The organism is uncultured Halovibrio sp., from assembly GCF_913056445.1.
In the GTDB taxonomy this organism is placed as follows: Bacteria; Pseudomonadota; Gammaproteobacteria; order Pseudomonadales; family Oleiphilaceae; genus Halospina; species Halospina utahensis_B.
Genome location: NZ_CAJXMA010000009.1, coordinates 1 through 55300, shown reverse-complemented (window position 1 = coordinate 55300; position 55300 = coordinate 1). Strand labels below are relative to the sequence as shown.

Annotated in this window: 51 protein-coding genes and 3 tRNA genes; 19 read left to right on the top strand and 35 right to left on the bottom strand. The window is 61.4% G+C overall.

Going from position 1 to position 55300, the window contains the following annotated elements:
- Positions 1-699, top strand: a 699-nt coding sequence (locus QZ501_RS03775; protein WP_295717280.1) for an alpha-hydroxy-acid oxidizing protein, incomplete at its 5' end; no start/stop codon positions are given.
- A gap of 14 nt (positions 700-713) precedes the next feature.
- On the opposite strand, the gene QZ501_RS03770 is transcribed toward QZ501_RS03775, so the two are convergent.
- On the bottom strand, positions 714-1259 hold the full coding sequence (locus tag QZ501_RS03770; RefSeq protein ID WP_295717278.1) for a sigma-70 family RNA polymerase sigma factor: 546 nt from the start codon (positions 1257-1259) through the stop codon (positions 714-716).
- 104 nt (positions 1260-1363) lie between these two features.
- Between QZ501_RS03770 and QZ501_RS03765 the strand changes: the two genes are divergently transcribed.
- Together QZ501_RS03765 and QZ501_RS03760 are read left to right on the top strand one after the other, a co-directional pair.
- Positions 1364-2374 (top strand): permease, encoded by a 1011-nt coding sequence (locus QZ501_RS03765; protein WP_295717276.1) that lies wholly within the window; start codon positions 1364-1366, stop codon positions 2372-2374.
- 42 nt (positions 2375-2416) lie between these two features.
- Positions 2417-2650, top strand: a complete 234-nt coding sequence (locus tag QZ501_RS03760; RefSeq protein WP_295717274.1) for a thioredoxin family protein — start codon at positions 2417-2419, stop codon at positions 2648-2650.
- A gap of 32 nt (positions 2651-2682) precedes the next feature.
- On the opposite strand, the gene QZ501_RS03755 is transcribed toward QZ501_RS03760, so the two are convergent.
- Positions 2683-3342 (bottom strand): NAD(P)H-dependent oxidoreductase, encoded by a 660-nt coding sequence (locus tag QZ501_RS03755; RefSeq protein WP_295717272.1) that lies wholly within the window; start codon positions 3340-3342, stop codon positions 2683-2685.
- A gap of 160 nt (positions 3343-3502) precedes the next feature.
- Between QZ501_RS03755 and QZ501_RS03750 the strand changes: the two genes are divergently transcribed.
- Positions 3503-4855, top strand: a complete 1353-nt coding sequence (locus tag QZ501_RS03750) for a TrpB-like pyridoxal phosphate-dependent enzyme (protein ID WP_151439551.1) — start codon at positions 3503-3505, stop codon at positions 4853-4855.
- 172 nt (positions 4856-5027) lie between these two features.
- On the opposite strand, the gene QZ501_RS03745 is transcribed toward QZ501_RS03750, so the two are convergent.
- The 5 genes from QZ501_RS03745 to QZ501_RS03725 all read right to left on the bottom strand — a co-directional run bounded on the left by QZ501_RS03745 (position 5028) and on the right by QZ501_RS03725 (position 9461).
- Complete coding sequence (locus tag QZ501_RS03745; protein WP_151439550.1) at positions 5028-5501, bottom strand: Dps family protein; 474 nt, start codon at positions 5499-5501, stop codon at positions 5028-5030.
- Positions 5502-5606: 105 nt separating this feature from the next.
- Positions 5607-7181: an aromatic amino acid ammonia-lyase gene (locus tag QZ501_RS03740; protein ID WP_295717268.1), complete on the bottom strand. Its 1575-nt coding sequence runs from the start codon at positions 7179-7181 to the stop codon at positions 5607-5609.
- On the bottom strand, positions 7171-8346 hold the full coding sequence (locus QZ501_RS03735) for a hypothetical protein (RefSeq protein WP_295717265.1): 1176 nt from the start codon (positions 8344-8346) through the stop codon (positions 7171-7173). The genes QZ501_RS03740 and QZ501_RS03735 overlap by 11 nt, the downstream gene beginning before the upstream one ends.
- Positions 8346-8723: a photoactive yellow protein gene (gene pyp / locus QZ501_RS03730; RefSeq protein ID WP_151439548.1), complete on the bottom strand. Its 378-nt coding sequence runs from the start codon at positions 8721-8723 to the stop codon at positions 8346-8348. The genes QZ501_RS03735 and pyp overlap by 1 nt, the downstream gene beginning before the upstream one ends.
- Positions 8724-8849: 126 nt before the next feature.
- Positions 8850-9461, bottom strand: coding sequence for a DUF3365 domain-containing protein (locus tag QZ501_RS03725; protein WP_151439547.1), 612 nt, complete (start codon positions 9459-9461; stop codon positions 8850-8852).
- 194 nt (positions 9462-9655) lie between these two features.
- Here QZ501_RS03725 and QZ501_RS03720 point away from each other — a divergent pair, with 194 nt between their 5' ends.
- Positions 9656-10594, top strand: a complete 939-nt coding sequence (locus QZ501_RS03720; protein ID WP_295717245.1) for a LysR substrate-binding domain-containing protein — start codon at positions 9656-9658, stop codon at positions 10592-10594.
- On the opposite strand, the gene QZ501_RS03715 is transcribed toward QZ501_RS03720, so the two are convergent.
- The 3 genes from QZ501_RS03715 to QZ501_RS03705 form a co-directional block, all read right to left on the bottom strand.
- Positions 10591-12300 (bottom strand): BCCT family transporter, encoded by a 1710-nt coding sequence (locus QZ501_RS03715; protein ID WP_192497268.1) that lies wholly within the window; start codon positions 12298-12300, stop codon positions 10591-10593. The two genes, QZ501_RS03720 and QZ501_RS03715, sit on opposite strands and share 4 nt — an antisense overlap.
- Positions 12301-12409: 109 nt before the next feature.
- Entirely contained in the window at positions 12410-12991 is a 582-nt protein-coding gene (locus QZ501_RS03710; protein ID WP_151439545.1) for an HD domain-containing protein, read from the bottom strand.
- Complete coding sequence (locus QZ501_RS03705) at positions 12992-14122, bottom strand: TauD/TfdA family dioxygenase (protein WP_160898735.1); 1131 nt, start codon at positions 14120-14122, stop codon at positions 12992-12994.
- 255 nt (positions 14123-14377) lie between these two features.
- Between QZ501_RS03705 and QZ501_RS03700 the strand changes: the two genes are divergently transcribed.
- Positions 14378-14453 (top strand) — tRNA-Gly (locus QZ501_RS03700).
- An 18-nt stretch (positions 14454-14471) separates the two neighbouring features.
- A tRNA-Cys gene (locus tag QZ501_RS03695) sits at positions 14472-14545 on the top strand.
- An 11-nt stretch (positions 14546-14556) separates the two neighbouring features.
- Here the strand turns inward: QZ501_RS03695 and QZ501_RS03690 are convergent.
- On the bottom strand, positions 14557-15975 hold the full coding sequence (locus QZ501_RS03690) for a PLP-dependent aminotransferase family protein (RefSeq protein ID WP_151439543.1): 1419 nt from the start codon (positions 15973-15975) through the stop codon (positions 14557-14559).
- A 323-nt stretch (positions 15976-16298) separates the two neighbouring features.
- Here QZ501_RS03690 and QZ501_RS03685 point away from each other — a divergent pair, with 323 nt between their 5' ends.
- Complete coding sequence (locus tag QZ501_RS03685; protein ID WP_151439542.1) at positions 16299-17075, top strand: methyltransferase domain-containing protein; 777 nt, start codon at positions 16299-16301, stop codon at positions 17073-17075.
- Between the two features lie 123 nt (positions 17076-17198).
- A tRNA-Leu gene (locus QZ501_RS03680) sits at positions 17199-17283 on the top strand.
- Positions 17284-17389: 106 nt separating this feature from the next.
- On the opposite strand, the gene QZ501_RS03675 is transcribed toward QZ501_RS03680, so the two are convergent.
- The 5 genes from QZ501_RS03675 to QZ501_RS03655 all read right to left on the bottom strand — a co-directional run bounded on the left by QZ501_RS03675 (position 17390) and on the right by QZ501_RS03655 (position 25436).
- Positions 17390-20065 carry a tetratricopeptide repeat protein gene (locus QZ501_RS03675; protein WP_295717240.1) on the bottom strand — a complete coding sequence of 892 codons (2676 nt, stop codon included), beginning with the start codon at positions 20063-20065 and terminating at the stop codon, positions 17390-17392.
- Complete coding sequence (gene prsR, locus QZ501_RS03670; RefSeq protein WP_295717238.1) at positions 20062-21450, bottom strand: PEP-CTERM-box response regulator transcription factor; 1389 nt, start codon at positions 21448-21450, stop codon at positions 20062-20064. Before prsR ends, QZ501_RS03675 begins: the two co-directional genes overlap by 4 nt.
- A 108-nt stretch (positions 21451-21558) precedes the next feature.
- Complete coding sequence (gene prsK / locus QZ501_RS03665; protein ID WP_295717237.1) at positions 21559-23631, bottom strand: XrtA/PEP-CTERM system histidine kinase PrsK; 2073 nt, start codon at positions 23629-23631, stop codon at positions 21559-21561.
- A gap of 36 nt (positions 23632-23667) precedes the next feature.
- A complete protein-coding gene (locus tag QZ501_RS03660) occupies positions 23668-24621 on the bottom strand; it encodes an SDR family oxidoreductase (RefSeq protein ID WP_151439538.1) in 954 nt (317 codons plus the stop codon).
- Complete coding sequence (locus QZ501_RS03655) at positions 24618-25436, bottom strand: lysophospholipid acyltransferase family protein (RefSeq protein WP_295717234.1); 819 nt, start codon at positions 25434-25436, stop codon at positions 24618-24620. The genes QZ501_RS03660 and QZ501_RS03655 overlap by 4 nt, the downstream gene beginning before the upstream one ends.
- Before the next feature lie 63 nt (positions 25437-25499).
- Here QZ501_RS03655 and QZ501_RS03650 point away from each other — a divergent pair, with 63 nt between their 5' ends.
- Positions 25500-25931, top strand: a complete 432-nt coding sequence (locus QZ501_RS03650) for a phasin family protein (RefSeq protein ID WP_151439536.1) — start codon at positions 25500-25502, stop codon at positions 25929-25931.
- Between the two features lie 6 nt (positions 25932-25937).
- On the opposite strand, the gene QZ501_RS03645 is transcribed toward QZ501_RS03650, so the two are convergent.
- The 11 genes from QZ501_RS03645 to QZ501_RS03595 all read right to left on the bottom strand — a co-directional run bounded on the left by QZ501_RS03645 (position 25938) and on the right by QZ501_RS03595 (position 35949).
- A complete protein-coding gene (locus QZ501_RS03645) occupies positions 25938-26561 on the bottom strand; it encodes a TetR/AcrR family transcriptional regulator (protein WP_151439535.1) in 624 nt (207 codons plus the stop codon).
- Between the two features lie 26 nt (positions 26562-26587).
- Positions 26588-27400 carry an exodeoxyribonuclease III gene (gene xthA, locus QZ501_RS03640; RefSeq protein WP_151439659.1) on the bottom strand — a complete coding sequence of 271 codons (813 nt, stop codon included), beginning with the start codon at positions 27398-27400 and terminating at the stop codon, positions 26588-26590.
- Between the two features lie 84 nt (positions 27401-27484).
- A complete protein-coding gene (locus QZ501_RS03635; protein WP_295717231.1) occupies positions 27485-28228 on the bottom strand; it encodes a hypothetical protein in 744 nt (247 codons plus the stop codon).
- On the bottom strand, positions 28212-28748 hold the full coding sequence (locus QZ501_RS03630; RefSeq protein ID WP_151439533.1) for a DUF2878 domain-containing protein: 537 nt from the start codon (positions 28746-28748) through the stop codon (positions 28212-28214). Before QZ501_RS03630 ends, QZ501_RS03635 begins: the two co-directional genes overlap by 17 nt.
- 2 nt (positions 28749-28750) lie before the next feature.
- Positions 28751-30031, bottom strand: a complete 1281-nt coding sequence (locus QZ501_RS03625) for a cyclopropane-fatty-acyl-phospholipid synthase family protein (protein ID WP_151439532.1) — start codon at positions 30029-30031, stop codon at positions 28751-28753.
- Entirely contained in the window at positions 30019-30900 is an 882-nt protein-coding gene (locus tag QZ501_RS03620; protein WP_160898740.1) for a DUF1365 domain-containing protein, read from the bottom strand. The genes QZ501_RS03625 and QZ501_RS03620 overlap by 13 nt, the downstream gene beginning before the upstream one ends.
- Positions 30897-32162, bottom strand: coding sequence for an FAD-dependent oxidoreductase (locus QZ501_RS03615; protein WP_295717227.1), 1266 nt, complete (start codon positions 32160-32162; stop codon positions 30897-30899). The genes QZ501_RS03620 and QZ501_RS03615 overlap by 4 nt, the downstream gene beginning before the upstream one ends.
- A gap of 8 nt (positions 32163-32170) precedes the next feature.
- Positions 32171-32965 (bottom strand): SDR family NAD(P)-dependent oxidoreductase, encoded by a 795-nt coding sequence (locus QZ501_RS03610; RefSeq protein ID WP_295717225.1) that lies wholly within the window; start codon positions 32963-32965, stop codon positions 32171-32173.
- The gene (locus QZ501_RS03605; RefSeq protein WP_160898742.1) at positions 32962-33393 is read right to left on the bottom strand and encodes a nuclear transport factor 2 family protein; all 432 of its coding nucleotides are present in this window, start codon (positions 33391-33393) and stop codon (positions 32962-32964) included. The genes QZ501_RS03610 and QZ501_RS03605 overlap by 4 nt, the downstream gene beginning before the upstream one ends.
- Entirely contained in the window at positions 33377-34342 is a 966-nt protein-coding gene (locus tag QZ501_RS03600; protein ID WP_151439527.1) for an acyl-CoA desaturase, read from the bottom strand. The genes QZ501_RS03605 and QZ501_RS03600 overlap by 17 nt, the downstream gene beginning before the upstream one ends.
- A 137-nt stretch (positions 34343-34479) precedes the next feature.
- Complete coding sequence (locus tag QZ501_RS03595; RefSeq protein ID WP_295717221.1) at positions 34480-35949, bottom strand: phosphohydrolase; 1470 nt, start codon at positions 35947-35949, stop codon at positions 34480-34482.
- A 111-nt stretch (positions 35950-36060) separates the two neighbouring features.
- Here QZ501_RS03595 and QZ501_RS03590 point away from each other — a divergent pair, with 111 nt between their 5' ends.
- Genes QZ501_RS03590 through QZ501_RS03580 form a run of 3 tightly spaced genes read left to right on the top strand, consistent with a single transcriptional unit; the run spans position 36061 to position 38802 of the window.
- Complete coding sequence (locus QZ501_RS03590; RefSeq protein WP_151439525.1) at positions 36061-37248, top strand: SpoIIE family protein phosphatase; 1188 nt, start codon at positions 36061-36063, stop codon at positions 37246-37248.
- A complete protein-coding gene (locus QZ501_RS03585) occupies positions 37241-37729 on the top strand; it encodes an STAS domain-containing protein (RefSeq protein WP_151439524.1) in 489 nt (162 codons plus the stop codon). Before QZ501_RS03590 ends, QZ501_RS03585 begins: the two co-directional genes overlap by 8 nt.
- 32 nt (positions 37730-37761) lie before the next feature.
- Positions 37762-38802, top strand: a complete 1041-nt coding sequence (locus QZ501_RS03580; protein WP_151439523.1) for an NAD(P)H-dependent glycerol-3-phosphate dehydrogenase — start codon at positions 37762-37764, stop codon at positions 38800-38802.
- On the opposite strand, the gene QZ501_RS03575 is transcribed toward QZ501_RS03580, so the two are convergent.
- Positions 38803-39963: an aminotransferase class V-fold PLP-dependent enzyme gene (locus tag QZ501_RS03575; RefSeq protein ID WP_295717219.1), complete on the bottom strand. Its 1161-nt coding sequence runs from the start codon at positions 39961-39963 to the stop codon at positions 38803-38805.
- 93 nt (positions 39964-40056) lie between these two features.
- Here QZ501_RS03575 and QZ501_RS03570 point away from each other — a divergent pair, with 93 nt between their 5' ends.
- Together QZ501_RS03570 and QZ501_RS03565 are read left to right on the top strand one after the other, a co-directional pair.
- Positions 40057-40638 carry a DUF1285 domain-containing protein gene (locus QZ501_RS03570; RefSeq protein ID WP_295717217.1) on the top strand — a complete coding sequence of 194 codons (582 nt, stop codon included), beginning with the start codon at positions 40057-40059 and terminating at the stop codon, positions 40636-40638.
- 178 nt (positions 40639-40816) lie between these two features.
- The gene (locus QZ501_RS03565) at positions 40817-41272 is read left to right on the top strand and encodes a peptidylprolyl isomerase (RefSeq protein WP_095616885.1); all 456 of its coding nucleotides are present in this window, start codon (positions 40817-40819) and stop codon (positions 41270-41272) included.
- Positions 41273-41362: 90 nt separating this feature from the next.
- Here QZ501_RS03565 and QZ501_RS03560 read toward each other — a convergent pair whose 3' ends face one another.
- Positions 41363-43018, bottom strand: coding sequence for an electron transfer flavoprotein-ubiquinone oxidoreductase (locus QZ501_RS03560; protein WP_295717213.1), 1656 nt, complete (start codon positions 43016-43018; stop codon positions 41363-41365).
- A 224-nt stretch (positions 43019-43242) separates the two neighbouring features.
- On the opposite strand from QZ501_RS03560, the gene QZ501_RS03555 reads away from it, so the two are divergent.
- The 3 genes from QZ501_RS03555 to QZ501_RS03545 all read left to right on the top strand — a co-directional run bounded on the left by QZ501_RS03555 (position 43243) and on the right by QZ501_RS03545 (position 45453).
- A complete protein-coding gene (locus QZ501_RS03555) occupies positions 43243-43992 on the top strand; it encodes an electron transfer flavoprotein subunit beta/FixA family protein (protein WP_295717211.1) in 750 nt (249 codons plus the stop codon).
- The gene (locus tag QZ501_RS03550; RefSeq protein ID WP_151439518.1) at positions 43993-44934 is read left to right on the top strand and encodes an FAD-binding protein; all 942 of its coding nucleotides are present in this window, start codon (positions 43993-43995) and stop codon (positions 44932-44934) included.
- Positions 44935-45018: 84 nt separating this feature from the next.
- Positions 45019-45453, top strand: coding sequence for a potassium channel family protein (locus tag QZ501_RS03545; protein WP_160898748.1), 435 nt, complete (start codon positions 45019-45021; stop codon positions 45451-45453).
- 13 nt (positions 45454-45466) lie between these two features.
- Here the strand turns inward: QZ501_RS03545 and QZ501_RS03540 are convergent, their stop codons facing one another.
- Positions 45467-47080: a cation:proton antiporter family protein gene (locus tag QZ501_RS03540; protein ID WP_151439516.1), complete on the bottom strand. Its 1614-nt coding sequence runs from the start codon at positions 47078-47080 to the stop codon at positions 45467-45469.
- A 102-nt stretch (positions 47081-47182) separates the two neighbouring features.
- On the opposite strand from QZ501_RS03540, the gene QZ501_RS03535 reads away from it, so the two are divergent.
- On the top strand, positions 47183-48754 hold the full coding sequence (locus QZ501_RS03535; protein ID WP_160898750.1) for a cation:proton antiporter family protein: 1572 nt from the start codon (positions 47183-47185) through the stop codon (positions 48752-48754).
- On the opposite strand, the gene QZ501_RS03530 is transcribed toward QZ501_RS03535, so the two are convergent.
- The 5 genes from QZ501_RS03530 to QZ501_RS03510 all read right to left on the bottom strand — a co-directional run.
- Positions 48751-50724: an acetoacetate--CoA ligase gene (locus QZ501_RS03530; RefSeq protein ID WP_295717203.1), complete on the bottom strand. Its 1974-nt coding sequence runs from the start codon at positions 50722-50724 to the stop codon at positions 48751-48753. The genes QZ501_RS03535 and QZ501_RS03530 overlap by 4 nt on opposite strands.
- 44 nt (positions 50725-50768) lie before the next feature.
- Complete coding sequence (locus QZ501_RS03525; protein WP_295717201.1) at positions 50769-51659, bottom strand: hydroxymethylglutaryl-CoA lyase; 891 nt, start codon at positions 51657-51659, stop codon at positions 50769-50771.
- Entirely contained in the window at positions 51656-53665 is a 2010-nt protein-coding gene (locus tag QZ501_RS03520; protein WP_295717198.1) for an acetyl/propionyl/methylcrotonyl-CoA carboxylase subunit alpha, read from the bottom strand. Before QZ501_RS03520 ends, QZ501_RS03525 begins: the two co-directional genes overlap by 4 nt.
- Positions 53658-54467, bottom strand: a complete 810-nt coding sequence (locus QZ501_RS03515; protein ID WP_295717196.1) for an enoyl-CoA hydratase-related protein — start codon at positions 54465-54467, stop codon at positions 53658-53660. Before QZ501_RS03515 ends, QZ501_RS03520 begins: the two co-directional genes overlap by 8 nt.
- 10 nt (positions 54468-54477) lie before the next feature.
- On the bottom strand, positions 54478-55300 hold an 823-nt coding region (locus QZ501_RS03510; protein ID WP_295717194.1), incomplete at its 5' end, for a carboxyl transferase domain-containing protein.

Here is a 55300-nt window from a genome sequence, read left to right as displayed (position 1 = left end):
TCAGGAGCTAACCCTATTGCGTCCCTCCCCCCGCGTATGCACCTGCTACTGCCATTCGACATCGTTCCCGTAGAGAGCCGGGTGCCACAGAGCGCCTTCGGGGTATCGCCGACGAGCGAACGGGCGGTCCGGTACGCGTTCGAGGTGTTCGGCCGTCACGACGACCTCAGCGTGACGGCGGTCGAACTCTCCGCTGAGACGATCAGCCTCGAGGACTATGTGGGCTGGCTCGGCAGGAACTTTGATCCGTCCATCGGCTGGAAGGATCTTGAGTGGATCCGCGAGTTCTGGCGGGGCTCCATGGTGATCAAGGGCATCCTGGATCCCGAGGACGCCCGGGATGCGGTGCGGTTCGGCGCCGACGGCATTGTCGTCTCCAACCATGGCGGCCGCCAGCTCGACGGTGCCCTGTCCAGCGCCCGCGCCATGCCGATGATCGCGGATGCGGTCGGGGATGAGCTCACGCTGCTGGCGGATTCCGGTATCCGATCCGGACTGGATGTGGTGCGCATGCTTGCCCAGGGGGCTGACGGTGTTCTGCTCGGCCGTGCTTTCGTCTATGCACTCGCCACAGCCGGAGAAAGGGGCGTCACGCACCTTCTGGATCTCATCGAGAGTGAGATGCGTGTGGCAATGACCCTGACCGGTGCGCGCGCTGTAGGGGAAATCTCCCGCGAAAGCCTGGTTGCAGAGGTGTAAGCGCGCCGTGCCGCTCAGCTGTCGAGGACGCTGAGCGCGCGGTGACAGCAGACCCTGCCGTGCTCATCAAGGATGATGTTGCAGTTGCTGACCAGAAGCGCCCGCAGGCGCTGGCGGGCACGGCGCACCCGCGCCTTGGTCGCTGGCAGCGAAAGCCCATGATGGCTGGCGTAATCGTTGTGGGTCATGCCCTCAAGATCACAGGCCTGCAGGATATGCCGATCCGCCTCCTCAAGGCCGGGAAGATTCCGGGCGATGCACTGCTGCAGCTCTGAAACGGGAGAGCGTGAATGGCTGGGAGCCTCGAGTGTGACCTCGGAGAGATCTGAGTGGGGCTTCCGCAATCTCTGCCGGTCGATGAGTTGATTCCTGGCAACCCGGAAAAGCCACGCTTTCGGGTTGTCCAGCCCACAGAAACCGTTACCTTCGCGCATGGCGCGCACAAACAGCTCCTGCAGCAGATCCTCGGCTTCTTCCCGGGATGCCGCACGCTGTGCGAGGTATCCGGCGAGCTCATCGCTGTGGTCGTGCCAGGCGCTCAGAACGCATTCGTAGCTCATCGTGCTTCTGCTTCTCCGTCTGACTGAAAAAAGCTGCATCCTTTTGCGTATTGGTTCGTCTCCCCCTGTAGAGCCGATCATTATTCCATTCAGCGAGGATACCAATGCTGGCGATTTTTACATGGCTTGCCGACTGGATTGTCTATAAAAGACTGGGATTCGAGGAAGGGACCCGATTTGCCGACGCGATGCACTTTTTCGTGGAGGATACCAGTAAAATCCTCGTGCTGCTGGTTGTGATGATCTACGTGATCGCCCTGGCCAGGGCATCTCTGAACCTGGAGCGCGTAAGGTACTATATCCAGCATCGTCATCGCCTGACGGGGTACTTTCTCGGTTCCGGGTTTGGCGCCATTACGCCCTTCTGCTCATGCTCCAGCATACCGCTGTTCCTGGGGTTTACCAGTGCCGGCATTCCGCTGGGGGTGACCATGGCCTTCCTGTTCACGTCTCCCATCATCAACGAGGTGGCTGTGATCATGCTCTGGGGCCTTCTGGGGTGGCAGTTCACGCTTGTTTATGTGGTGATCGGAATACTGGTGGGCGTTACCGGTGGCATGATTCTGGACCTGCTGCGCGGCGAGCGCTGGCTCCAGTCCTTTGCGGCAAAGGCCTACCAGCAGGCTGGAGCCGACGCCCAGACCAGCCCCGAGCCGGGCGGTAACGCCCAGAAGCTGACGCTGAAGGACCGGCACCGGTTTGCCAGTGCGGAAGTGCGCGACATCGTGGGCCGTATCTGGAAGTGGGTCCTTATCGGCGTTGCACTCGGGTCGGCACTGCATGGCTTTGTACCGGAGGGATGGTTTGCGCAGCACCTTGGATCCGGCCAGTGGTGGAGCGTTCCCGCGGGCGTTCTGGCGGGGCTGCCGCTTTACTCCAACGCGACCGCGGTCATCCCGGTGATGGAAAGTCTCATCGTCAAAGGCCTGCCCGTTGGCACAACGCTGGCCTTCTGTATGAGCACGGTGGCGGCAAGCTTCCCCGAGTTCATCATGCTCAAGCAGGTAATGCAGTACCGTCTGCTTGGGCTCATCTTTGTGATCCTGCTGCTCAATTTCATGGTTGTCGGCTGGATCATGAATGCGGTCAGTCCCTGGCTGTTCGCTGGAGCCTGAGGGCTCCGCCATCTGAACCTGATAAAGAAGGAGTGCATACCCATGCGTATTGAAGTGCTCGGCACCGGCTGTAAGAAATGTGACAACACTGCGGATGCGATCCGTGAGGTCGCCTCGGAGCTTGGCGTTGATGCCGAGGTCGAGAAGGTCACCGATCCGCAGGTCATTATGCAGTACCAGGTCATGTCGACCCCGGCTGTGGCCGTCGATGGTCAGCTGAGACACAGCGGCTCAGTGCCCACACGAGAAACCATTACGGATCTGCTGGGTCAGTAATCCCGTATCGGGGAACCCAGGGCCCGGCCTGATCAGCCGGGCGCATTGCGCTGGGATGGATCCCGCCGGAAGGGTCGGGCCAGCGAATGGGGGTCGACCTTCTGCCGGTGCTGGCGCGTGGCGTCCGCCCACCAGAAGAGCTGCTGGAAGGTACGGTCGAAGTAGGCGGCCCAGTCAGCCGCCTCCGCCTCATCCGATACGTTTCCCGCCTCATCCAGAACATCCCGGGCTCTGGGAATCTGGATCATGGCGGAAACCGGCAGGCAGCCGAGCTCGGACAGAAAGGTCCGCATGGCAACGGCGGCGCGGGTTCCTCCCCACTGGCCGGCTGAGTAGCTGACGATGGCGCTTGGTTTATAGGAGAACAGGGAACTGCCGAAGTGATTGAGCAGATGCGCCAGGGCAGGGCTCATGGAATGGTTGTATTCCGGGCTGATCATGACGTAACCATCCGCTGCCTGGATGCGTTGTGCCAGGGCGTCCAGGTCATCCGGCACCCTGCTTGCCGGGTAGGCGAAATGGGGCTTGAAGATACCGCCCAGATCGTAGTCCAGGGGGTCTATGATCTCAGCAGAATGCGCCCCGTCATGCTCTATCTGGTCAGCGCAGGCGCGGGCAACGCGCAGCCCCAGCCTGGGGGGATTGGGAGGCGTGCTGTCACGGACGGAACCGAGAAAAATCAGAAAGTGCATGCTTGGGGTCACCGGAAAGGATTGGTTTGATTGAGCCTCTATGGATAACCATTGTGGGTCTCCCGGTCAATCATCAATTCCGCCCGCATGGCCCCGGTGACGCCCGCACTCGGCCCGGGTATCATATGGCGGGTCTGAAACACTGAATCCGGGACCCGCAATGACCACCAAGTTCCTGCTCGACGAAAGCCGTATTCCCACCCATTGGTACAACCTCCAGGCGGATCTGCCGGAGCCGTTGCCGCCCGTGCTCAATCCGGCAACCCATGAGCCGGTGACGCCAGCGGATCTGGAGCCGCTGTTTCCTGCGTCGCTGATTGAGCAGGAGGTAACCACAGAGCGGGAGGTGCCGATCCCTGAGCCGGTCAGGGACGTTTACCGTCAATGGCGGCCCGCGCCCCTGTATCGTGCCCATGCTCTGGAAAAGGCGCTGGGAACCCCGGCGAAGATCTACTACAAGTACGAGGGCGTGAGCCCTGCCGGCAGCCACAAGCCCAACAGCGCCATACCCCAGGCCTTTTTCAACCGCGAGGCGGGTATCCGCCGTCTCACCACGGAGACCGGGGCGGGGCAGTGGGGCACCTCGCTGGCCTACGCCGGTGCGCTCATGGATATGGACGTTCAGGTCTTCCAGGTACGGGTTTCCTACGATCAGAAACCCTATCGGCGGGCAGTCATGGAAACCTACGGGGCGCGCTGTATTGCCTCTCCGTCGAATGAGACCGAGTTCGGCCGCAGCGTACTCGCGGACAATCCGGACCATACCGGCAGCCTGGGTATCGCCATCTCCGAGGCGGTGGAGCTGGCAGCCCAGGATCCAGGCACCAAGTACGCGCTGGGCTCGGTGCTGAACCATGTCCTGCTGCACCAGACGGTGATCGGCCAGGAAACCATGGAGCAGATGGCCATGGCCGGGGATTCGCCCGATGTGATTGTGGGCTGCACCGGTGGCGGCTCCAACTTTGCCGGTTTTGCCTTCCCGTTCATCGGCCAGTCACTGCGTGGCGGTGAAAGCCCGCGTGTGGTCGCCGTGGAACCCTCATCATGCCCGACACTGACCCGTGGCCAGTACGCCTATGATTATGGTGATACGGCGAAGATGACCCCGCTGACGCGCATGCACACCCTGGGGTCAGGCTTTACGCCGCCCGGTTTCCACGCCGGCGGGCTGCGCTATCACGGCATGGCGCCGCTGGTTTCGCACGCTAAACAGCTGGGCCTGTTCGAGGCGGTTGCCTATCCCCAGAAGGCCTGTTTCGAGGCAGGGATTCTGTTCGCGCGTAATGAGGGGATTGTGCCGGCGCCGGAAGCGAACCACGCGGTGCGGGGTGCCATCGACGAGGCTATCCGCTGTCGGGAAGAGGGCAGAGCCGAGACCATCCTGTTCAACCTGTGCGGCCACGGGCACTTTGATATGGCGGCTTACACGTCCTATTTCGCAGGCGAGCTCAGCGACCATGAGTACAGCGATGGGGAACTCGCCATGGCCCTTTCGGGTCTGCCGTCCGTCTGAACGGCAGTTCCGGGGCAGCTCAGCGGTTGTTGCTCGGTCCGCAGATTCTGATGCCGATGGGGCGATGGGCCCAACCAGCCCTCAGAGTGTCTGAGGGCCTGGAAATAACAGGGCTACCAGAACAAGGAACAATCTCCCTGTTCATGGGATGTGCGATTCGGTGGCAGCGTGGCTATTCCCCCAGGAAGCTGCTGTACATCCAGGCGGTTTTCTCCTGTTCAGTGATGTAGTCACTCATCAGTGAGTTGGTACCCTCATCGCTGGCCTCTCCGGAGGCTTCCAGGATGTCCCGTTCCAGCTTGATGAGCACAGAAAGCCCGTCGAGGATCTCCTTCACGCACTGGTGCCCGTCGGTTACGTTCGTCCGTTCTGGAATCCGGGACAGGTTCATGTACTCCGAGTATGCGTGAATCGGGCGGTAGCCGAGAGTCAGGATGCGCTCAGCGATCTCATCCACCTTGAGGAGCAAATCCGTGTAGAGTTCCTCGAACTTGGTGTGCAGTTCGAAGAATTTATCGCCTTTGATGTTCCAGTGATAGCCGCGGACGTTCATGTAGAAGATCTGGTAGTGGGCCAGCAGTTCGTTCAGCTGGTCAGCCAGGCCCTGAGCCTTGCTTTCTTCAATGCCTATGCGGTTGGTCGACATGGGTGCTCCTTGGTTTGCCTGTTCATAACATTACGCCTTATTGGAATAATGGTGTCTGGACATCTCGTGTTCAACCACCGGGAAGCATTAAATGGATAGGCGTTTTCAATCCACCTGATGGCTCAACGCCAGGTGGGAGGGCATTGTCCATGGGCACCGCATGGCGTCGGCTGTTTTTTCAATGTCTTCAGACAGCGCCCGGTCGGAGGTGAGCAAGGGGGAATGGGCACGGACCCATACCATCATCTGCGCTGTTGCCTCGGAACGCAGATCAGGCTCCGCACGCAGCTCAAGGGCCTGGACCGCCATCAGGGCATCGATCGCCAGAAGCCGGTAGAGCAGGGCCAGCAGGTGATGCGTTCTGCGCGCCCCGATGGTTCCCATGGTCACCACATCCTGGTTGTCGCCGTTGGTCGGGATGGACTGGATCGAAGCGGGTGCCGCCTGGGTGCGCATCTCCGCTAGCAGGGCGCTTGCCGTAACCTGTGCTCCCATGAATCCGCTGTTCAGTCCCGTTTCCGAGCCCGTCAGGAAAGCGGGCAGGTCCTGGTTCAGACGGGGGTTGGCCAGGCGGGCAATGCGCCGCTCCGCGTGGACCGCCAGCGTGATGACGGCGTTGGCCAACGCATCCGAGGCCAGGGCTACGTGCTGGCCGTAGAAGTTGCCGCCATGAAGAGCCTGATCGAAAGTGTCCGGGAGGACAGGGTTGTCGGTCACACTATTGAGTTCCGTGGTCACGGTCTGCGTATGCCAATCAATCTGGTCCGCAACAGCCCCAAGAAGCTGGGGCGCACAACGGAGACTGTAGGGATCCTGAATGGGCGCACTGAGCTGGTGCAGGGCGTCTGTTGAGACCTGGCCCTCATCGGTCATTGCATCAGGTGGGGCATCATCCAGAATGGCCAGCCAACGATGCAACTTCTTTTGGCCCGGATGTGGCCGCAGTTCGCCAAAGGCACTGTGCCAGGCCTCACGGCGTCCACGCAGAGCCTGGGCGTGAGCCACGGTGATCAGGGTGCTCCAGCGCAGGGCTCGTTCCGCCAGACGGTCATTGAGTGCGGCAATACCCGTCATGGCGGAGGTGCCATTGACCAGGGCAATGGCATCTTTACCGGCGGGTTCCAGCGGTTTCAGTCCCAGGCGTTCAAGAACTTCCGCCGCAGGTTCAGCCCCGCCGTTAGCGTGCCGGATCCACCCTTTGCCCATGAGAGCTCCGGCGATGTGGGCCAATGGGGTCAGATCACCGCTTGCGCCAACAGTACCCATGGCGGGAACGACCGGAAGCGCGCCCGCGTTAAGGCAGCGCAGAAGCTGATTGAGGGCGGATGGAGAAATGCCGGAGGCGCCCAGGCCGAGGGCACTGATGCGCGCCGCCATGGTGGCACGCGTCTGCTCCTGAGAGAGGGGCTCTCCCACGCCAGCACTGAGGTGGGCAACAAGATTCCGTTGAAGGGCCTCGCTGTAGTCACCGCCTACAAGGGTATCCGCCAGGGGCCCGTAGCCTGTGGTTACACCATAGATGAGGCGCTGTTCTTCCAGGTAACGGCTGAGCCGTTCGTGGCTCTTGCCGATCCGGTGCCAGGCGTTTTCACCGAGAGACAGCGCTTCCCCAAGCGCGATGCGCTCCACGTCCTCGGTGGTTGTGCCATGCCCCGGCCAATGAATTCCGTCACCAGTCACTCAGTTTCCCCATTTCATTGCGCGGTAGCGTTGTTCCGAAATCAAACCGTACTGGCCGCTCCGGTGTTGCGAGGTTGGCATTCACCCATTGGCGCAGGGTCTCTTCAAGTGTCTCCCGGTCAGCTCCTTCCGCCGGCACCACGAACGCCTTGAGCCGGATCCCGCTACCTGTGTCGAAGGGCCGGATTGAGCACTCCACAACACCGGGGTGATCTGCGAGCATTCGTCCGATGGAGGCGGGGTCAACATTGGTCCCGGCAACCTGTACCGCTCCGTCCTGTCTTCCCGTGGGTACCAGCGTCCGCTGGTCGTACCAGTGGAGTTCGTCAGGAGCGGCGACCGTGGCAGCCAGGGGCCGAAGAAACAGGCTGCGGGTATTGCCGTCAGCGGCGCGTTCCCAGTGTTCCAGGAGGGTGAAGGGCGAATCCGGGTCTGATCGCCACCCAATACCTCCTGTCTCGGATGAGCCATACACTTCGGTCATGGAATCAAGCTTCTGATTTTGGAGCGCTCGGATAACCTCCGGCGGGCAGGGCGCGGTAGAGGTTACTCCAGCAACGTCAGTGTTGAACTCAGTATGGCGACCACTGCGATAACGCCACCACTCCGGGTATGCCACGACAAGATCGCCGGGCTCCGGGTCCAGTGCAAATTGCTGTGCCGTGTCACCATGGCAATAGGGCACCTGCAGCACGTCAGCGAGCAGTGGTCCCCAGATGAAGCCATAGATATGATGCGGGGGAGCGACCCCGACTATACGGCACCGGTCTGAAAACGCGCTGGCAAGCAGTGAGACCTCGCTTTCAAGATGGGCTATCGGCAGACGATTAAGCCTTGGCTCTCCCGTCGTGCCCCCTGAGCGGAATCCAATATGGGTAGTGCCATCAGCGAGGCCTTCCCGGATCAGAGCCACCCAATCCTCAACGGCGTCTTTTCGCAGCAGCCATTCATCAAGGCCACTGGCTTCCAGGTCAAAAAACTCGTTGACCGCTCGAGCCAGCGCCAGTTGTTCTATTGAGTCAACCGCCAGTGGGCCGTCTCTGAGAGAGTTCCCGGCGGTGGCTTTGCTCACAAGATCGGCACTGCTGGCGCCTCGCTGGCTGGCCAGTTCGCTGCCGATCAGGTGGCTCAGTACCGCCAGGGTGGGGTGGGTTCCGAGCTGCATCAGACGCGCTTGACGAAAACCCAGTAGCTATTCCCATCGAGGGACTTTTTCATGTGCACCTTCACCTTCGTCGGCTTCATCTGATAGTCAAAGGTGTACTCGAACATGGTGCTCAGGTTGCCGCTCTTCACGCCTTCCTGAAATTTCCCGAAAAAGTCGTCCGTCTTGGTGCAGGGAGCGACTTCCGTGAAGAAGTTCTTGCCGATCACCTCTTCCGGCTTACGTCCGGTGATCTCGCCTTCTGCTTTGTTATAGCTGAGAATTTTGCCATTGGCATCAAGGTTGATGGCGCCAAAGGCCAGCTGGTCGATGTCACGATCACTCATCTCAGCAAGCTTGTTGCCGATATCTTCCGAACCAAAGTTAACGCGTTCCATTACTGCTCCTGAATTATTGAAGTGTGCACTGTTAACTACGCACATCGATCAGGCAGCGGACACTGGAGTTTGTAACGGAATGTATCGCCGCGCCCGGTCACGGTTACTCCGGGCGCCGGTACCGACTCAGGGCTCCTCGTAGGGTCTGTCAAGATCCTGAATGACGGAAAACGCTCCTCTCAGATCACCAGGCTCGTAGCCTGTCGCCTGGTCAGCCGGATACTGTTTTTCAAGCGCGGCCCTGATGGCTTCGGACTGGTTCTCTTCCGGTCCATGACAGCCCATGCACTGGGGTTTGACGCCGATCGGTTTCATGTAGCGCAGATAGCGGGAGTCGCCCACTTTCTGAATACTACTATGTTCAAGGTTTTTCATTGTCGCTCCCTGATCCAGTTGCTCCTGGAACCGGGTGAGTACCCGCGACTCATGGGCATCTGGCATACCCAGAAGCGGATTCCGTACCCGGGTCCCGACCCGGGTTATCCGCCAGCCGGTTTTGCGGGAAAGCCGGGATTTAATGGCCGGTGCGCGATCTCTGCACACCCGGATTGCCGCCTCTGGACCTTCTTCCTTCATCGCGGACCTGAGCTCAGAAGCAAGTTCGGTTGCCAGCTGATTGACGACCGACCGGGCGCCCTCTATGCGTTGATCTCGCTCGTGAACCTGAACCGGCTCGGATGGGATGGCAACTGCGGGGAGCAGCAGCAGGAATGCGAGTATGCGGATACAGTGAGTCATTGGATGGCCTGGTTTCAGTGTGCATTAGAATATTCTCATATTATTGCGATTAGGTTCTCTGTGGCAAATCGGAGTGTCCGGTTTTTGATGATTTCGGGTATGCGCGTCTATCCGTCTGATCGCGTTGGGTAGGATTTAGCTTTTGCATTGATTATTATCATGTTCTTTGTCTGCATTACGGGGCGTGATCCACCATGAAGCGAACTCAAAACAGCCAATCGCTGCCATCGCTGCAGTCACTGGTGGCTTTTGAGGCAACTGCGCGGCTGGGCTCCATGACGGCTGCTGCTGATGAGGAGCGCACGACTCAACCTGCGATCTCGCAGCGCATTCGCGCACTGGAGGAGTGGGCGGGCATGCCTCTGTTTGACCGTAAGGGTGGAAAGCTTCAGCTCACGGCCAAGGGAGAGCGTTTCCGTCGGGAGGTTTCATCTGGCCTGAGCGGGATTCGGGGCGCTTGCGACCGGCTGTTGCGTGAGGGAGAAGGGCCGGCGCCCTCGGTTGTGATTGCGGCCGGCTCGGGATTTCTGCACCTGTGGTTGCTGCCACATCTTCCGGCGATGAAGCAGGCGTTCCCCGAGGTCACATTCACACTCAAGCCTATTGACCGGGCGGACGACCCTGAGCTGCAGGCAGCAGATATTGCCATTCGTTTCGGCCCCTATCTGCCCCAGGAAGAAAGCCAGCTCCTCGCCAGGGAAGAGGTCTTCCCTGTAACCAGCCCTGACTACGCCCGCAGTAACGCCCTGGGCAGTGAGCTAAAGGCATCCGATCTGGACCACGTCACACTGCTGCACCAGGATATCCACGAACCGCGCTGGCTCGACTGGCTGCAGTGGTGTGATCAGGTCGGGATTGAACTAGCGCCAAGGGAAGATTATTTCGCCTATCACAACTATGCGCTGCTATTGCACGCGACGCTGGCGCGCCAGGGGGTGGCGCTGGGGTGGCCTATCCTGGTGGAGGAGTACCTGAAAACCGGGCAGCTGATTGCGTTGGGGCCGCGAATAAAGCGCACGGAGTATGGCTACTGGCTGAGCGCGAAACACCACCGCAGCGCGGTGGTGCAGCCTATCTGCGACTGGCTGATGGCTGCCATGCAGCCGTATCAGCCAGTCGATGCCAGGTATTAGGCGTGCTCACCTGTCTGCGCAAGCGGCTGCCGCGGTTCCTGAACCAGCGATAGCAACACGCCAAGGGTCATCAGGATGATGACGAAGCTGACGGGGAGTGCGGCGGCAATCAATGCCGTCTGCAGAGCGGAAAGTCCACCCAGCACCAGCAGTACGGCAGCCACCAGCCCAATCATTGCACCCCAGTAAACGCGGAAAACATGTGGTGGCTCCTCGTCACCCAACGAGAGGATGGTCGTTACCACCAGGGTGCCCGAATCCGACGATGTGATGAACCAACTCATCAACAGGAACACCATCATTGCCGAAAGCAGCCAGCCAAACAAACCGGTACCGGCGATGCCATCAGCCGTGGCGAACAGCGCTGCGGGAAGCTTCCAGCCATTGACCAGTTCAATAATGCCTGCCGTGCCAGCTCCGCCGGAAGCAGACAGCTCCTGGTGAATGGCGGTACCTCCAAAGATCACCAGCCATGCAAAGGCGATCAGAGTCGGCACGAACAGAACGCCCAGAACGAATTCACGAAGCGTTCGGCCTTTGGAGATCCGGGCAATGAAAAGACCCACGAAAGGTGCCCAGGCCAGCCACCAGCCCCAATAGAAGATGGTCCAGGCCCGCTGCCATTCTCCGGTCTCCGGGGAGTCCGCTTTCCACAGACCCATGGGAACCACGTTGACGGCATAGTCGAAGAGGGTCTGAAAAAAGGTGGTTAGCAACCAAAGCGTAGGGCCCCCAACCAGGAAAACACCGACCACCATTACCGAGACCCAGATATTCATCTCGGAAATGATCCGGATGCCTTTTTTGACGCCCAACGCCGCCGACAGAATCGACAGGGTGGAAATCACCAGGATCAGTATGAGCTGGGTAGTCAAACCGTCGCTGATTCCAAACAGTCGCTCCAGTCCGACACTCATCTGGCTGACGCCAAGACCCAGTGAGGTTGCAACGCCGAATACGCAGCCGAGCACCCCGAAAATGTCGAAAACATGGCCTACAGGTCCGAAGATCCGTTCACCAATAAACGGATAGAGTGCTGAGCGCAGTGCCAGTGGAAGACCTTTACGGAAGGCAAAGTACGCCAGGGACATACCGACGATCACGTAGATGGCCCAGCCATGGAGACCCCAGTGGAATACGGTGACCCGAAGGGCATCAATGGCGCGCTCCTGATTGAGTGACGTGGCGCCGGCCATATCGGCATGAGGATTATTCGGGTAATCGAAAGCGCCGGTATTATCAAAATAGAAAATCGGCTCTGCCACTCCGAAAAACAGAATCCCGATCCCAATACCCGCTGAGAACAGCATGGAAAACCAGGAAAAGTTCCCGAACTCCGGACGGCTGTCATCCGTCCCCAAGCGGATACTGCCGTAACGGGTGAAGATCAGAACAGCGCAGACCGCAAGCAGCGCCATGACTGTCACCAGGTAATAGCCGCTGAAAGTTGTTTCAATCCAGGTTCGGGCTGCGCCAAATACGGTGTCGGCGCTACCTGACAAGCCGGTGAACAGAACGAAGAGCAGGATGAGCAGGGTTGCGCCAATGGTCATGCGTTTGTGCATGCCACGGAACAGACCGCCCTGGGTAAGTTCGGTTACCTTGTAGTCTGTGGTGATAACCGCGTGGGGGTTGTCTTCCTGCAGATTAGGCGTTGGAGCGTCGTTTGAGGTAGCGATAATTGTGTCCTCTTTAAAGTCGGTCATCGGGCCGACGATCCCGCTGCATGCCCGGTTTGGGGGGAATGTAGTGGCAGCTGCCCGCAAATACAGGGCGCCTGCCACTCATGCAGTGCGTGACAACAGGGGCTTACCTTTAAGCCGGTTCCTCTTGACCGATCACGGCCGGATCAAAAGGCGCGCGCGAGAAAACCCGCCGCAACAGCGGTTCAAAATGGTCCAGCGTGGGTGTTGGGTAATCCGGGTCGAAAGAGGCCTGATCGTAGCGCTCGCAGAAATCGATGCAACTCTGGTACCACGGGTGGTCCCTGTAGCGATCGCGCTCATAGGGGTCCTCGCCGAAATGATGCGCATAATAGACTTTCTGGAAGAGGCCATGGTGCCGCACCACCCAGGTCACCTCCGCGCGCACGTAGGGTCGGATGATCGAGGCCGCGAGCTGAGAATGGTTGTAGGGTGCGAGCTCATCGCCCAGATCGTGGAGGAGAGCGCCTGCAATCATGTCGTCGTCTGCGCCATCGGCCTCGGCGCGCGCGGCCGTTTGCAGCGAATGCTCGAGGCGTGAGACCTGGTAACCGCTGAGGGTGTTTTCCAGATTGCGTAGCGCCTGCATCAAGCGATCCACCAGTCCCTGATTGAACGCCTCTTCCAGCTCATCCAGCAGCACGTAATCCTCGCGGGTGCCGTCTTTCATCTGACGAAAGGAAACCTGTTGCATTTATGCGACCTCTTCTGTGGTTTGATGCAGTTTCTGAAGACTTGCATAGCGCTCTCGCGGCCCGTCAGCGTCCAGGTAGCAGCCCTGGAGGTGGCGGTGCCCCTCACTGGGGTCATAGCTGGTGCGCCCGTGCAGTACCCGGCTGTTGTCGAACATCATCAGCTCGCCGGCATTGAGCGTGAAGCGTGCTTCGTAAGCGGGGTCGGAAAACAGCTGACCCAGGCGCTGGCGTGCCTGGTGGAACAGGCGTGTGTCCGCATCCGAAAGAAGCGGCAGGGCATCCAGGCGCGGACTGTAATGCACGCCCGTCGGGTTGCCGTGATCATCCGTCTGGATCATGGTGCGTTGGGTGGTCAACTCGGTGCCTGCATCCACAAAACGAAAGCGAACCGGCGTGCGCTTGAGCAGCTCATAGCCTTCCGGGGTTTCGGCGCGCAGCTGCTCCAGCACTTTGAGGCTGTCCGCAAGCGTGGAAAGGCCGCCGCTGGTTTCGTTTACCAGGCAGTGCAGCAGCTGGATACCGGGGACCGGATTACGGTAGGGATTATCAGTGTGCGGTCCCAGAGCCACGCTGCGGTAGGCCAGGTCATTACCAGTGGGCCGTGAATAGACTTCGAAATAGCGCCCGAAGTTGGTTTCCTTGACGTAGCCGAAATGGCTCCCCACCTCCAGGATGCGCTCTGGGTCCGTCGGCACGTTGTACAGGATCAGGTAGCCATACTGCAGGTAGGCTGACAGAGATGCCTTGAAGTAGGCGTTATCCTGCTGGACACGCACCCAATCAAAGCGCACGCGCTGCTGGTCCAGGCTGGAATCCCAGGGCTCCGCGGCTGGGAAAGGCGCTGTATTGCCCAGCTCCTGGGCCAGGGCGGTCAGGTCATACACTTCTTCATGACCATCGCTGAACGACAGTGAAACGCGGTCGGTGCCCACAGGTTCAGCCTTTTTCAGGGTCAGCGCGTCGTCGATGGCGTGGGAATCGAACAGACGCTGCTGTGTCATTGGTTCCAACTGGTCAGGCGCCTGCGTCCGCTCCCGCAGCCATAGCGGGCTGACCTCCATCGTTGAACGGCCGTCGTCGATGTGCACGGCTGCGGGCTGCTGGTGAATGATGAACGGATGCTGTGGCATAAGAACTCCCTCGGCTTGTTTGAATGCGGGCTGACGCTAGCGACGCGGCGTTATGATGGTTACTGCTGGCGCGAGGGAGTAGGGCCGGAGGCTTATCCTGCTCTATGCAATTTTCTTATGGGAAGCCTTTGCCTGTCTTCCGGATTTTGGCCGGCTGGTGTTAAATCAGTCACCTGAAAACAGCTATTGACGACAGATGCGGCGTCAGTAAAATACACACCCGTTGTCGAGGGCAGCACACAGCCCCATCAGAGAGCGGGAATAGCTCAGCTGGTAGAGCACCACCTTGCCAAGGTGGATGTCGCGAGTTCGAATCTCGTTTCCCGCTCCAGTTTCCTTCCCTGTTTCAGGCGCGGTGGCAGAGTGGTCATGCGACGGACTGCAACTCCGTTTACGCCGGTTCGATTCCGACCCGCGCCTCCATTAATCCGATGTCACCCCCTTTTCCGTGTAAGTCGCCCCAGTCGTGCGATGGCTGCGTCCACGCGGTCCGCATCCGCAACGCCACAGTTCACCCTGAGATAGCGCTGGAACCGTTCCGTTGAGGAGAACAGCGGACCCGGGGCGATGCTGATGCCTTCTTCCAGTGCGTGCTGTTGCAGGTTAAGGGTGTTGGCGTGCTCCGGCAGTTCCACCCAGAGCACGAATCCGCCCCGTGGTCGGCTGACCCGGGTGCCCCGAGGGAAGTGCTCCTGTATGCCGCGCGCAACACGGTTGACCTGGCGCTGATAGATCCGCCGGATACGCCGCAGGTAACGGTCGTAGCCGCCCTGGTCCAGGAACCGGGCGAGCGCGAGCGTCTGCAGGGTTGGGGCGGCCTGGTTGGTCGCGTACTTGAGGTAGGTGAGCTGGTCGCGGAAACGCCCGGGTACAGCCCAGCCGATCCTCATTCCGGTTCCCAGTGTCTTGGAAAAGGAACTGCAGTACAGAACACCCCCGTCCGTGTCCCAGGCCTTGGCCGCCCAGGGCCGATCACCGGAGAACCCCAGCTCGCCGTAGATGTCGTCCTCGATCAGGGGAATGCCATTGTCCGCAAGCAGCCGGACAGTCGCTTCCTTGCGTTCATTGGAGGCGAGGTGGCCCAGCGGATTGCCGTAGTTGGGCATGGCCACACAGGCCTGTATCGGCCATCGCTCGATGGCGCTTTCCAGGGTCTCCGGGTGGATGCCGCCACCGGGCTCGGTCGGTAACTCCAGAGCCCGCATGCCCTGGGATTCTATGGCCTGAAGAATGCCGTAGAAGGTGGGTGACTCAATAGCGATCACGTCTCCGGGATTGGCCACGGCGCGCAGGCTCAGGGAGATTGCTTCCTGGCAGCCACTGGTGATGACCACGTCATCCGGGCTGATGTGGCAGCCGGCATCCGCCATCCGGCGGGCGATCTGCACACGCAGGGATTCATCTCCGGGAGGGAAGTCATAGCCGGCCACACGGTTCCTGTGGACCCGCCGTGCATGCCCGATACAGCGGTCCAGGGCCGTAAGTGGCAGCAGCTCGGGATCGGGCACGGCGGTTCCCAGGGGAAGCAGGGCAGGGTCACCATACTGGCGGATCAGCTCCAGTACGCGGGCCTGGCCTGTGACCAGCGTGGGTCCGTCCTCAGTACTCTCAGGCTTGCGCCACTCCACAGGGGCGGCATCCGGTTCCTGAACGTAGAATCCGGAACGCGGCCGCGCACGGATGATGCCGCGATCCTCCAGAAGCTGGCACGCTTCCACGGCGGTGGCCAGGCTGACCCCGAACTGCTGTGACAGTTTGCGTATACCCGGCAGCCGGTCCCCCGGGCTGTAGACACTGTCCTCAATCTGCTGGGCGATCTGTCCCGCCACATCCTCGTAGAGCCACTTGCCCATCTGTACTCCTTAACTACATCGCCCCCTGATGCTGCCATAGGGGAAAACCGAAAACTGTAATGGTATCTTTTTTACGTTTCTGAATCTGTACCGTCAACGGAAATCTGCGTACAGTTCGTCTTGGTCGTGGTCGGACGCCGGCATCAAACCCGCCCGGCGTTCCCGTTCCCATCGCTGGCCAGCCTGGTCCTTCAGGCGGTGGTGCCAACCACCTACCGATGGGGAAGCGGTATGCAATACCTGCGTACGGTTAACCACGGCAGGACTCCCTATCTGATTCAAGCGGATGTTCCTGCGGACCAATTTTCAAGGAGAAACGAATCATGACAGCTGTAGAAAACGCGAATGCCGGCGAACAGTACGAGCAGTATACCCCCAGTTTCGCCGAATACTGGGATGACCTGGTCGGCTGGGACGATCGCCTGGAACGCGATGGACCCTTCTACGGACGGCTGCTCAACGCCCACGGCGCAAAAGACGTCGCCGACGTTGCCTGCGGTACCGGCGTCAACGCCGTAGCCCTGGCTCTGGGGGGCTTCAAGGTCACCGCCACTGACGGCTCAGAGAACATGCTCGAAAAGGCGCGGGAGAACGCCAAGGCACGCGGTGCGACTTTCAATAAATCCTGCGTAGCTGACTGGCTGACCCTGGACGATACCCTGGGCAAGGAACAATATGACGCCATCGTGTGCCTGGGTAACTCCTTTACCCACCTGTTCGACCACGAGCAGCGCCGCGATGCCCTGCACGCCATGTTCCGGACACTGCGCCCGGGTGGCATGCTGATCATCGACCACCGCAACTACGACACCATGCTGGACGAGGGCTACAGCTCCAAGCATGCGTACAACTATTGCGGTGACGGTGTGGATGTGGGCCCCGCCCAGCTGCATCGCGGTCTGGCGCAGTTCCACTACACGTTCAAGGACGGCAGCACTTTCCAGCTCAACATGTATCCGCTGCGTCAGAACTACGTAACGCACCTGCTCGAGGACGCGGGCTTCGTTAACGTTGAACGCTACGGCGACATGCAGCGTCCGTTCATCCTCAATCAGGTGGACTTCATTCAGCAGGTGGCTTTCCGTCCGCCGGAAGCATAAACACCGCTGCGTGATTGTGTTGAAAACCCCGCGGTTACGGCCGCGGGGTTTTCTGTTTCTGAACCTCTGATTGCGTTTCCTTCCAGGGGTTTATACAATCCTCCCGCCTTTCCTGATCCTTCTGCGGCTGTGGTGGAATGGGTAGACACTGGGGACTTAAAATCCCCTGCCTTCGGGCGTGCCGGTTCAAGTCCGGCCAGCCGCACCATTTCCAGTCTGAACATTGAGCCGCTGCCAAAGGGGTAGGGAACCGTTCCCGGTCTCTCCGGTTCCGCTTTGTCCGAAGTGTGCATTCCCGGGGGCGGCCCAGGGCGTCAGCGGGTGAGTTCCTCGGCCCGGGCATTATTTCCGGCTTCCCGGTGCACGGCGGCAAGATGCTCCCGGATCTCCGCGGCCTCGGGCGCCAGCTCATGGGCGGATTCCAGAATCTCGATACTCCGCTCAAGATCCCCGTTGCGGAAGAGTATCCAGCCGTAGGTATCCACAATGGAGGCGGCTTCCGGATTGGCATTATAGGCTTTTTCCGCCAGTTCCAGTGCCCGCTCCGGTTCGTCCTCATGAAGGAGCCAGGCAAGGTTGTTCAGGGCAACGGCGTTCTCGGGCGCCAGCTGCAGGGTCCGTTCGTAGGCGCTACGTGCCGCTTCCCGGTTGCCGGTACTCTGCTCCAGCATTGCCAGTTCGAGGTACAGCCTTGAGGACTGGGGGAACTTTTTGGTGGCTGCCTCAAGCACCTCAATGGCACGGCGACCGCGCTCCGCCTCACGCAGCACGCGCACCTGGCGTGCGACAGTCTGAGGCGAATCGGATTTGTCCCGGGCGAGCTGGTACAGGTCCGCTGCCTGGGAGTAGTTGCCCTCGCTGGCCATATAGTCCGCCTCCAGCAGGAAGGGCCGGGGAGAGCCGGGGTGCTGGGTCTTTATCGAGCGGAGAATGTCCCGGGCATCCGAGGCACGCTCCGCCTCAAACTGAAGCCGTGCCTCAAACAGCGCAAGTCCTTCATGTTCCGTATAGCGCTGGCGCCCCTGGCGCACGAGTTCCCGGGTGCGGCCGTCATTGCCACGGTCGGCGGTAGTGCGGGCAGCAGCGAGATAGGCGCCTGCAATCACAGAGACCTTCTGGCCGCTGTCATCGAGCCGGTTCTCGATGGCGGCAACCAGCTCGGAGGCCCGTTCATCATCACCACTTTCCAGTGCCACTTGCAGCAGATAGCGATGGGGGGCTGTTGCTGAATCACTTTCGTCGGCCACGCGGGCAAGAAAATCCCGCGTGGCGTCTTCAGCATCGTGATTCGCGGCAACGGACACAAGATCCCGAAGGTAGCGTGGGCTGTCCGGGGCGAGCTCAACAGCCCGACGAAGGTGCTCCAGGGTAGGCTTCGCGTTGCCATCCCGGGCATGGAGTGCACCCAGGGCATGGTGGCTGGCGGGAGACTCATCCATTCCGATGGCCTCCTGATAATGTTGCCGCGCCGCGTCCGAATCCCCGCGGAGCTGTGCTATGTCGCCAGCCAGGTTTTGGGCAAGGACACTGTCAGGCTGATCACTGCGCCACTGGTCCACTACCTTCCGGGCGGCTTCGTGCTCGCCTTGCTCAGCCAGGAAGCGGGCAAGAAACGCCCGTGGCTGTTCCGCATCCGGTGCGCGCTCAATGGCGGTTTCAAGCTGTGTCCGCGCCTCCTGATTGTTGCCCTCGGAGGCGAGGTATCGGGCAAACCGTACCCGCAGGTCGGTGTTGTCCGGCGCCATCGCCAGGGATTGCTCAATCATGGCACGACCGAGCTGGTCCTCACCGCTGCTGAGCGCGGCGACGCCGATCAGTGCGACCACTCCGGGGTCGTTGCCTTCGGGATCCAGCTCCTCCAGCATCCGGCGCGCTTCTTCAGGACGCTGGAGCTGGATCCGGGCCGCGGCCAGCATTTTGGTAAGCTCACCGGAGTCCACCTTATCCTGGTATTCCGACAGAAGTGACTCGGCATCATCCATACGACCCTGCTGGAACCGGATGATGCCCAGCAGGATGCCGGCGTCGTCATGACCTGGTGCCTGAGCAAGTACCTCCTCAAGATGGCCGGCAGCAATGGAAAGGTTACCCTCACCATAGGCCTCGCGGGCAGCCCGCATACCAGACCGGATGGTTCCCGGAGCGGAATTCGCCAGCATTTCCTCGTAGACGAATGCCTGGGAGGCATTGCCGTTCTCACGCAGCACGTCGATCAGCAGGGAAATGGTTTCGTATTTGCGACGGGTCATCACATCGTAACGTCCGATGCCCTCAAGGGCCTGGGTGTAGGCTTCCGCAGCCTCCTCGAACCGGCCTTCCTGATGGGCGATGCGGGCGCGCCAGAGCCACACCTCGGAGTCATCGGCGTCCTGCTCCCTGGCGGCTGCCAGATGTTCCCGGGCGGCCTCTTTATCACCCTGCTGCCAGGCGAGCCGGGAAAACCCCAGATGGGCCATGATGGCGCCCGGGTTGGTATCCAGGGCCCGCTTGTACGCTTTGCGGGCGGCGTCGGCATCACCCGCCTGACGGTGGGCATCGCCAGCGAGCCGGTGCGCGGTAATCTGCTGGTTGCGCTCAGGCTCCCGGAGGGAATCGAGAGCCTCAATAGCACCGTCCCAGTCCTCGCGGATCAATCGTGCCTGGGCGCGGGCGAGCGCCATGCGGTTGAGGTGATCCCGGTTCTCTGGGTCTTCCGTATCAATCCTTGCAGCGAGCTCATCAAGCTGGCGTTCCGCGGTATCTCCATCCCCCGCAGTAATCAGGTTTCTGATGACCAGGAACCAGGGCTCGAACTGGTCCGGCTTCAGCTCCATAGCATTGCGGGCCTCCTGGGTGCTGGCCTGGAGCTCACCCTGTTCGCGGAAGAACTGCGCCTGATCCATATGACTCAGAAACTCGACTTCCTCCTGGCTCATCTGGTCGTCGTTGCTGCAACCGGCCAGAAGAGCCAGAAGCAGGGCCAGCGGAAGCCATGGCTGGATAGATTTCATTGGCCCCCCTGAGCGACCGAGGTCGCGATGCTGTACTTGTCGGTGAGGTTATAGAGTGTTGGTCGCGTAACGCCCAGAAGCCGTGCTGCCTGCGCCATGTTGTAGTCGGCGCACAGCAGTGCCTGGGTAATGGCGCGCCGCTCCGCCTCCTCACGGACCTGGCGCAGGTTCAGTGCGGAACCGGTGCTGTCGTCCGCGGCGTCGAGCTCCAGATCAGCGGCTGTGATGCGCTTACCTTCGGCCATGATGGTGGCACGCTTGACCTTGTTGATCATCTCACGGACGTTGCCTGGCCAGTTATAGGCCCGCACTGCGCGCAGCGCATCTTCCGAGAAGGTCAGGGTGGTCCGGTTCATCTGGCCAGCAAACTCCCTGAGAAGGGACTGGGCGATCAGAACAGCATCGCCTTCACGTGCCCTCAAGGGGGGAACTGGTACGGTGATCTCGCTCAGGCGGTAATAGAGATCCTCACGGAACTGCTGATTGCGGATCAGGGTCTCAAGATCCTGATGAGTGGCGGCCACCACCCGCACATCCACCGGAATGGAACGCACGCCACCAACACGCTCGATGACCCGCTCCTGCAGGAAGCGCAGCATCTTGACCTGCAGCGACAGCGGCATATCGCCAATCTCGTCCAGGAAGAGCGTGCCACCGTGTGCCATCTCCACCTTTCCCTGTTTACTCTGGCTGGCACCTGTGAAGGCGCCTTTCTCATGGCCGAACAGCTCGCTTTCGAGCAGGTTTTCCGGGATGGCCGCGCAGTTGATGGCCGCAAAGGGCTTGTTGAGCCGGGGGCTGAGATCGTGCAGTGCACGTGCCAGCACCTCTTTGCCGGTTCCGGTTTCACCGGTGATGAGTGTGGTCACGTCCGCAGGTGCGATCTTCTCGATCGTTCGGCAGGTGGCGATCATCTGAGGGCTTGAAGCAATAATGCCCTTGAGGCGGGCGCCATTATGACCAACAGCCAGCCGTTCGTTCTCCCGCTCAAGTTCGTGGAGGCGGAAAGCGCGGCTGACGACAAAGTTGAGGATATCGCTGTCCAGCGGCTTCTGATAGAAGTCCGCGGCGCCCATGCCCACGGCTCTCACCGCGTTCTCACGGTCTTCGCGCCCGGTTACGACAATAACCTTGGTGGCAGGTGCCAGGCCAAGGATATCCTCTAGAAGACGGAAGCCTTCGCTGGCGCCACCGGGATCCGGTGGCAGTCCCAGATCCAGAGTCACAACCTGCGGTTCACATCGGCGAAGGGCGGCCATGGCCTCCTCGCGGTCCTCTGCGACGGTGACCTCGGTACTTCCGTCAAAACACCACCGCATCTGGCTCTGCAGGCCAGGGTCATCTTCTATGATGAGCAGACGACGTGCTTCGGCATTTCCCTGCATGGATTTTCCTTACTGCGGTCAGCGCGATCAGCGCCCCTCAGGCTGAGCGTATGCTTTCTGCCTGCTGATGCCAATAGTGAATGATCATTAACGTGATTTCTGCAGCATTTAGGGCTCTGAATGGGCATCAGGCGAGGCCAGGGGCAGCCGGATGGTGAAGCAGGAGCCCACTCCGGGTTCACTGGTGACGTCCATGGCGCCCCCGATCTGTTTGACGTATTCCTGGGCCTGGTAGGCCCCGATACCCATTCCGGTCAGGCCCTTGGTGCTCTGGAAAGGACGGAAGAGCGAGTCCCTGATAAAGGTTTCACTCATGCCATCGCCGGTATCCTGGACAAACAGCACCGCGGCCCCGCTGCCCGCCTTGAGGGTGAGGCTCACTTCGCCGTCCCGGCGCGTCGCATCCTGGGCGTTCTGCACCAGATGGGAGAGTACGTTCTGCAGCTGCTGTGGATCGGCCCGGACAATCACATTGGATAAGGGACCCTCATAGACCGGCGCGGGTTCCTGGTTACCGCGCTGATCCACCACCTGCTGAGCGAGGGCGGCAACATCCAGTTCGGTTTCCCGTTCCGCGGTTTCCGGTTGACGGATGTGTTCGACAAGTCGCGACATCTTATTTACGGCGTGATCGGTGGTGGCGATCATGTCATCGATGAACTGGGGGTTGTCGCGGTGTTTGGGGGCGTTGCTGACCAGCAGGGAAAGTTGGGCGATCAGTGTCTTGAGGTCGTGCACCATGAACGCGGAAGCCTTGTTGACGGCCTCGAACTGCAGCGCTCTGGAAAGGCGGCTCTGGGCGTCCGCCTGGGCGAGGAAGTTGCTCAGCTGGCGGCCCACCACGCGGATCAGGTCGAAATTCTCCCAGTTGAGCTCAACCCGGGTATAGGGAGAGCCAACGAGGGCGATGCCATAGAGCTCCCGCCCGAGGTAGAGAGGAATGATGAGCCACTGGTCGTTGAAACCGAGAATGGCATCGGGAATCTCGAGCAGGTTGTAGCGCACGGGATCGACGGAGTATTCGTCCATGTCCAGGATCCATTCACGCTCGCGAAAGAATGCCGTCAGTTCCGCATCTCCGTCGATCTGTGTGTGTTTGGGCGGCACCAGCCCCACGGATGCCTGGAATGAGAAATGGCCTTCATCGTCCCGCAGCCACAGGGCTCCGGTGCGACTTTCGACAAGTCCGGCAAGGGTGCGGATGGCCCGTTCCGGCAAGGGGGGGTCCTCGTTGAGGTTGCTGAAGGTCTCGGTCATCTTCAGCCACTCGTCGCGGTAATCGTACTTGTAGTCAAAGAAATTCTGGCTGACGAACATCATGACCCGTGCCCGGAACCAGCTGGAGGCCATCAGCAGCACAAACAGGAGCACGAAGGCAGCGATGAACACCACCTGCAGGCCTTCCCCCCACTCCCCCCCGGCAAGCCGGACATAGTAGCCCCCGATCGCGACGATCAGCAGATAGATGCCCGCGAAGACCAGCGTGCCGGCGTGAAAGACAAAGGTGCGTGACAGCTGCAGCTGGACGGGCTGACGCCGGGCGTTGATCAGGTTGACGGCGAAAAGGGGCGTCAGCAGGGCGTTGACCGCGCCACGGGCGTCCCAGAGTCCGCTGGCCATACGGTTGAAGAGCAGTGCATCCGCATAGAGAAGGAATTCATAGAGGAAAACGCCAGTGATGCCGAAGCACAGATAGCGGATACTGGAACGCCCATAGGCCGAGGCATTGCGCCAGATCTGTTCCAGCACGCTGATTCCCAGCAGCGAAATGGCAAGCTGTGCGAACAGCATCGCCCGCGCTGACAGCAGGTTTATATCCAGTGCCCATCCTGTCAGGGCGGAAACGATGAGGACGGCCAGAATCGTGAGCAGAGCACCACTGGCAAACAGCAACAGCCGGCGGGAGAACAGGCTGTGATCCCGGGCATCGCGGATCAGCGCGAAGAGCACCAAGATCCAGGCGCTGTTACGGGCGAGTTCGATAACATAGCGCAGGGCGAATTCGGGCCAGCCCCAAAGGGTCTGCGCCACGATAGCAATGGCCCAGAGTGCGGTTAGGCTGGCGGCCAGAAACAGGGCCCTGTCGGTACCCCGACGCAGGTAGCGGCAGGCGGTAAAGCCTGCGAGGACACTATAGACCCCCGCCGCCGCAAGGTGGCTGACAACACCGAACTCCAGCAACTGTTACTCCCTTTGCTCATTCGGAGTCGCGGGCGTTCAGGACTGGTACCGAAGCTCGCGATAGTAACGGAAAATCGTCTCCAGGCGGCGTTCCGGCTCGAACTGGAAACGCTGGGCGAACTGGCGACCATCAATAATGACAGGATACTTGAAAAAATCCATCAGATAGGGTGGGAAACGTCTCATATTGAGAGCCCGAAGCAGGGTGCGGGGCAGCATCGGGGGGATGGAGGGAACGGGAATCGGCCGACAGCCGCAGGCCTCCAGTGCATCGCGGTAGTCCACCCAGTCCTGGGGTGCGACATTGAAGATGCCCGTGTGCGGCTGGCGGTAGGCCGTTTCGATCGCGCGAGCCATGTCCTCGCTGTGGATGAACTGCATCATGGGCGAGAAACCGGCCATGACCGGCGCATTGTGCGAGGCCAGGAGATTGCTGATGGTGTTGCGCACACCTGGGCCCACGATGTTGCACGGCCGCAGGATGGTGATGTTGAGATCCGGGTTCCGCCAGAGATAGATGGTGGCCAGGTTCTCCAGCTCCACGGAATCCACCAGATCCATGCTCAGCCCGGCGCTCTTGAGTGGGTAGGATTCGTCGATCAGTGCGGGATTGAACGCATTGGCACCGTAGACATGATAGGTGGACAGGACGATGACCCGGCGTACGCCATAGCGGTCACTGAGCGACAGAAGCCGGTCGGTGCCCAGCACATTGGCGTTGTAGCGGCTCATCCGGGTCCCCTGGCTGGACATGATGCGACCGAGGTGGACAACGCCGTCAAAGCGGTAGCGCCGGAATAGATCCTCGAAACCACGTTTCTGGAAGTCCACCCGGTAACTGGCGACGTCGGGGCCGAGCCAGACCTCCTCGCGGAAGTCCACGGCAACGATCCGGTAATCCGCCCGCAGGCGCTGTATGACCTGCTGGGCCAGGGCACCGCCGGCACCGGTAACCAGCAGGGTGGGCCTGTTCTCCGCTGAACCGCTCAAAACACCCGCTCCCGTTCGCTCAGGCCCTGGTCGATCAGATCACTGATGGCACTGCGGACCCTGTCCACATGCCGCGCCATGATCTCTTCGGTCATTTCCGGGTCCGGCTGGAAGTGCATGGGTTCGCCGAAGCGCAGCAGCACCCGGCTCGGGAGAACCACAGGTGCGGCGACGGGCACATAGGGGACGCCGAGCCAGCGTGCCAGAGGACGGACGTTACCGAACGCCGGCATGGTTTCCTCACAGCCAACAACCCCGACAGGAACAACGGTGGCGTTGTGCTCCATCGCCAGACGCATGAAGCCGCTGCCAAAGCGCTTGAGCTGGTAGCGCTCGCGGTAGGGCTTACCGGAGCCCCGGATGCCCTCCGGGAAGATGATCACCGCTTCGCCGTTTTCCAGCATGCGGGCGCAATTGGCAGGGTCACCGAGAACGGCCCCTACCTGGTTCAGCAGGTTGCCCAGCCAGGGCACGGTGGGGAAGAAGCGTTCGATCATGGCGCGGGGCAGGCGGGGGTTCCTCGCCCGGTTGGCGAGGGTGTACCCGATCATGAGGCCATCCAGGGGCAGCTGGCCGCTGTGGTTGGCCACCAGCAGTACTGGCCCTTCGTCCGGTACGCGCTCTTCACCCCGGCTGTCCACCCGGAACCAGTAATCGTGGATGGGCCGGACCAGTGTCATACCGATCTTGGCGGCGTCCTCCTGAAAGCCCCAGGGATCATGGCCAAGGCTGCCGGTGACCTTGCGCATGCGATCCACCTGACGGTCGACCGCCTCGGGCACAATCCGTTTCTTCAGATACTGTCTCAGTTTCATGCCGGGCCCCGGGTTCAGGTATAATGGGATTCTCACAGAAAGCATGCGCCGGAGTCCAAGCCCATGGCGGAAAATAAAGACGAAGACCCCAGCACTGAAACCAGCCATGAACAGCAGCAGATGGCCGAGCGGATCAAGGATTCCGCCCGCCAGATCTGGCTGGCGGGGCTGGGAGCCTATACCAAGGCGGAGGAGGACGCAGGCCGGTTCTTCGAGCGTCTGGTCAAGGAGGGCGAGGACATTGAGGAACGCACCCGTGGGGTCGTCAACCGGCAGGTTAAAGCCGTTGAGGACAGTGTGGACGGAGTTCGGGAACGCGCTTCCGGTACCTGGAACCGGCTGGAATCCGTGTTTGACGAACGTGTTTCAAAGGCACTGGATCGGCTGGGTATTCCTGCGCCTGGGCGGGTCCGTGACCTGGAGCATCAGGTACAGCACCTGCAGGACGAGGTGGAAAAGCTGCGCAGAGAGCTGGAACAGCAGCGCGGTGACTGAGCCCGCCTAGAGATAGTCCTCGCTCATCGCCTCCAGTGCCTCGCGCTCCTCGGCACGCAGGTAGGGGGCGACCAGAACCATGACCTGGTAGACACCCCGCCCCAGATCCACCGAATCCTTCTGGTTCAGGTGTGACAGCATCTCGAAGCTCAGCCAGTAGGTCAGGGTCAGCACGATCTGGTGGCACAGGGCCTCCACTTCCCGGTCGCTTGCCGAGAGGATGCCCTGTTCACGGAAACTGGCGCAGATACGGCGCGTGGCCTGGTACTTCTGTTTCACAATGCGCTGGAAGCGCGGCTGCAGGACCGGGTAGCGGGAGAGGACATTGACCAGATCCTGGTAGAGAAAGCGGTAGCGGGCGATGGTTTCGAACAGCAGATGCAGGAACAGCCACTGGTCGTCCACCGAGATTTCGACCTCCGGTACCGCAAGCAGCTCCTGGATCTCGTGTTCATAGCGGTCGTAGAGCTCGGTGACGATCTCACTCTTGCTCTTGAAATGGTAATACAGGTTGCCCGGGCTGATGTCGATCTCGTCAGCGATCTGCAGCGTGGTCACGTTGGACTCCCCGTCCGCGTTGAACAGCTCAAGGCTGGCGTCGAGGATCCGATCACGGGTCTTGCGCTTCATGCGGCCGCACCATCCCAGTGCTCGGTTTACCGGCGAAAGTCAGCCCATACCGGACAGTGGTCGGAGGGCTTGGTCATACTCCGGATACTGTAGGAAATACCACCGTCTGTCACGCGCTGGGCCAGGGCATCCGTCGCCAGGATCAGGTCGATCCGCAGGCCACGCTTGGGATCCCGCTCAAACCCACGGCTGCGGTAGTCAAACCAGCTGAAGTCGTCATCGGTCTCGGGGTAGAGATGGCGGTAGACATCGTTCAGCCCCCAGCTCTTGACCTGCTGCAGCCATTCCCGTTCTTCCGGCAGGAAGGAGCACTTGCCTTCGCGCAGCCAGCGCTTGCGGTTGTCCTCACCAATGCCCACATCAAGATCGGTGGAGGAGATATTGAGATCCCCCATCACCATCAGCGGGTGTTCGGGTGAATACTGCTCCCGCAGCAGGCGCTGGAGATCCTGGTAAAACCGCTCCTTGGCGGGGAACTTGGTGGGGTGATCCCGGCTTTCCCCCTGTGGGAAATAGCCATTGATGACCGTCACTGTTTCATCCCCCACCGGAATGTCCGCCGTGATCAGCCGGCGCTGGGCATCGTCGTCGTCCCACGGGTAGCCACGCTGGACACGTACCGGCTCATTCCGGCTCATCAGCGCCACACCGTAGTGGCCTTTCTGGCCGAACCAGTTCACGTGATACCCCAGCTGTTCCACCTCCGCGGCGGGAAACTGGTCATCCGCAACCTTTGTTTCCTGAAGCCCGATCACATCGGGCTGGTAATCGTTCACGAGCTGCTCGAGCTGGTGCATCCGTGCGCGGATGCCATTCACGTTAAAGGTAACGAAGCGCATGAGGTCCGGGTCTTTCTGCATGTGTGCGAAGTCGGTGTCCAACGGCGCCATACCCTACCACAGCTCGACCGCGGGTGCAGGGACTCAGTGGCAGCCGGGCGCGTTTTCATGCTCATAGCGGATGTGCGCCCTGTGATTGTCCTCGGGATTGCGAAGAATGTTGGTGAGCCCATGGAAATCAGTGAGCTGGCGCTTATCGTTGAAGGCAAGGTGAAGGGGGTCCACGAACCAGCTGGAGACCCAGCCCGCCACGCTGATGCGGAACACATGCTCCCCATCCAGGGCCTGCATTTGTGCGGGTTCGGCATCGAAAGCGTAGAACTTGCCCCTGGTGGGAACCAGGAACTGGATGCGGACATCCTCACCGTCCTCGACCAGGGTTTCCCAGTTCTGGCGCACCATAACCTCAAATCCGGCGTCGATCACACCATTATCCGGGGCCTTGATGCGATAGCTGGACTCGTCTCCGCTGCTGGCACGGTAGCGGATCCGCACCCGTCCATTTTCCGGGTTGCGAACCTGCATGCGCTCACCGAAGCGCTGATCTTCCAGCGTGAAGCTCGGACGCGAGGGGGTATCACCATAATCCAGGGTTTTCTGGGCGATGATGTCACCCTTCGGGTCGCGGTAGGTCACTTGGTGTTCACGGGGCGCCCAGAACCCATTACGGCATTCGCCGGTCTGACGGTGCTGTTCGGTATAGACGATTTTCCCGGAATCAAGGGATTCGGCGCTACCGCTGAAGCGGATTTCCTTCTCCGCCGATGCCGTGATCGTGATCCCGGCCAGCAGCAATCCGGCCAGAAAGCGGTTACCAGCGTTGTTCATAGAGAGGCACTTCCTCAATGGATTCCAGCCACTGGCTGATACGCACCAGCACAGGGTATATCAGCCCCCAGCCAACGCCGATGGCCACGATGCCCCAGAGGCCGTAACCGATCTCGATGGTGCCGACGCTTTCAGCCGCAGCGTAAGCGAGAGCGCCCGCGAACGGTGGCAGACCAAAGAGTACCAGCCGGTAATGACGCATCCAGTAGAGGCAGTGGTTCACGGCGGTGGCAAAAACCGCCCAAAGCATGACCAGCCATACCGGAATCATGCCGCTGGCATAGGCGCCTTCGTGGCCGGGGAAGCTGAGAATGCCGAGGTTCTGGTGGAGAACATCCAATACGCTGCCGAGCACAGTGGCCATGAGGATGAAGCGGAATTCGCGCTGCGGAAAGGCGCTGATGAACATCAGGTGGGCAGCGACCACGGCCACGCCGGCGAGAGCCGCCAGCTGGCCGGGATACAGCACGGCCACGAACCACCCGAGTTGGAAGAGGATGAAGTTCGCGAGACTGCGCATGCTCAGGTTCTCCCATCGGTGAGGTCGCCGGCGGCTACGATGCAGGAGCGGCGGTTGTCTGGCTTGCCCATCAGAAGCTGGATGTTGCCGATGCGCCGCTCCGCGAATCCAGCCTCGCAATAGGCGAAGTAGTACCGCCACAGGCGGATGAACGCGTCAGAGTACCCGAGGCTGCGGATGGCGTCACGGTTGGCTTCAAAGCGTTCCCGCCAGCAGGCGAGGGTGCGTGCGTAATGCAGGCCAATGTCCTCGGCATGGCTGAAGACCAGGTCCGAGTGGTCCCGTACTGCGCCCAGTATGGCGCCCAGCGATGGGATGAAGCTGCCCGGGAAAATGTAGCGCTGGATGAAGTCCACGTTCTTCAGGGCACGCTCGTATCGCTGCTCAGGGAGTGTGATTGCCTGGATCAGGGCGAGGCCGTCCGGTTTGAGCAGCGCGCTGAGCTGTTCCATGTATTCGCCAAGAAACTGCGGCCCCACCGCCTCGATCATTTCGATGGAGACGAGTTTATCGTAGGTCCCTTCAAGGTTGCGGTAATCCTCGTAGAGCAGCGTTATGCGGTCATCCAGACCCTGAGCCGCAATCTGTTCCCGGGCCCATTCGTACTGCTGGGCGGAGATCGTTGTGGTGGTCACATGGCAGCCATAGTGCTGTGCCGCGTGGAGGGCGAAACCGCCCCAGCCGGTGCCGATTTCCACCACCTGGTCCCCTGGGCGCAGATCCAGCTTCTGGCAGATCCGGTCCAGCTTGTAGCGGGAGGCCTCTTCCAGAGTACTTTCCGCAGAGGGGAAGATGGCGGCGGAGTACATCATGGTTGGGTCGAGGAAGCGCTCGAAGAGGTCATTGCCGAGGTCGTAGTGTGCCTCGATGTTCTTGCGCGCGCCGGTGCGTGTGTTGCGGTTGAGCCAGTGGAGGGAGCGCCGGGCCGGCCGGGTTACCCAGGAGACCCGGTCCTCGAACCCGTTCATGCGGTCGTTGTTACGGGCAAAGAAGCGCAGAAGACCCGTCAGGTCGGGGGAGTCCCAATCTCCGGCCACATAGGCCTCGGCGGCGCCGATGCTGCCACCGGAGACCATGTCCCGCCAGGCGGAGGCGTCGTGTACGGTCAACTGCACCGGATGGTGTAGACCGTCGTCGCTGCCGAACCAGCTCTCACGGTCGCCTTCAACCACGCGCAGCTGACCCTGTTCGAGATTGCGCAGCGTTGCCGTAACCAGGACGCGAGCCCAGTGATCGACGGGCGCCAGTGATGAGCGCGGTGCTGTTATTTTCAGGTTTTCCATGATGTTACCGTTCCAAACTGATCCGATGATGCATTGGCTGGCACGCCCAGTGCCGGTTCCAGATTGCTGGCGGAGGCACCCTCCCACTGGGGGTGATCGTGGAAGACCGCCCCCTTACGCCAGAGCCGGAGGGCGTTGAGGTGAATGCCAAGGCTGGCTTTCAGGGTCTCCGCCGGGAAGCGCCGCAGCGCACGTCCCGCCACTTCCGGGGTGAGGGGCTGACGGTCGGTGGCCAGTGTGGCATCGAAGACCCGGCCCTCATGGCCACGTACCGTCATGTGCACACGCAGCGCTTCGGGATGGAACCCGAACAGCCATTCGTAATCCTGTTCCATGGGGTTGAAGGGTGAGACATGGAACTGCTTGGCGAAACGGTAGCGACGGCTCTGCCACCCGTTACCTGTTTCCGTGATACTGCCGCCCGAAAGCACGTAGCTGTGGCGCTGCTCCCAGGGCGTATTGGTGATCTGGGCCAGTATGGCCTCGGGCACCGGGTTCCTCTGGGCGTCCGCGTCCCGGGCGTAGCAGAAGTAGAAGCTCACCGGATTGAAGATCCAGCCCCAGTAACGCGGATGGGTGATGAGCTCGATCGGCCCGGTGGGGCGGTTGCCGGTGGCAATCTCAACATGACGGCGTACAGCCCCGTCCAGTGATCCGTTACCGGGCTGGAAATAGTCGCGGCGCCGGAACCAGACCCGGTTCGGGCGCCTTGTTGAGATGCCGGGGTTAAGACCCTCCAGCCTGTCCCATTCGTCCAGGCGCACGGCGTACATCCCCATGGGATACTCAAAGTCATGCCGTACCGGCATCATCCGCCGGTGGCGGATGCTGCCTTCGAGAAATCCGCTCTTGAGAGGCTCAGCACTCATTCCAGTGTTTCTCCCAGTGCTTCACAAACGCGCAGGGCGCTGCGCACGCCATCCTCGTGGAACCCATTGAACCAATAGGCACCACAGTAATGAGTACGATGGTGGCCCCCGATCCGTTCATAGCGGCTTTGGGCATTGATGCCCTCCAGGGTGAAGCGCGGGTGCGAATAGCTGAACCGCTTGATGATGCGGGAGGGATCAATGGCATGCGTGCGGTTCAGCGTCACGCAGAAAGTCTCTGGGGCGTCGCGGAAATTCTGCAGGATGTTCATGTTGTAGGTGACGGAAACCGGCTCATCCGCCGACTCTGGCAGATGGTAGTTCCAGGCGGCCCAGGCACGGCGGCTGCGGGGCAGTACCGAGGGGTCTGTATGCAGGACCACGTCATTGGGCTGGTAGGGCAGTGCGCCCAGGATGGTGTTTTCCGCTTCCGTGGCGTCCGACAGCATAGCCAGTGCCTGATCGGCATGGCTGGCGATGATGACCTGGTCAAAACGTTCATTGCCGCGCCTCGAGGTCAGTGTGACCCCTTCCGCGTCCCGGGTGACGGTATTAACCGGCGTATTGGTGTAAACGCGTTGCCCCAGGGGCGCGGTCATCGCCGGGATATAGGCCTCGGAGCCGCCCTGGATGACCCGCCATTCAGGCCTGTCGGAGACGGACAGCATGCCGTGGTTGTTAAAGAACCGCAGGAAGAAACGCACCGGGAAACGGTCCATATCGCTCTCCGAAGCGGACCAGATCGCGGCTCCCATGGGTATGATGTAATGCTGCCGGAAATACCGCGAAAACCCATGGCGCTGCAGGTAATGACCCAGTGTTTCCGTCTCTGCGATCCGATCGTTGGCCAGGTCGTCCCGGGTAAGACGGTTGAAGCGCAGGATTTCGCCGACCATTCCCAGGAACCATGGATTGACCAGATTGCGGCGCTGGGCAAACAGCGCGTTCAGGCTGGTGCCGTTGTACTCGAGACCCGTGGCGCCTCCGTGCACGCTGAAGCTCATGGTCGAGGTTTCCGAGGCAATGCCCAGCTGATCCATGATCCGGATGAACCCCGGGTAAGTCCAGTCGTTGTAGACGATGAAGCCGGTATTCACCGGCCAGCTCCGGCCGCCGGCTTCAACGTGTTCGGTGTTGGTGTGGCCACCCAGTTGATGCTCGGCCTCGTAGAGATGAACCTCGTGCCGGCGGCTCAACAGCCAGGCGCAGACAAGTCCCGAGATGCCACTGCCGATGACGGCAATTCGCTGTGGTTCAGTCATGGAAGTGATCAGTCGTTTGATTCCTTGGCGTTACGGGACATGGCCGCCGCCATACGGTCCCGCAGTGACCGTGGCAGACAGGCGAACAGCTTGAGCATCAGCGTGAACCGTCTGGGGAAGTGGATATCCGGCCTGTGTCGCGTCAGGTCCCGAACCATGATGCGCGCGGCATCCTCCGCCTCCATCAGGAAGGGCATCGAGAAATCATTCTGGTCGGTAAGCGGTGTGCGCACGAATCCGGGGGAGATCAGTGACACGTCGATCCCTTCTCCCGCCAGGTCAGCGCGCAGCGATTCCGCAAGGTAGGCCAGGCCCGCCTTGGAGGCGCCATAGGCTTCCGCACGGGTGAACGGGAACCACCAGGCGGAGGAGCCGACCACTGCCAGCAGGGGGTGGCGCTCCCGGTTCCGGCTGGTCCGGAGTACCGGCAGAACGGCCTCAATCGCCCGGGCTGTGCCGACAATGTTGGTGTTGACCACCCGGGCGACCAGCTCCGCGTCGAAATCCGACACATCCATGTATTCACAGGTGCCCGCGTTGAGAATGGCCCAGTCAATGGGCGCCATGGCGTGCAGCTGCTCGCGGAAGTAGCGGCAGTCCTGGGGGCTGGTCACGTCTCCCGCCAGGGGGGTGACCGCGTTACCGTATTCAGCCACGATCTCATTGAGCCTGTCGCGGTTGCGCCCGGTTGCAATGACCCGGTGCCCCTGGCGGACAAGTTCGGCGAGAACCGCCAGCCCGATGCCCGAAGTAGCGCCGGTGAGCCACACCGTCAGATTGGTGGTGTTGTGCTCGTTGCTCATACCGCTCTGCTCCTGATCCACTGAATGATCCGGCCGAGCACCGGAATGTTCTCGTAGAGAAGCTCGCCCGCGTCGTAGTAGTCGCGGTGGAAGACGATCAGATCATCCTGCCCCTTCAGGAGGCTCACCCCTTCGACGATGAAAGACCGGCCATGGGCCAGTTTGGGGTGCTCCAGCGTCATACTCCAGGGCAGCATGACGCTGTGGGCATTGCTTGCCGGCTCACCGAAATCGAACTCACAGCTGGTGACATTGACATAGGCCGAGCGCAGATACTGCGCCAGTGATTCCGTACCCCGGCGCTCCACCAGTGGGTCCCGAAACAGGACTCGGTCGTGGTAGCACTCCTCCATCAGGGCCTCAATGTCCGGAGGTGCACGATTGAACAGCGACTGGAAGCGCGCGACCTGTTTACTGCTCAGCGTCATGGCCATGCCTCTGTCGATCCCTTTCCAGGGTTTCCTGATAAACCGCTTTGGGAATGGGTTTCAGGTTATGGATGATGCCGGCCTTTTCCATCAGCCAGAGCAGGTAGAAGGTGATGTCGATCTCCCACCAGCGAAAGCCCTGGCGTGCGGATGTCGGGCAGCGGTGGTGATTGTTGTGCCAGCCCTCGCCGAGGGTGAGCAGGGCCAGCCAGAAATTGTTGCGGCTGTCGTCAGAGGTCTCGAAGCGCCTCCGGCCCCATACGTGGGCCAGGGAATTGATGGAGACAGTGCCGTGGAAGACCGCCACGGTTGAGATGAAGAAGCCCCAGATCGTCAGCTGGGGGCCGTTGGTGCCAAGGGCCGGAGCCCAGGCGGCCAGAGCCTCACCCAGCGCGTAGATGCCAACCACGCAGACCAGCGGAACAATGGCGTCAAAACGGTTCAGGAACCGGAGCTCCGGGTAGCGGGCCCAATCCCCAACCCGGCGGTAATCAGTCAGAAAAGCCGCGTCACAGGTAAACCAGCCCACGTGGGACCACCAGAACCCCTGCTGCTCTGGGGAGTGGAGATCCTTGTCGGTATCCGAGTGCTGGTGATGATGGCGGTGATGGGCGGCCCACCAGAGTGGTCCACGCTGCACGGCGCTACTGCCGATCACCGCGAAGATGAACTGCCAGAAGCGGTTGGTACTGAAAGTCTTATGGGCAAAGTACCGGTGATAGAAGCCGGTTATCGCGAACATGCGCAGCACGAAGAAACCGATGGCGAACCAGACGGCAAAGGGACTCACGCCGACCCAGATCACCCCCAGGCATGCCAGGTGCAGGCCAATGAAGGGGATGATCCGGATCCAGTTGAGCCGGGTGCTGCTGGCATCAATGTGTTCAGCGCCCGCTTCGGAGTCGAACCACCTGAGGAAGCTGTAAAGGAGATTGCGTGCCTGTGCCATGATATTCCGACCTTGGGATTCTGTAACCGCTATTGCGCTGATGCGACCATCATACAACGACCTATACGCCGGTGTAGTAGGGGCGGATCAAAAACGCGGCTGGGGGGCGGGGCAATAGGGGAGATTGGGAGAATCAATCATGCCCGTAGAGGCTCGGGCAGTCTGTAGAAATGGACGATGGTGCTGTCAGCGAACTTCTGGAAGAAGGTGGACATGTCCGTAATGCGCTCCAGGTGGCGCTTACCGGTCACCGCGTCGCGCGCAAGGACCTGTATGCCGTCGAAGTGGTCGCGAATGTGGGAGAAACGGGCATGCATGGTGCAGGTCACAATCTCCTGAACCGGGGCCTCAAGGGCACGGGAGAGGTAGTGACGGTGGGCCTCAATGGCCTCGGGATCCAGCCCCTCCCGGGTGTCGACGTGCTTCAGACGGACCCGGTCCACCACACAGCGCGAACAGCTGGCCGGGTTGGCGCGGGCCTTGCGCCGGAAAGCCTCCCAGAAAAAAGTGTCCGTGATGTCCGCGAAGTTGCGGATGTCGCCAAGGCAGTCGTCCACCCAATCAAGTACGTCCCTGTCCTCAAGCACTTCATTGATTGCTTCCCGCAGCAGCCAGTCAAAGCCCAGCGCCGTCTTGTGGGCATAGACCTTGCGGTACATCTGGTAGCGGGAATAGACGAAGTCCTCGAGTGCCCCCAGCCCTTTCTGGGTGACAGCCAGTCCCAGCCAGGGGGAGTCCAGGCTCCAGCCGAAGCGCAGGTTGTTCAGCAGGTGATCCAGGTTGAAACCACCAATGGTCACCGAGGAATGGAAGCCGTCCCGCAGCATGTAGTCGGCGCGGTCGGCATCGATCTCGCCAGAGACCACCGAGGACAGCAGATCCATCACCAGGCGTGGGACCGCGCTCGTCTCAAGGGCGCCGGCGTGAGCGTCCGGGCCGGCGATAAAGGCCCAGAAGGTGTGGGCGTGCTGCTGGAAGCGTTCGCTGGGCGCGGGCTCGGTGGTCTCCATGACGCCGAGCACATCCTGGATCTCAATGCCGGAACGTCCCGGCAGGTCCATATCCGAGAGCACTTCCCAGGCAATGCGCACCGAGTAGTGCTCGTGCTCCAGTACATCTGGCAGTTCAGGATAGAAGGTGCTGGCATCGATGCCCGCCCAGAGCTGATCAAAGCGCCCCGGAGCCTGCATCAGCTGCTGGATGCGGTCGGCCTGGTTGAACTGGTGCGAGAAACTGGAATGACCACTGTCGTGGAGCAGGCAGGCCAGACGGATGACCTTGGCCATGTAGTCGATCGCATCCAGCTGCTCAAATGTCAGTTCGGGATGGCGGCTGAGCTGGCGTTCTCGCAGGTAGGCGTCCATCATGGCGCGGAACATCCGGTCACCCACGTGCATCACGCCAATACTGTGCAGGAAGCGTGAGTGGGTGGCGCCGGGAAACACCAGACTCAGAATGTCATTCTGGCAGATGTTGCGCAGGCGCTGGAAAAGACGGTGGTCAATGACATCCACCTCATGGCGGTGGAGCCGTATGCCACCATGGACAGGGTCCATGATCAGCTTGTCGTAGGCACCGAGCAGGTCATCCAGGGCACTTCGCGTCATCGGGCTTTCCGCTTGCCTAAGTTGCGCAACAGGGCCAGACTCTAGCACATCAGCCGCGCCCGCGTACCGCCGCGCCGGGCGGGATATTCGCTGTCTTTGGGAGCGGTGCCCATGGCCACCCGCACGGAACACATTCTCATCATTGATCCGGAGGCTGACAGCCGCAATGAGCTGTGCCGCCACCTTCAGGTCCGTGGGTATTACGTGACCGCATGTGAAAGCCTGATGGAGGGGGTTGCCAGTCTGAGTGCGACACCACCGGATCTGATCTTTGCCGATCTGCCGGCTGCCCATATCAGCGATCTTGCGCGCGAGGCCACGAGCGGCGGCGTGGAGGCGCCCGTGATCGCACTGAGCGGTGCCAGCACAGCGGATGAAGTGGTTGCAGTCATGCGGGCAGGCGCCTCGGAAGTGGTGCTTAAGCCCCTGGATGACAAGAATGCCGTGGACGACGCGCTGGCCAAGCTTTTTGAACGGATACGGGTGGCCCGACTCAACGAGGTCTACCGTGAGGAACTGGAACGCAAGAATCTGAACCTGCGCGAGGGGATCTCCGAGCTGCGTGCGGACCAGAGTGCCGGGCGCAAGGTACAGATGAAGATGCTCCCCGACCCGGACCAGTCAATGGCCGGGGTACACATGACGCACTGCATCCAGCCATCGTTGTACCTCAGCGGTGATTTCCTGGATTACATGAAGCTTGATGAGCACCTGAGCCTGGTCTACATCGCCGATGTGTCCGGGCACGGGGCCAGCAGCGCCTTCGTAACGGTACTGCTCAAAAACCTCACCAACCGCCTCCAGCGCAATCTGCGGCGCGGCTCCAGTGAGGACATCCTGGATCCGGAGCGGTTCCTTCAGAGGGTCAACCATGAACTGCTGGAAACCGGTCTGGGTAAACACGTGACCCTCTTTGTGGGCCTGGTGGACACCCAGGCCCGTGAACTGCGTTACTCCGTGGGTGGCCACTTCCCCATGCCGATCCTCCTGGATGGGAATGGCGCACGCTTCCTTGAGGGCAGCGGCCTCCCTGTAGGGCTGTTCAACAAGCCCGACTGGGCCCATTACAGTGAGCGGCTGAACCCCGGCTTCCGGTTGATCCTGTTCTCGGACGGCATTCTTGAAGTGATCGATGCCCCCAGTCTGGACGAGAAGGAAAAACGGTTACTTGAACTCGTGCAATCTGGACGTCACACTGTCGAAAGACTCAGTGAGTCGTTACAGATCGAGGCAATGGACGAACTTCCCGATGACATTGCCATAGTGACGGTGACCGACGGACGTGCTGCTGATGAGTGATTGCAAGATTCTGCAGGCTCAGGAGCGGGGTATTTACGTACTCAAGTTCATCGGAGAAGTACGTCTCAATCTTTGCTCAACGCTGGACCAGATCATTGATGACATGTTCGGAAACCCCGAGTTCCGGACTGTGGTGGTGGATCTCACCGAGACGGAAGTGATCGACAGCACCACACTCGGGCTGCTGGCCAAAATCGCCATGGCCTCCGAGGAACGCAGCCACTTCCTGCCCACGCTGATCACCACCAACCCTGACGTCACCCGCATCATCCATTCCATGGGTTTCGACCGCATCTTCCTGATCGTGCGCGAACCGGCACGGGATCCCCAGGAACTTGAGGAGATTCCGCTCATGCGCGCCAGTGAGCAGGAAGTGCGGGACAAGGTCCTGGATGCGCACCGGACCCTGATGAGCATGAACCATCACAATCAGGAACAGTTCCAGAATCTGGTGCGTGCCCTGGAATGCGAAGCCCCCTGAACCCATCTGAACAAACCGAATAAGCCCGCTTCATGGAGAACGCGATTCAGACCACTGTGTTGGGTGGTGGCAGTTTCGGCACCGCCATGGCCCAGGTACTGGCCGAGAACGGGCATCCCGTCCGACTCTGGATGCGCAGTGCCGAGCAGGCAGAGGCCATCCGCCACACCCGCATCAACCACCAGTATTTCCCGGAACTCGAGCTGGACTCGCTGGTTGAACCCACCACCGACATGGGTGGTGCCATCGAGCAGGCAGAGCTGGTGTTCGTGGCACTGCCCAGCAAGGTCTTCCGTGATGTGATCCGAAACGCTGCCGGCCATTTCCGCGACCAGCAGATGGTGGTCAGCCTCACCAAGGGGATTGAGCGCGACGGTTTCCGGCTCATGAGCCAGGTACTGAAGGAAGAGCTGCCCGGCACCCGGGTGGGGGTCCTGAGCGGGCCCAACCTGGCCGGCGAGCTCGTCCAGCATGAGATTACCGCTTCCGTGATCGCTTCCGAGGACCGGGAACTGCGGGAGCGTGTCCAGCAGGCCCTGGGGAACGCCTATTTCCGTATCTATGCCAACCTGGATGTGTACGGTGTTGAGCTTGGCGGCGCACTCAAGAACATCTATGCGGTGGTTTCCGGCCTGGCCGATGCCAGGGGTATGGGCGAGAACACCAAGTCCATGCTGATTACCCGCAGCCTGGCGGAAATGAGCCGCTTTGCCGTGAGCATGGGGGCCAACCCCATGACGTTCCTGGGGCTGGCCGGCGTCGGGGACCTGATCGTGACGTGCAGCTCCAGTCTGAGCCGCAATTACCGGGTCGGCTATGCCGTCGGGCAGGGCAGCACTCTGGATGAGGCCGTGACGGAGCTCGGGCAGGTGGCAGAGGGGGTCCGGACCCTGGAGCTGGTCCACGAGAAAGCCATCGAGCTGGACGTCTACATGCCCCTGGTACGGGGGCTCTACCAGATCCTTTACCGGGGAGCTTCCATCACCGATGTGGTGGGAGCGCTCATGAATGCCACCCAGAACAGCGACGTGGAGTTCATTCTGCCCCGTCAGGGCGAGGGTTCCGCCATCTGATCAGCCCTGGCGCACGAGGCGTTCCAGGGTGTCCAGGGCCTGCTCCAGTGCGGCATAAGGGGTATAGAAGTGGGGCGAGAACCGTACCCCGCTGCCGCGGCTGGCGCTGATAACCCGCTGCTGGGCCAGCCGGTCACAGAGATGGCGATTGTCCAGCCCATCGACCTGTACGGTGTAGATGCCCAGCCGGCGCTGTGGCTCCGGGGGCGTCACGGGGGTAATGCCCTTAATGCGATCCAGACCGCTCGCCAGGCGGCTCACGCGCTGGTCAATCAGGCTCCTGACCTGATCCAGTCCCACTTCAAGCAGCAGACCGGTGCTGGCCTCAAGGGCATGAGCTGCGAGCAGATTGGGGCTGCCGCACTCAAAGCGCCGTGCGTCCGGAGCCGGGGCCCAGTCCTTACGGTCGAAGTTACCGGGGTCGGCAACCATGTGCCAACCGTATTCATAGAGTTTCAGTGACTCCCGCCATTCCGGTGCTACATAGAAAAAGGCCAGGCCTTCGGGTCCCAGCATCCACTTGTGGCCATCCGCCATGGCGAAATGGGCGCCCGCGGCCTGGACATCCAGCGGCTCGGCACCGGCACTCTGGATGGCGTCCAGACAGAACAGGATGCCATGGCTGTCACAGAGCGCGCCCAGATGGGCGGCGTCAAGACGCAGGCCGGTGCCATACTGGACTGAACTGACCGACATCAGGCGGGTTCTGTCAGTGATCAGGTCCTCAATCGCGCCTTCCGGTGTGACGTCCTGGCGGTCGATATCCGCCACCCGTATGCGGACGCCACGGCTCACAAGGGACTCCCACACAATCCGGTTGGAGGGGAATTCCTGGCTCGTGATGATGATTTCATCCCCTTCATGCCAGTCCAGGCCAGCCGCAACCATGGAAAGCGCTTCGGAGGTGTTCTTGCACAGGGCGATGTCCTGCGCGGACGGTGCATTGATCAGCCGGGCCAGGTTGTGCCTGAGCTGGTCCTCAACCGTGAGCCACTGGGGATAGTGAGTGGCCCCCAGGTGGCTGTTCTCATGGGCGAAGCGGGCAACGGCATCACTGGCACGCCGCGGCCAGGGTGCCACGGCCGCGTGGTTGAGATAGGCAAGCCCCGCCTCAAGCGGGAATTCACTCAGCAGCTGCGTGGCTGAAAAACGCTCCGTCATGCTCCGTCTCCGTCATGTCCGTCATTGAAGGGGAGGGCTCGCACCGCTAGTATCGGACCTGTTCCATGCACTGATTGCGCCGGAGGGCTGCAGATGGGAGAACCCGATTCCCAGGCGGAACTGGCCCGACAATTCGAACACGTCGCCCAGTACGATACAACCGGAAAGGGCCCGCCGGTGGATCAGTGGGATCCGCCGTTCACGGACGACCTGGAACTGTTCATCAACCGTAATGGCCGCTGGTTCTACCAGGGCCGTGAAATCGAACGGCTGGCGCTGCGCCGACTTTTCGCCTCCATCATGCGTCGTGAATCAGATGGTTACTACTATCTTCTAACACCGCACGAGAAGTACCGCATCCAGGTGGAAGATGTTCCCTTCCTCGCACACAGCGTTGAGCAGGAAGGTGAGGGGGATGGGCGCGTTCTCTGGCTGCATACGGATGTGGAGGACCGCTTCCCGATCGGTGACTCGCACCCGCTGATCGTTCGAACGGATGATAAGAGGGGCGAACCCCAGCCCTATGTGATGGTACGGCGCGGGCTCCAGGCCCGGATCGAGCGCAGTGCCTTCTACCACCTCACGGAACTGGCTGAGGAGCGTGCCATCAACGGCGCAACCCACGTCGGGGTGGTCAGTCAGGGCAGTTTCTTTTCCCTGGGCCGGATCGGCTGATCACGGTTTTCAAAGCCGCCATTATTTTCTATCATGGAGTATGGGTGCCTGTATTGAGCAGCACCCTTGCGTCCCGGATCGTCGTAAGTCCCTCTGTACAGGCCGCTGTTCAGCAACACTTTCGATCCACCGCACTATTGTTATTACGACGTTTCTGTCCTATACGCAAGGAGTCAACATGACCGAATCCCGTGTCGTCAGCATCCACTACACCCTCAAGAACGACGAGGGTGAGGTTCTGGATTCTTCCCGCGAGCGTGAGCCGCTCAGCTATCTGGAAGGGGCCCAGAACATCATCAGTGGCCTGGAAGAAGCACTGACCGACAAGGCCCAGGGTGACGAAGCCCAGGTATCCCTGGATCCGGAGAACGCTTACGGCGAAGTCCGCGAAGAACTGGTCCAGCCCGTCCCGAGCTCCGCTTTTGAGGGCGTTGAGAAGGTCGAGCCCGGCATGCAGTTCCAGGCGGAAACGCCCGGCGGCCCGCAGATCGTACGCGTGGTATCCGTTGAGGATGAGACCGTGACCATCGATGCCAACCATCCGCTCGCCGGCCAGCGTCTGCACTTCGATGTTGAGGTGGTTGATACGCGTGAGCCGTCCGACGAAGAGAAAGAGCACGGCCACGTGCACTGAGTCTTTCTCCAAGCACTGAATCAGCAGCGTTTTCAGTGCAACGGACATAAAAAAGGCGACCCGCGGGTCGCCTTTTTTTGTACCTACCCCTTACATATTGGGATAGTTGGGGCCACCGCCCCCTTCGGGGACCACCCACTGGATGTTCTGGGCCGGGTCCTTGATGTCGCAGGTCTTGCAGTGGATGCAGTTCTGCGCGTTGATCTGGAACTTCTTGCCGCTGCCATCCTCGGCATCCACCACCTCGTACACGCCCACCGGGCAGTAACGCTGTGCCGGCTCGTCGTAGGTCGGCAGGTTATCCCGGATGGGAATCTCCGGATCCTTGAGCTGCAGGTGGCAGGGCTGGTCTTCCTCGTGATTGGTGTTCGACATGAACGCCGAGGACAGCCGGTCGAAGGTCAGCTTGTTGTCCGGCTTCGGGTAGTCGATCTTCGAACACTCAGAGGCCGGCTTAAGCGCCGCGTGATCCGGCGTGGTGTCGTGGAAGGTGATCGGCAGGGGCCGGCGCAGGATGTTCTGCTCAAGGAAGGCGATGCCGCCACCGATGACGGTGCCGAACTTATGCATAGCGGGGCTGAAGTTGCGCTCGGAGAACAGCTCCTTAAAGAGCCAGCTGTTCTCGAACTTCTCCGCAAAGGCGGTCAGGTCGTCGCCGCCTTCAGAGCCCTTCTGGATCGCCTCGAAAACCGCTTCAGCGCCCAGCATCCCGGACTTCATGGCGGTGTGCGAGCCCTTGATCTTGGACGAGTTCAGCGTGCCCGCGTCACAGCCCAGCAGCAGCCCGCCGGGGAAATGCATCCGGGGCAGACTGTTGTAGCCGCCCTTGGTGATGGCCCGCGCCCCGTAGGATACCCGCTTGCCGCCTTCCAGGTGCTGTTTGATGGTCGGGTGCGTCTTCATCCGCTGGAATTCCTCGAACGGCGAGACGTAGGGGTTGGAGTAGGACAGGTCGGTGATCAGCCCGACATAGACCTGGCCGTTTTCCAGGTGATACAGGAACCCACCCCCGGTGGAGCCGCTCTCGGACAGCGGCCAGCCGGCGGTGTGCACCACCAGCCCGGGTTCGTGGTTGGCCGGGTCGATGTCCCACAGCTCCTTGATGCCAAGGCCGTAGTGCTGCGGGTCCTTGCCCTCGTCCAGGTTGAACTGCTGCAGCAGGTCCTTGCCCAGGTGCCCCCGGCAGCCTTCGCTGAACAGGGTGTATTTCGCCCGCAGCTCCATGGGTGGCATGTAGCCGTCCTTGTGGTTGCCCTCGGCGTCGACGCCGAACTCGCCGGTGAGGATGCCCTTGACCACGCCATCCTCGTACAGGACTTCGGCGGCCGGGAAACCCGGATAGATCTCGACGCCCAGCTGTTCGGCCTGCTCGCCGAGCCAGCGGCACAGGTTGGCCAGGCTGATGATGTAGTTGCCATGGTTGTGCATGTTCTTTGGCACAAAGGCGTTGGGCGCCTTGCGGGCACTGTCGGCGCCGCGCAGGAAGTAGATGTCATCCCGGGTAACCGGCGTGTTCAGCGGGGCACCGCGCTCCTTCCAGTCGGGGAAGAGCTCATTGAGGCTGGTCGGCTCGAAAACGGTGCCGGCGATGATGTGGGCACCGACCTCGGATCCCTTCTCGACAACACAGACGGTCAGTTCCTGCTCCGCCTCGTTGGCCAGCTGCTGGATACGGCAGGCAGCCGAGAGTCCAGCAGGGCCCGCCCCCACGATCAGGACGTCAAACTCCATCGATTCGCGTTCCACGATAGTCTCCTCAGGATTTCCAATGGGCAATCTGTGGCTTTACGTTGCCACAGGATATATCATCATGGAAATCAAACAAACGTTTGTTTGAATGACATTGAGCAATGGCATCCCGTCCCTGGAGCTATTGACCCCCTGTGGTTTTGTCGTCAGTATTAGGGCGCTTTTGCCGGGGACGCCCGCCGCATGAACATTCTAAACCCATGGCAGGAAACGAGGAATCTATGAAGGTTCTGGTCGCTGTAAAACGAGTGATTGACTACAACGTCAAGGTTCGCGTCAAGCCGGATAACACCGGCGTGGACCTGTCCAACGTCAAGATGGCAATGAACCCATTCTGCGAGATCGCCGTTGAGGAAGCGGTCCGTCTCAAGGAGAAGGGCGTTGCCACCGAGATTGTCGCCGTGACCATCGGTCCCAAGGTCAGCCAGGAGCAGCTGCGCACCGCGCTGGCACTGGGCGCTGACCGCGCCATCCAGGTCGAGACGGACGAAGATGTCCAGTCCCTGGATGCGGCCAAGATGCTCAAGGCCGTCGTGGACAAGGAAGAGCCGAACCTGGTGATCATGGGCAAACAGTCCATCGACACCGATAACAACCAGACCGGCCAGATGCTGGCCCAGCTGGCCGGGATGCCCCAGGGCACCTTTGCCTCCGAGGTCGAGGTGGAAGGTGAAAAGGTCAAGGTGACCCGTGAGATCGACGGCGGCCTGATGACCGTTTCCCTGAACCTGCCGGCCGTGGTTACCACGGATCTGCGCCTGAACGAACCGCGCTACGCTTCGCTCCCCAACATCATGAAGGCCAAGAAGAAGCCGCTCGAGGCCATCAGCCCGGCCGACCTGGGCGTCGATGTTGCGCCGCGGCTCAAGACACTCAAGGTTGAAGAGCCGCAGCCGCGTCAGCCCGGTGTCAAGGTCGAGAGCGTTGAGGAGCTGGTCGACAAACTGAAGAACGAAGCGAAGGTGATTTAAATGAGTACACTGGTTATTGCAGATCACAACAAAGGTGAGCTGGCCGGGTCGACACTCAGTGTTATCGCCGCTGCCAAGTCTGCTGGTGGTGACATCGACGTTCTGGTCGCCGGCAAGGACATCGGCGGTGTTGCCGAACAGGCCGCCAAGGCGGACGGCGTCAACAAGGTGCTCGCTGCCGACAATGACGCTTACGGGCATGATCTCGCCGAGAATCTCAGTCTGCTGATCGCGGAAGTGGGCAAGGGCTACAGCCATCTGTTCGCCTCCGCCGGCACCGTTGGCAAGGACACCATGCCGCGTGTTGCCGCCATGCTCGACGTGGCGCAGGTTTCCGACATCATCGGTGTGCAGTCCGAGGACACCTTCGTTCGCCCGATCTACGCCGGTAACGCGATTGCGACTGTGCAGTCCAGTGACAGCGTCAAGGTGATCACCGTTCGGACCACCAGCTTTGACCCGGTTGCGGCTGAAGGCGGTTCAGCTTCGGTTGAATCCGTGGAATCAGCGCACGACGCCGGCCTTTCCGAGTTCGTCAGCGAAGAGCTGGCCGAATCCGATCGTCCGGATCTGGCAGCTGCCGACGTGGTCATCTCCGGTGGTCGCGGCATGCAGAATGGCGACAACTTCAAGATGCTGGAGTCTGTCGCCGACGTTCTGGGCGCCGCCATCGGCGCGTCCCGTGCCGCCGTCGACGCTGGGTTCGTACCAAACGACATGCAGGTCGGCCAGACCGGCAAGATCGTGGCCCCGAACCTCTACATCGCCGTCGGCATTTCCGGTGCCATCCAGCACCTGGCTGGCATGGGCGATTCCAAGTTCATTGTGGCCATCAACAAGGACGAGGACGCGCCCATTTTCCAGGTGGCGGACTACGGCCTTGTAGCGGACCTGTTTGATGCGGTACCGCAGCTTGAGGAAGAACTCAAGAAGGTGGTCTGACGGAACGCCCGTATCAGGCTATGATGAAAGCCGTACCCTCCGGGGTGCGGCTTTTCTGTTTACAACGATCCGAAAAGTGGACTCATGCTGACGCAGACGCACGCAATCGCTGGCGCTGCAACACTCGTTGCGCTGATTGCCTCAGTCGTTCTCCACTGTATGGCCGCTACGGCGCTCATGCGGCGCTTTGATGGCACCAGCCTGCACCAGTCCCTATGTATGGTCCTGATGGTTCTGGGGCTTTTTGTAGCCCACGTCATTGAGATCTGGCTGTTCGGTTTGGTCTCTTGGACGCTGGCCCAGATTGAGGGTGCGGGTTCTGTAACCGGAGGCCATGTGTCCGGCGTGATGGACTACATCTACTTTTCCGCCGTGACCTATACCACTTTGGGGTATGGGGAGGTTTATCCTGTTGGCCCCATCCGTTTCATTTTTGGCGTGGAGGCGCTGATCGGCTTCATGCTGATCACCTGGTCCGCCTCCGTTACCTTTCTTCAGATGCAGCGTTTCTGGCGCTGACTGGCTGGAACGGTCAGGGCGTAATTTGTGCGACCGCCTGCTCCGCGGCTTCACGATACGGGTGAAGAATCAAGTCCACGTTCCTGTGTTTCCAGTGAATTTCGTCATCCTCCCGGAAGCTGGCAATGGCGATGCGCCCGGATCTCGCAAAAAGGGCGAGCCCCTGCATCAGAATTTCGTTCACTTCGCGCCGGGGCAGTGTGCTGACAACCCACTTCGCGGTGTGGACCGGCAGATGGGACAGGAACTCAATGTCCTCCGCGTCACCAAAGACGGCATGTATCCCCTCGGTCTGGGCCCGTTCGACCCGTCCCGGATCAATATCAACACCAATGACGTCTTCCCCGCGTTCGATGAGTTGACCGGCAATGCGTCGCCCCAGACGTCCCAGTCCAATGATGATGATCGGAGCCGCCTGCCCCTGTGTATAGTCGTCGAGTTCACGGTAGGTCAGAGTACGCTCGAACGGCGAGAGCCACCCCCGAACCCGCTCAAAAAGCTGTTCCGAGTAGAGAATCATGTAGGTTGAGGTCGTGATGGTCACGATACCGACCAGCGTCACCACACCGAGCACGTTATCGCCGATGTGGCCGAGGCCCAGCCCCATGGTTATGAAGATGATCGAGAACTCGCTGATCTGAGCCACGGTCAGCCCCGCCTTGAACCCAGTACGACGCCGATACCCCATGCCTCCCATAATGGCCATGACGATCAGGGGATTGCCGATCAGAACGAACAGGGAGAGAACCAGGGCAGGAAAGAGGTTGTCTCCAATAAGGCTCAGGTTGAGCTGTTCACCCATGTAGATGAAAAAGAACAGGAGCAGGAAGTCCCGCAGGCTCGTCAGCCGGCTTGTGATCACGTCCTTGACGGCCGTGTTGGCCAGGGAGAAGCCGGCAATGAACGCCCCGACTTCCTTTGAAAGCCCCAGGATGTCCGCTCCCGCCGCAAGCATGGTCCCCCACGCGATGGCGAACAGCATCAGCATCTCGACGGAGCGGGCCAGGCTGCGCATCAGCCCCGGAATCACATACCGCATCAGCAATGGCAGGACGACCACCATGAACACCACGCTGATGCCAAGGCCCTGAAGCGGCGGGATAAGCTGGTCATCCGCGGTGGGGATGGTGAGGTTCAGGCCCAGCATGGCGAGAACAACTGCGATGTCCTGGACGATCAGGAAGCCCATGGCGATGCGGCCATGCAGGGATTCCAGCTCGCCTTTGTCGGAAAGGAGCTTGACGATGATGATGGTGCTGGAAAAGGTCAGGGCGATGGCGATATAGAGCGCATCGATTGGGGAAAAGCCGAGCAGAAGCGTCAGACCGAAACCGATCAGGATGGTGAATGCAAGCTGACCCAGTCCCGTCGCCAGGGCCACAGGCCCCAGGGAACGCACAATCCTCAGATCCAGTTTGAGACCAACGACGAACAGCAGAATGGTGATGCCCCAGTGAGCAAGGAGGTCAATCTGTGTGTGGGCGGAGACAATGCCCAGTATGCTGGGGCCTACAATGATGCCGACCGCCAGGTACGCAATAAGCAGTGGCTGGCGCAGGAGCATGGAAAAATAACCCACAACCACGGCGATCAACAGCAGTAACGTGAACTCCTGATAGATTTCCATGCGAGATGCCTCCGTTATGATCCAGCCATCAATGCTACAATCGGGCTTTTGAGTGCGGTACCCGAAGCCCGCGTCCGTGATAATCAGGACACAGCCTAGTCAATGTTAATCGAAGTTGTCTCTCTTTCATTTGCGTTTGTTTTCGGTCTCATGGTGCGCCAGGTCGGTCTGCCGCCTCTGATTGGATTTCTCGCCGCCGGGTTTGCGCTCAACCTTTGGGGGCAGGCATTTGGGCTCCCGCCCCAGGCAGGGCCGTTCCTGGATCATGTGGCGCATCTCGGCGTCCTCATGCTGCTGTTCTCGGTCGGGCTGAAGCTCAAGATCCGGCATCTGGTGGAGCCGGCCGTGGTGGGTGGCGCCATCCTGCATTTCATGATCAGTGTCGGCATCCTGGGAACAGGAATCCTCTATCTTCTGGAGATCAGCACGGCGAATGCGCTGCTGCTGGCAACCGCCCTGGCATTCTCCAGTACCGTGCTGGCGGCCAAGGTTCTGGAGGCCAAGGGGGAGCTTCGCTCCTTCCACGGGCGGGTAGCCATCGGCATTCTCATCCTGCAGGACCTCATCGCCCTTGTGGTTCTGAGCGTGGCCGGTGGGCAGACACCCTCGCCCTGGGCCCTGGTGGTGCTGGCACTGCCGCTTCTGCGCCCGGTCATGCACTGGCTGATGGATGTAGCCGGGCACGAGGAGCTGCTGGTTCTGATGGGCGTGGTCCTGGCGGTTGCTGTCGGGGGCTATGGCTTTGAGGTGGTGGGACTCAGTCCGGAGGTGGGCGCCCTGGCAATGGGCGTCCTGCTGGCGAATCATCCCCGGGCCCAGGAGCTGTCCCATTCCCTGTGGGGGCTGAAGGAAATCCTTCTGGTCGGTTTTTTTCTGCAGATCGGTATGTCGGGTCTTCCGGACCAGCAGGCGCTGCTGTTCGCGCTCGGCATGGCGCTGTTGCTGCCCCTCAAGGGCATCCTGTTCTTCTTCCTGCTCATTCTTTTCCGCCTGCGCAGCCGCAATGCCTTTCTGGGGGCGCTCAGCCTGATGAGCTACAGTGAGTTCGGGCTGATTGTGGCTGCCAGTGTGCTTGAGGCCTGGCTGGTGCCCCTCGCGATTACAGTCGCGGTCTCCTTCCTGGTGGCGGCACCGCTCAACCGCATCGCGCATCCGCTGTTTGACCGGATGGAGCCCTGGCTGAGGCGGTTCGAGCGGTCCAGTGATCACCCGGACCAGCAGCCGCTGTCACTGGGCCAGGCGGACATCCTGATTGTTGGGATGGGGCGCACAGGGCAGGCGGCGTACACCGCTGTTGGTGCAGGTGGACTCACCGTTGTGGGCATGGACGCGGATCCGGACAAGGTGGCAAACCAGTGCACCCGGGGCCACAACGTGGTCTACGCGGACGCCGAGGATATCGAACTGTGGCAGGGGCTGGACCTGGAGGGCCTGCAGGCGGTCATCCTTGCCATGCCACACCTGGAGGGGAAACTGATCGCAGCCCGCAACCTCCGGAAGATGGGGTTCACCGGTCCGATTGTTGCCAATACCTTCCATGACGACGAGGCGGCACCGCTGCAGCGAGCCGGCGTTTCCGAAACCTACCAGGCCATGGCCGGCGCCGGCATCGGTATCGCGGACAAGACCCGCGAGGCGCTCAGCACAACTCACGCGCCGCCTGCGGGCGCCTAGTCCCGCAGTTGCGCCAGATTCCGGAAATGGTCCAACGCGTTCGGGTTGGCCAGCGCCTCACGGTTCTTCACGGATTCACCGTGGATCACGTTGCGCACCGCCAGCTCCACGATCTTGCCGCTGAGCGTGCGTGGAATGTCCGGTACCTGGATGATTTTCGCCGGCACATGGCGTGGTGTGGTGTTCTCCCGGATAACGTGTCGTAGGCGCTCGCAGAGCTCATCGTTGAGCGCCACGTCCTCGCGGAGTCGCACGAAGAGCACGACGCGCTGATCGTCACCCCATTGCTGGCCCACGGCGATGGATTCCAGGACGTCATCCAGTTTTTCGACCTGACGGTAGATCTCGGCGGTTCCGATGCGTACCCCACCCGGGTTCAGTACCGCATCCGCCCGGCCGTGGATGATCATGCCGCGCTGGGCGGGGGTGTCCTCTGTCGCCGGGTGTTCGCGGATTTCACCAAAGTCTCCGTGGGCCCAGGTGTTGGGGAAGCGGTTGAAGTAGGCGCTGTGGAAGCGCTCGCCCTCAGGGTCGTTCCAGAAGCCGACCGGCATGCAGGGAAAAGGCGCGCGGCACACCAGTTCGCCTTTCTGCCCGGCCACCGGCTGCCCCTCGTGGTTATAGATGGCTACGTCCATGCCAAGGCCCAGGCACTGGAGTTCGCCCCGGTAGACCGGCAGGGTCGGGTTGCCGAGGGCGAAGCAGGAGACAATATCGGTACCGCCGGAGATGGAGGACAGGCAGACGTCCGGCTTCACGTCCCGGTAGATGTAGTCAAAGCTTTCATGGGCCAGAGGGCTGCCGGTGGAAAGAATCGCCTTCAGCGGGTCCAGGCCGTGGGTCTCCGCGGGTTTCAGGCCCTGTTTCCCGCAGGCGGCGTAGTATTTGGCGCTGGCACCGAAGACGGTAATGCCGTGTTCCTCGGCCAGGTTCCAGAGGACCTCCGGCGTGGGGGCCATGGGCGAGCCGTCGTAGAGGACCGCGGTGGCGCCCAGGGCCAGGGTGCTGGCGAGCCAGTTCCACATCATCCAGCCGGTGGTGGTGTAGTAGAAGACCACGTCGTCCGGGCCTACATCGGTGTGCAGACCCAGCTCCTTGAGATGCTGGAGAAGGGTGCCGCCGATGCCGTGGACGATGCACTTGGGCGCGCCGGTGGTGCCGGAGGAGTAGAGGATGTAGAGCGGGTCGTCAAAGGCCATGGGGGTAAACCCGGCGGCGGGTTCGGCCATCAGGGCGTCCTTCCATCCGACGGTGTTGGCGGCCTCGTCCCAGGGGCAGTCGGGCTGGTTGTCGATCCGGATCTGAACGGAGAGGCTGGGGAGTGCGCCTGCGAGCTGTTCGACGCGCTCGCGGGTATCAATCGCCTTACCGTTGTACTGGTAGCCATTGACGGCGATCAGGGCCCTGGGTTCGATCTGGCCAAAGCGTTCCAGCACACCCTGGAAGCCGAAGTCCGGAGAGCAGGAGGACCATACGGCGCCCAGGCGGGCGGTGGCCAGCATGCCGATGATGGCTTCGATGCCGTTGGTGATGAAGGCGGCAACACGATCGCCCTTGCTGACGCCGTGTTCCTGGAGGGTGCCGGCGAGGCGGGCGCTGTGTTCACGCAGTTCGCCGTAGGTCATCTGGCGGCCGCGGCCGTTTTCGCGTTGCTCGATAAGGGCGACACGGTCGGGTTCGCCGCGCAGAAGGTTTTCGGCAAAGTTGAGGCGGGCGCCGCCGAACCAGGTGGCGCCGGGCATCTGGTCGCCGTTCTCGAAGATGCGGCGGGCCTGGTACTGGCCGCGGACGTCGAAGTATTGCCAGATGGTTTCCCAGAATGCCGCGGGGTTGTCGATGCTCCATTGGTGGAGGCTCTGCCAGGTGTTACCCGGTTGATGGCCCTGGGTCTGGAGCCAGTTGTGGTAGTGGGTGATGCGGGCGTTCTGGATTCGTTCCTGTGACGGTTGCCAGATTGGGGCTTCAGTCATGGGTTGGGTTCCTGGGTTGTTTTGGCGCTTGTCTGCCGCTCAGCTTAACATTGCATCGCCTGCGCGACTTTCGAGGGTGTACGTCGATCAAGTCTGTGGCAGATGTCGTTGCCGATGCGGCATACCGCCTCGAGGTCGACGCCGGTTTGCAGGCCCTGGCCTTCAAGGAGGTACAACAGGTCCTCGGTGGCGAGGTTGCCGGAGGCGCCTTTGGCGTAGGGGCAGCCGCCGAGGCCGGCGGCGGCGCTGTCGAAGGTGCGGATGCCGCGTTCGAGGCCCTGGAGGACGTTGGCAAGGGCCTGGCCATAGGTGTCGTGGCAGTGCAGGGCGAGTCGCTCTGCCGGCACGAGAGGGAGGACGGCATCCAGGATGGCATCGATTTCCCTGGGCCGGGCGACGCCGGTGGTGTCGCCCAGGGAGATGTCGTCGCAGCCGAGCCCCAGCAGGCGTTCGGTGACGTCGGCGACGGCCCCGGGCTGGATTCGGCCGGCGTAGGGGCAGGCGGCGATGGTGGAGATGTAGCCGCGTACGCGGAGGCCGGCGTTATTGGCCGCTTCAATCAAGGGGGCGAAGCGCTCGAGGCTTTCGGTGATGCTGCAGTTGATGTTTTTCTGCGTGAACGCATCGGAGGCGGCGGTGAAGACGGCGATGCGGTCCACCCGGGAAGCCAGGGCAGCGTCGAGGCCTTTCTGGTTGGGGATCAGGGTTTCAACGGAAAGACCGGGGCGCCGCTGGATGCCGGCGATGACCTGGTCAGTGCTGGCCATCTGGGGAACCCATTTCGGCGAGACGAAACTGCCGGCCTCGATACGGTTCAGGCCGGCGTCGGCGAGGGCGTTGAACCAGCGGGCGCGGGTTGTGGCGTCGACGGGCGTGCGTTCGTTCTGGAGGCCGTCGCGCAGGCCGACTTCGACGATTTCGGCATGGTCGCTCATGGGGTGTCTCCGTCCGGTTCGAAGGCGAGCAGGGTCTGGCCGGAGCTGAGGCTGTCGCCTTCACTGCAGTAGAGTTCCGTGACCGTGCCGTCGGCCGGGGCGGTGATGGTGTGTTCCATTTTCATGGCTTCCATGACCACCAGCGGCTGACCCTTGTTGGCCCGCTCGCCAGCGGCGCAGTGCAGCGCGACCACGCGCCCGTGCATGGGGGCGGTCAGGTTGCCGGTGTCCGCTTCGGCCAGATCCATTTCCGGGTGGTTAACCCGCACGGTCCAGGCTTCGCCCTCGGCAAAGAGCGTCACCCCTGCCGGTGGGCGGCTGATGGCGGTGAGGGACAGTTCCCGGCGGCACCGTCCGGGGGATTCCATCAATACCGTGCCCTGATGGCCCCGGCGGTGCCAGCGCAGGGTCGGGGGGTGATCGGAGAGGCCCCGGACCCGGACCTGATGCCAATCGCCGGTCCTGAGCTGGAGGGCGTATTCCAGGGTATGGCGTTCGCCGTGGTGGACTTCCGCCCGCTGCCACGGCTCGCCAACGAGGCGCCATCCGGTGAGGGCGTCCCAGGGGTCGGCTGAGGCGGTTTCCGGCTGCTGGAGCCAGAGCCAGCCCAGCAGGCCCAGTGCCAGGGCGATTTCCCCGGTTATTGCTGGCTTTACCAGATCCGCTTCATGTTGTTCCACAAAATGTGTCTGTAGATCGCTGTTAATGAAAGAGTCATGGTCCAGTATCCGGCACAGGTAGCCGATATTGGTGGGGAATCCGCCCAGATGGTAACGCATCAGGGCCCCGCGCAGGCGGCTAATGGCGGCGTGGCGATCCGTGCCATGGGTGATGACCTTGGCGAGCATGGGGTCGTAATGGTTTGAGACCGTCAACTCCTGGGCAATACCGGAGTCAATGCGTATGCCGGCCATGTTTTCGGGCTCATCCAGATACTGGATGCGGCCGCTGGTCGGGAGGAAACCCTGGTCCGGATCTTCGGCATAGACGCGCGCTTCCATGGCGTGGCCGTTGATCGCCAGCGCCTCCTGGGGCCAGGGGAGGGGGTCGCCCAGGGCGATGCGGATCTGCCACTCCACCAGGTCCAGGCCGGTGATGGCCTCGGTGACGGGGTGTTCCACCTGAAGGCGGGTGTTCATCTCCATGAAGTAGAAGCGGCCGTCGGGCCCGAGCAGGAACTCCACGGTGCCGGCGTTGCGGTAGCCGATGGCGTGGGCGCAGCGCAACGCGGCGTCCGCCATGGCGTCACGCGTGGCCTGGGTGAGACCCGGGGCCGGTGCTTCCTCCAGGATTTTCTGGTGGCGGCGCTGGATGGAGCAGTCACGGTCAAACAGGTGTCGGCCGTTGCCGTGGTGGTCAAACAGGACCTGGACTTCCACGTGCCGGGGCTGGTCCACAAAGCGTTCCAGCAGAACCTGGTCATTACCGAAGGCGGCGCTGGCCTCGCGCTTGACGCCATCCAGGGCGTTGCGAAGCTCACTGAATTCACGCACCACGCGCATGCCCTTGCCGCCCCCGCCGGCGCTGGCCTTGATCAGCACCGGAAGGCCAATCCGGCGGGCTTCGGATTCCAGGTGGTCCAGGGACTGATCGTCGCCGTGGTAGCCGGGCACCAGTGGTACGCCGGCATCTTCCATCAGTCGCTTGGCGGCGGTTTTGTCGCCCATGGCGGCAATGGCGTCGGTGCCCGGACCCACGAACCGGATGCCAGCGTCCTCGCAGCGCCTGACCAGCTCCGTGCTCTCGGATAGGAAGCCATAGCCCGGGTGGATCAGGTCGGCGCCGGTCTCCCGCGCAGCCCGCAGGATGCGTTCCGGGTCCAGGTAGGATTCCCGGGCCGGCGCCGGGCCGATGGCGACAGCCTGGTCCGCGGCGGCCACGAATGGGGCATCACGGTCCGCCTGGGAATACACGGCCACGGTACGCAGGCCCATGCGGCGGGCGGTGCGGATGATGCGTGCAGCGATCTCGCCCCGGTTGGCGATCAGCAGGGTGAGGTCATTCATCGGGGCTGGCCTCCTGCCAGGCGGGGGTATCCTTTTCCAAGAAGGCCCTCAGGCCCTCCTGACCCTCGGCGCCGGTGCGGACCCGGGCGATCATGGCGGCGGTGAACTCATCCACGCCCTCGCCAGCAGCCGGATCATCCAGCCGGCGCAGCAGGAGCTTGCACTCGGACTGGGCCTCAGGCCCGGCCTGCATCAATTGCCCGGCAAGCGCCTCGACCCGGTCATCAAGCTGTGCCGGATCCGCCAGTTCGTGGATCAATCCAAGCGACCGGGCCTGTTCCGCCTCGAGCAGCTCCGCGCTGAGCATGTAGCGCCGTGCCTGGCGCTGCCCCAGGGTGCGCACCACGTAGGGGCCAATGGTTGCCGGTACCAGTCCAAGGCGCACCTCGCTCAGGCAGAAACGGGCATCGGTGGAGGCGATGGCAATGTCGGTACAGCAGATCAGCCCCAGCGCACCCCCGAAAGCGGCGCCCTGGACCCGGGCCAGCGTGGGCTTGGGGCATTCGTCCAGAAGGCGCATAAGGCGGGCCAGCGCCTGGGCGTCCTCCCGGTTCTCTTCCGCGCCCATGGCGGCGGTGGAGCGCATCCATTCCAGGTCGGCGCCGGCGGAGAAGTGCTTGCCCTCGGCCGCCAGCAGAACAGCGCGTATTTCATCGTCACGTGCTGCCGCTTCGATGGCGCTGCTCAACTCCGCGATGATACCCGCATTGAAGGCGTTGCGTTTGTCCGGGCGGTTGAGTCGGATGCGGCGCAGTCCTTGCCGGGGTGTGTCGACGAGCACGGCGTTATCGATATTATTCATCTGGGGCTCCTTACATCCGGAAGACGCCGTAGCGGGTGTCGGCCTCGGGGGCATTGAGCGCGGCGGAAAGGGCCAGGGCAATTACCTCACGGGTTCTGGCCGGGTCGATGATGCCGTCGTCCCAGAGCCGGGCGCTGGCGTAGTAGGGGTGCGACTGGCGCTCGAACTGTTCGACCACCGGCTGCTTGAAGGCGGCTTCGTCCTCATCGGACCAGGTCTCCCCCTGGCGTTCGATGGCGCCGCGTTTTACATCCGCCAGCACTCCGGCAGCCTGTTCGCCGCCCATGACAGCGATGCGCGCATTCGGCCACATGAACAGGAAGCGTGGTTCATAGGCGCGACCGCACATGCCGTAGTTGCCGGCGCCGAAGCTGCCGCCAATGATGACCGTGAACTTGGGCACGCTGGCGCAGGCAACGGCATTGACCAGCTTGGCGCCGTGGCGGGCGATGCCGCCCTGTTCCGCCTCGCGTCCAACCATGAAGCCAGTGATGTTCTGCAGGAACACCAGCGGGATGCCGCGCTGGCAGCACAGCTCCACAAAGTGCGCGCCCTTTTGGGAGGACTCCGAGAACAGGATGCCGTTGTTGGCGATGATGCCCACGGGCATGCCGGCCCAGTGCGCGAAACCACAGACCAGGGTAGTGCCGAAGCGGGCCTTGAACTCGTCAAACTCAGAGCCATCCACCAGCCGGGCAATGACCTCGCGGACGTCATAGGGCGTCTTGAGGTCCGTGGGCACCACGCCGTACAGCTCGTCGGCCGGGTAGAGCGGCTCGCGTGGCTCGCGGCGGCGCAACCAGTCCCCTTTGTGCCAGTTGAGGTTGGCGATG

Excerpts from the sequence above, each read along its gene's own strand:
- QZ501_RS03770 (WP_295717278.1), bottom strand. The coding sequence starts at position 1,259 with ATGAGCTACGAATGCGTTCTGAGCGCCTGGCACGACCACAGCGATGAG.
- QZ501_RS03765 (WP_295717276.1), top strand. The coding sequence starts at position 1,364 with ATGCTGGCGATTTTTACATGGCTTGCCGACTGGATTGTCTATAAAAGA.
- QZ501_RS03760 (WP_295717274.1), top strand. The coding sequence starts at position 2,417 with ATGCGTATTGAAGTGCTCGGCACCGGCTGTAAGAAATGTGACAACACT.
- QZ501_RS03755 (WP_295717272.1), bottom strand. The coding sequence starts at position 3,342 with ATGCACTTTCTGATTTTTCTCGGTTCCGTCCGTGACAGCACGCCTCCC.
- QZ501_RS03750 (WP_151439551.1), top strand. The coding sequence starts at position 3,503 with ATGACCACCAAGTTCCTGCTCGACGAAAGCCGTATTCCCACCCATTGG.
- QZ501_RS03745 (WP_151439550.1), bottom strand. The coding sequence starts at position 5,501 with ATGTCGACCAACCGCATAGGCATTGAAGAAAGCAAGGCTCAGGGCCTG.
- QZ501_RS03735 (WP_295717265.1), bottom strand. The coding sequence starts at position 8,346 with ATGCAGCTCGGAACCCACCCCACCCTGGCGGTACTGAGCCACCTGATC.
- pyp (WP_151439548.1), bottom strand. The coding sequence starts at position 8,723 with ATGGAACGCGTTAACTTTGGTTCGGAAGATATCGGCAACAAGCTTGCT.
- QZ501_RS03725 (WP_151439547.1), bottom strand. The coding sequence starts at position 9,461 with ATGACTCACTGTATCCGCATACTCGCATTCCTGCTGCTGCTCCCCGCA.
- QZ501_RS03720 (WP_295717245.1), top strand. The coding sequence starts at position 9,656 with ATGAAGCGAACTCAAAACAGCCAATCGCTGCCATCGCTGCAGTCACTG.
- QZ501_RS03715 (WP_192497268.1), bottom strand. The coding sequence starts at position 12,300 with ATGACCGACTTTAAAGAGGACACAATTATCGCTACCTCAAACGACGCT.
- QZ501_RS03710 (WP_151439545.1), bottom strand. The coding sequence starts at position 12,991 with ATGCAACAGGTTTCCTTTCGTCAGATGAAAGACGGCACCCGCGAGGAT.
- QZ501_RS03705 (WP_160898735.1), bottom strand. The coding sequence starts at position 14,122 with ATGCCACAGCATCCGTTCATCATTCACCAGCAGCCCGCAGCCGTGCAC.
- QZ501_RS03690 (WP_151439543.1), bottom strand. The coding sequence starts at position 15,975 with ATGGGCAAGTGGCTCTACGAGGATGTGGCGGGACAGATCGCCCAGCAG.
- QZ501_RS03685 (WP_151439542.1), top strand. The coding sequence starts at position 16,299 with ATGACAGCTGTAGAAAACGCGAATGCCGGCGAACAGTACGAGCAGTAT.
- QZ501_RS03675 (WP_295717240.1), bottom strand. The coding sequence starts at position 20,065 with ATGAAATCTATCCAGCCATGGCTTCCGCTGGCCCTGCTTCTGGCTCTT.
- prsR (WP_295717238.1), bottom strand. The coding sequence starts at position 21,450 with ATGCAGGGAAATGCCGAAGCACGTCGTCTGCTCATCATAGAAGATGAC.
- QZ501_RS03655 (WP_295717234.1), bottom strand. The coding sequence starts at position 25,436 with ATGAAACTGAGACAGTATCTGAAGAAACGGATTGTGCCCGAGGCGGTC.
- QZ501_RS03650 (WP_151439536.1), top strand. The coding sequence starts at position 25,500 with ATGGCGGAAAATAAAGACGAAGACCCCAGCACTGAAACCAGCCATGAA.
- QZ501_RS03645 (WP_151439535.1), bottom strand. The coding sequence starts at position 26,561 with ATGAAGCGCAAGACCCGTGATCGGATCCTCGACGCCAGCCTTGAGCTG.
- xthA (WP_151439659.1), bottom strand. The coding sequence starts at position 27,400 with ATGCGCTTCGTTACCTTTAACGTGAATGGCATCCGCGCACGGATGCAC.
- QZ501_RS03635 (WP_295717231.1), bottom strand. The coding sequence starts at position 28,228 with ATGAACAACGCTGGTAACCGCTTTCTGGCCGGATTGCTGCTGGCCGGG.
- QZ501_RS03630 (WP_151439533.1), bottom strand. The coding sequence starts at position 28,748 with ATGCGCAGTCTCGCGAACTTCATCCTCTTCCAACTCGGGTGGTTCGTG.
- QZ501_RS03625 (WP_151439532.1), bottom strand. The coding sequence starts at position 30,031 with ATGGAAAACCTGAAAATAACAGCACCGCGCTCATCACTGGCGCCCGTC.
- QZ501_RS03620 (WP_160898740.1), bottom strand. The coding sequence starts at position 30,900 with ATGAGTGCTGAGCCTCTCAAGAGCGGATTTCTCGAAGGCAGCATCCGC.
- QZ501_RS03615 (WP_295717227.1), bottom strand. The coding sequence starts at position 32,162 with ATGACTGAACCACAGCGAATTGCCGTCATCGGCAGTGGCATCTCGGGA.
- QZ501_RS03610 (WP_295717225.1), bottom strand. The coding sequence starts at position 32,965 with ATGAGCAACGAGCACAACACCACCAATCTGACGGTGTGGCTCACCGGC.
- QZ501_RS03605 (WP_160898742.1), bottom strand. The coding sequence starts at position 33,393 with ATGACGCTGAGCAGTAAACAGGTCGCGCGCTTCCAGTCGCTGTTCAAT.
- QZ501_RS03600 (WP_151439527.1), bottom strand. The coding sequence starts at position 34,342 with ATGGCACAGGCACGCAATCTCCTTTACAGCTTCCTCAGGTGGTTCGAC.
- QZ501_RS03595 (WP_295717221.1), bottom strand. The coding sequence starts at position 35,949 with ATGACGCGAAGTGCCCTGGATGACCTGCTCGGTGCCTACGACAAGCTG.
- QZ501_RS03590 (WP_151439525.1), top strand. The coding sequence starts at position 36,061 with ATGGCCACCCGCACGGAACACATTCTCATCATTGATCCGGAGGCTGAC.
- QZ501_RS03585 (WP_151439524.1), top strand. The coding sequence starts at position 37,241 with ATGAGTGATTGCAAGATTCTGCAGGCTCAGGAGCGGGGTATTTACGTA.
- QZ501_RS03580 (WP_151439523.1), top strand. The coding sequence starts at position 37,762 with ATGGAGAACGCGATTCAGACCACTGTGTTGGGTGGTGGCAGTTTCGGC.
- QZ501_RS03575 (WP_295717219.1), bottom strand. The coding sequence starts at position 39,963 with ATGACGGAGCGTTTTTCAGCCACGCAGCTGCTGAGTGAATTCCCGCTT.
- QZ501_RS03570 (WP_295717217.1), top strand. The coding sequence starts at position 40,057 with ATGGGAGAACCCGATTCCCAGGCGGAACTGGCCCGACAATTCGAACAC.
- QZ501_RS03565 (WP_095616885.1), top strand. The coding sequence starts at position 40,817 with ATGACCGAATCCCGTGTCGTCAGCATCCACTACACCCTCAAGAACGAC.
- QZ501_RS03555 (WP_295717211.1), top strand. The coding sequence starts at position 43,243 with ATGAAGGTTCTGGTCGCTGTAAAACGAGTGATTGACTACAACGTCAAG.
- QZ501_RS03550 (WP_151439518.1), top strand. The coding sequence starts at position 43,993 with ATGAGTACACTGGTTATTGCAGATCACAACAAAGGTGAGCTGGCCGGG.
- QZ501_RS03545 (WP_160898748.1), top strand. The coding sequence starts at position 45,019 with ATGCTGACGCAGACGCACGCAATCGCTGGCGCTGCAACACTCGTTGCG.
- QZ501_RS03540 (WP_151439516.1), bottom strand. The coding sequence starts at position 47,080 with ATGGAAATCTATCAGGAGTTCACGTTACTGCTGTTGATCGCCGTGGTT.
- QZ501_RS03535 (WP_160898750.1), top strand. The coding sequence starts at position 47,183 with ATGTTAATCGAAGTTGTCTCTCTTTCATTTGCGTTTGTTTTCGGTCTC.
- QZ501_RS03530 (WP_295717203.1), bottom strand. The coding sequence starts at position 50,724 with ATGACTGAAGCCCCAATCTGGCAACCGTCACAGGAACGAATCCAGAAC.
- QZ501_RS03525 (WP_295717201.1), bottom strand. The coding sequence starts at position 51,659 with ATGAGCGACCATGCCGAAATCGTCGAAGTCGGCCTGCGCGACGGCCTC.
- QZ501_RS03520 (WP_295717198.1), bottom strand. The coding sequence starts at position 53,665 with ATGAATGACCTCACCCTGCTGATCGCCAACCGGGGCGAGATCGCTGCA.
- QZ501_RS03515 (WP_295717196.1), bottom strand. The coding sequence starts at position 54,467 with ATGAATAATATCGATAACGCCGTGCTCGTCGACACACCCCGGCAAGGA.